61 protein-coding genes (1 of these 61 running past the window's edge) are annotated in these 54815 nt (G+C 57.1%); 7 read left to right on the top strand and 54 right to left on the bottom strand.

Annotated features, from left to right (window positions below):
- From ACZM8Y_RS08825 to ACZM8Y_RS08785, 9 genes are all read right to left on the bottom strand, one after another.
- Positions 1-89, bottom strand: partial view of a hypothetical protein gene (locus ACZM8Y_RS08825; RefSeq protein ID WP_489501708.1) — the 5' end (the start) only. Its footprint begins 136 nt before the window's first position; only the first 89 of its 225 coding nucleotides appear in the window; it begins with the start codon at positions 87-89; its stop codon lies beyond the left edge, outside the window.
- 183 nt (positions 90-272) lie between these two features.
- The gene (locus ACZM8Y_RS08820) at positions 273-1673 is read right to left on the bottom strand and encodes an NAD(P)H-dependent oxidoreductase (protein WP_308770691.1); all 1401 of its coding nucleotides are present in this window, start codon (positions 1671-1673) and stop codon (positions 273-275) included.
- 111 nt (positions 1674-1784) lie between these two features.
- Positions 1785-3083, bottom strand: coding sequence for a 3-oxo-tetronate kinase (gene otnK, locus ACZM8Y_RS08815; protein ID WP_482332710.1), 1299 nt, complete (start codon positions 3081-3083; stop codon positions 1785-1787).
- A 4-nt stretch (positions 3084-3087) separates the two neighbouring features.
- A complete protein-coding gene (locus ACZM8Y_RS08810; RefSeq protein WP_479859903.1) occupies positions 3088-3732 on the bottom strand; it encodes a class II aldolase/adducin family protein in 645 nt (214 codons plus the stop codon).
- A 129-nt stretch (positions 3733-3861) separates the two neighbouring features.
- A complete protein-coding gene (locus ACZM8Y_RS08805; RefSeq protein ID WP_482332720.1) occupies positions 3862-4851 on the bottom strand; it encodes a zinc-dependent alcohol dehydrogenase in 990 nt (329 codons plus the stop codon).
- A 133-nt stretch (positions 4852-4984) separates the two neighbouring features.
- A complete protein-coding gene (locus tag ACZM8Y_RS08800; protein ID WP_308770695.1) occupies positions 4985-6310 on the bottom strand; it encodes a GntP family permease in 1326 nt (441 codons plus the stop codon).
- A 542-nt stretch (positions 6311-6852) separates the two neighbouring features.
- Positions 6853-8790: a sigma 54-interacting transcriptional regulator gene (locus ACZM8Y_RS08795; protein ID WP_482332728.1), complete on the bottom strand. Its 1938-nt coding sequence runs from the start codon at positions 8788-8790 to the stop codon at positions 6853-6855.
- A gap of 84 nt (positions 8791-8874) precedes the next feature.
- Entirely contained in the window at positions 8875-9039 is a 165-nt protein-coding gene (locus ACZM8Y_RS08790) for a hypothetical protein (protein ID WP_482332734.1), read from the bottom strand.
- A 70-nt stretch (positions 9040-9109) separates the two neighbouring features.
- Positions 9110-10378: an HD-GYP domain-containing protein gene (locus ACZM8Y_RS08785; RefSeq protein ID WP_482332740.1), complete on the bottom strand. Its 1269-nt coding sequence runs from the start codon at positions 10376-10378 to the stop codon at positions 9110-9112.
- A gap of 1350 nt (positions 10379-11728) precedes the next feature.
- Between ACZM8Y_RS08785 and ACZM8Y_RS08780 the strand changes: the two genes are divergently transcribed.
- The 3 genes from ACZM8Y_RS08780 to ACZM8Y_RS08770 all read left to right on the top strand — a co-directional run bounded on the left by ACZM8Y_RS08780 (position 11729) and on the right by ACZM8Y_RS08770 (position 15028).
- Positions 11729-12490: an HAD family hydrolase gene (locus ACZM8Y_RS08780; protein ID WP_308771207.1), complete on the top strand. Its 762-nt coding sequence runs from the start codon at positions 11729-11731 to the stop codon at positions 12488-12490.
- Between the two features lie 200 nt (positions 12491-12690).
- Positions 12691-14538 (top strand): DNA helicase RecQ, encoded by a 1848-nt coding sequence (gene recQ, locus ACZM8Y_RS08775; RefSeq protein ID WP_482334184.1) that lies wholly within the window; start codon positions 12691-12693, stop codon positions 14536-14538.
- Positions 14539-14818: 280 nt separating this feature from the next.
- The gene (locus ACZM8Y_RS08770) at positions 14819-15028 is read left to right on the top strand and encodes a hypothetical protein (RefSeq protein WP_337431303.1); all 210 of its coding nucleotides are present in this window, start codon (positions 14819-14821) and stop codon (positions 15026-15028) included.
- A gap of 679 nt (positions 15029-15707) precedes the next feature.
- On the opposite strand, the gene ACZM8Y_RS08765 is transcribed toward ACZM8Y_RS08770, so the two are convergent.
- The 34 genes from ACZM8Y_RS08765 to ACZM8Y_RS08600 form a co-directional block, all read right to left on the bottom strand.
- Positions 15708-16796, bottom strand: coding sequence for a tyrosine-type recombinase/integrase (locus ACZM8Y_RS08765; RefSeq protein WP_337431302.1), 1089 nt, complete (start codon positions 16794-16796; stop codon positions 15708-15710).
- Positions 16797-16984: 188 nt separating this feature from the next.
- On the bottom strand, positions 16985-17890 hold the full coding sequence (locus ACZM8Y_RS08760; protein WP_482334187.1) for a BRO family protein: 906 nt from the start codon (positions 17888-17890) through the stop codon (positions 16985-16987).
- Between the two features lie 123 nt (positions 17891-18013).
- On the bottom strand, positions 18014-18289 hold the full coding sequence (locus ACZM8Y_RS08755) for a hypothetical protein (protein WP_482334190.1): 276 nt from the start codon (positions 18287-18289) through the stop codon (positions 18014-18016).
- A gap of 94 nt (positions 18290-18383) precedes the next feature.
- On the bottom strand, positions 18384-18581 hold the full coding sequence (locus tag ACZM8Y_RS08750) for a hypothetical protein (RefSeq protein ID WP_302552249.1): 198 nt from the start codon (positions 18579-18581) through the stop codon (positions 18384-18386).
- 245 nt (positions 18582-18826) lie between these two features.
- Positions 18827-19450 carry a hypothetical protein gene (locus ACZM8Y_RS08745; RefSeq protein WP_489501707.1) on the bottom strand — a complete coding sequence of 208 codons (624 nt, stop codon included), beginning with the start codon at positions 19448-19450 and terminating at the stop codon, positions 18827-18829.
- A 43-nt stretch (positions 19451-19493) separates the two neighbouring features.
- Entirely contained in the window at positions 19494-19946 is a 453-nt protein-coding gene (locus tag ACZM8Y_RS08740; RefSeq protein WP_482334194.1) for a hypothetical protein, read from the bottom strand.
- A 114-nt stretch (positions 19947-20060) separates the two neighbouring features.
- The gene (locus tag ACZM8Y_RS08735; protein WP_482334196.1) at positions 20061-20225 is read right to left on the bottom strand and encodes a hypothetical protein; all 165 of its coding nucleotides are present in this window, start codon (positions 20223-20225) and stop codon (positions 20061-20063) included.
- A gap of 190 nt (positions 20226-20415) precedes the next feature.
- The gene (locus ACZM8Y_RS08730; protein WP_486850113.1) at positions 20416-20643 is read right to left on the bottom strand and encodes a hypothetical protein; all 228 of its coding nucleotides are present in this window, start codon (positions 20641-20643) and stop codon (positions 20416-20418) included.
- Positions 20644-20982: 339 nt separating this feature from the next.
- Positions 20983-21192 (bottom strand): helix-turn-helix domain-containing protein, encoded by a 210-nt coding sequence (locus ACZM8Y_RS08725; protein WP_482334198.1) that lies wholly within the window; start codon positions 21190-21192, stop codon positions 20983-20985.
- Between the two features lie 3 nt (positions 21193-21195).
- On the bottom strand, positions 21196-21456 hold the full coding sequence (locus ACZM8Y_RS08720; RefSeq protein ID WP_487473678.1) for a hypothetical protein: 261 nt from the start codon (positions 21454-21456) through the stop codon (positions 21196-21198).
- A 1214-nt stretch (positions 21457-22670) separates the two neighbouring features.
- The gene (gene terL, locus ACZM8Y_RS08715) at positions 22671-24032 is read right to left on the bottom strand and encodes a phage terminase large subunit (protein ID WP_489501706.1); all 1362 of its coding nucleotides are present in this window, start codon (positions 24030-24032) and stop codon (positions 22671-22673) included.
- Positions 24033-24038: 6 nt separating this feature from the next.
- A complete protein-coding gene (locus ACZM8Y_RS08710; protein ID WP_487479930.1) occupies positions 24039-24620 on the bottom strand; it encodes a hypothetical protein in 582 nt (193 codons plus the stop codon).
- Positions 24621-24831: 211 nt separating this feature from the next.
- Positions 24832-25287: a phage terminase large subunit gene (gene terL, locus ACZM8Y_RS08705; RefSeq protein ID WP_302552256.1), complete on the bottom strand. Its 456-nt coding sequence runs from the start codon at positions 25285-25287 to the stop codon at positions 24832-24834.
- Positions 25288-25411: 124 nt separating this feature from the next.
- Positions 25412-25864 carry a hypothetical protein gene (locus ACZM8Y_RS08700; RefSeq protein WP_482331738.1) on the bottom strand — a complete coding sequence of 151 codons (453 nt, stop codon included), beginning with the start codon at positions 25862-25864 and terminating at the stop codon, positions 25412-25414.
- 117 nt (positions 25865-25981) lie between these two features.
- Positions 25982-26251 carry a hypothetical protein gene (locus ACZM8Y_RS08695; RefSeq protein WP_482331736.1) on the bottom strand — a complete coding sequence of 90 codons (270 nt, stop codon included), beginning with the start codon at positions 26249-26251 and terminating at the stop codon, positions 25982-25984.
- A gap of 503 nt (positions 26252-26754) precedes the next feature.
- The gene (locus ACZM8Y_RS08690; RefSeq protein WP_479859400.1) at positions 26755-27030 is read right to left on the bottom strand and encodes a hypothetical protein; all 276 of its coding nucleotides are present in this window, start codon (positions 27028-27030) and stop codon (positions 26755-26757) included.
- A gap of 42 nt (positions 27031-27072) precedes the next feature.
- On the bottom strand, positions 27073-27621 hold the full coding sequence (locus ACZM8Y_RS08685) for a thrombospondin type-1 domain-containing protein (protein ID WP_479859401.1): 549 nt from the start codon (positions 27619-27621) through the stop codon (positions 27073-27075).
- Positions 27622-27624: 3 nt separating this feature from the next.
- Positions 27625-28602 carry a hypothetical protein gene (locus ACZM8Y_RS08680; RefSeq protein WP_482331726.1) on the bottom strand — a complete coding sequence of 326 codons (978 nt, stop codon included), beginning with the start codon at positions 28600-28602 and terminating at the stop codon, positions 27625-27627.
- Between the two features lie 11 nt (positions 28603-28613).
- Positions 28614-30245, bottom strand: coding sequence for a phage tail fiber domain-containing protein (locus tag ACZM8Y_RS08675; protein ID WP_482331723.1), 1632 nt, complete (start codon positions 30243-30245; stop codon positions 28614-28616).
- 135 nt (positions 30246-30380) lie between these two features.
- On the bottom strand, positions 30381-33098 hold the full coding sequence (locus ACZM8Y_RS08670; RefSeq protein ID WP_482331719.1) for a hypothetical protein: 2718 nt from the start codon (positions 33096-33098) through the stop codon (positions 30381-30383).
- Positions 33076-33315 (bottom strand): hypothetical protein, encoded by a 240-nt coding sequence (locus ACZM8Y_RS08665; protein ID WP_337431429.1) that lies wholly within the window; start codon positions 33313-33315, stop codon positions 33076-33078. Before ACZM8Y_RS08665 ends, ACZM8Y_RS08670 begins: the two co-directional genes overlap by 23 nt.
- A gap of 17 nt (positions 33316-33332) precedes the next feature.
- The gene (locus ACZM8Y_RS08660) at positions 33333-33890 is read right to left on the bottom strand and encodes a hypothetical protein (RefSeq protein ID WP_302552267.1); all 558 of its coding nucleotides are present in this window, start codon (positions 33888-33890) and stop codon (positions 33333-33335) included.
- Positions 33844-34080, bottom strand: a complete 237-nt coding sequence (locus ACZM8Y_RS08655; RefSeq protein ID WP_302552268.1) for a hypothetical protein — start codon at positions 34078-34080, stop codon at positions 33844-33846. Before ACZM8Y_RS08655 ends, ACZM8Y_RS08660 begins: the two co-directional genes overlap by 47 nt.
- Complete coding sequence (locus tag ACZM8Y_RS08650; RefSeq protein WP_482331705.1) at positions 34073-34564, bottom strand: 4Fe-4S cluster-binding domain-containing protein; 492 nt, start codon at positions 34562-34564, stop codon at positions 34073-34075. The genes ACZM8Y_RS08655 and ACZM8Y_RS08650 overlap by 8 nt, the downstream gene beginning before the upstream one ends.
- Positions 34524-34766, bottom strand: coding sequence for a hypothetical protein (locus tag ACZM8Y_RS08645; protein ID WP_302552271.1), 243 nt, complete (start codon positions 34764-34766; stop codon positions 34524-34526). The genes ACZM8Y_RS08650 and ACZM8Y_RS08645 overlap by 41 nt, the downstream gene beginning before the upstream one ends.
- Positions 34767-34777: 11 nt before the next feature.
- Complete coding sequence (locus ACZM8Y_RS08640) at positions 34778-34912, bottom strand: hypothetical protein (protein WP_337431432.1); 135 nt, start codon at positions 34910-34912, stop codon at positions 34778-34780.
- Positions 34905-36866, bottom strand: a complete 1962-nt coding sequence (nrdD, locus tag ACZM8Y_RS08635) for an anaerobic ribonucleoside-triphosphate reductase (protein WP_337431433.1) — start codon at positions 36864-36866, stop codon at positions 34905-34907. The genes ACZM8Y_RS08640 and nrdD overlap by 8 nt, the downstream gene beginning before the upstream one ends.
- On the bottom strand, positions 36863-37345 hold the full coding sequence (locus ACZM8Y_RS08630) for an AAA family ATPase (RefSeq protein ID WP_482331689.1): 483 nt from the start codon (positions 37343-37345) through the stop codon (positions 36863-36865). The genes nrdD and ACZM8Y_RS08630 overlap by 4 nt, the downstream gene beginning before the upstream one ends.
- Before the next feature lie 33 nt (positions 37346-37378).
- Entirely contained in the window at positions 37379-37828 is a 450-nt protein-coding gene (locus tag ACZM8Y_RS08625; protein WP_482331684.1) for a pyrophosphohydrolase domain-containing protein, read from the bottom strand.
- On the bottom strand, positions 37809-38054 hold the full coding sequence (locus ACZM8Y_RS08620) for a DUF3310 domain-containing protein (protein WP_302552276.1): 246 nt from the start codon (positions 38052-38054) through the stop codon (positions 37809-37811). Before ACZM8Y_RS08620 ends, ACZM8Y_RS08625 begins: the two co-directional genes overlap by 20 nt.
- Positions 38021-38830 (bottom strand): hypothetical protein, encoded by an 810-nt coding sequence (locus ACZM8Y_RS08615; RefSeq protein ID WP_337431436.1) that lies wholly within the window; start codon positions 38828-38830, stop codon positions 38021-38023. The genes ACZM8Y_RS08620 and ACZM8Y_RS08615 overlap by 34 nt, the downstream gene beginning before the upstream one ends.
- Entirely contained in the window at positions 38811-39404 is a 594-nt protein-coding gene (locus ACZM8Y_RS08610) for a hypothetical protein (RefSeq protein WP_482331674.1), read from the bottom strand. Before ACZM8Y_RS08610 ends, ACZM8Y_RS08615 begins: the two co-directional genes overlap by 20 nt.
- Positions 39367-39858 carry a DNA N-6-adenine-methyltransferase gene (locus ACZM8Y_RS08605; protein WP_482331672.1) on the bottom strand — a complete coding sequence of 164 codons (492 nt, stop codon included), beginning with the start codon at positions 39856-39858 and terminating at the stop codon, positions 39367-39369. Before ACZM8Y_RS08605 ends, ACZM8Y_RS08610 begins: the two co-directional genes overlap by 38 nt.
- Positions 39859-39863: 5 nt before the next feature.
- Complete coding sequence (locus ACZM8Y_RS08600; RefSeq protein ID WP_302552281.1) at positions 39864-40265, bottom strand: hypothetical protein; 402 nt, start codon at positions 40263-40265, stop codon at positions 39864-39866.
- Positions 40266-40308: 43 nt separating this feature from the next.
- Here ACZM8Y_RS08600 and ACZM8Y_RS08595 point away from each other — a divergent pair, with 43 nt between their 5' ends.
- Positions 40309-40677 (top strand): hypothetical protein, encoded by a 369-nt coding sequence (locus ACZM8Y_RS08595; protein ID WP_482331670.1) that lies wholly within the window; start codon positions 40309-40311, stop codon positions 40675-40677.
- On the opposite strand, the gene ACZM8Y_RS08590 is transcribed toward ACZM8Y_RS08595, so the two are convergent.
- From ACZM8Y_RS08590 to ACZM8Y_RS08540, 11 genes are all read right to left on the bottom strand, one after another.
- Entirely contained in the window at positions 40674-42587 is a 1914-nt protein-coding gene (locus tag ACZM8Y_RS08590) for a DNA polymerase (protein WP_482331668.1), read from the bottom strand. The two genes, ACZM8Y_RS08595 and ACZM8Y_RS08590, sit on opposite strands and share 4 nt — an antisense overlap.
- Positions 42532-43344 (bottom strand): BRO-N domain-containing protein, encoded by an 813-nt coding sequence (locus tag ACZM8Y_RS08585; RefSeq protein ID WP_482331666.1) that lies wholly within the window; start codon positions 43342-43344, stop codon positions 42532-42534. Before ACZM8Y_RS08585 ends, ACZM8Y_RS08590 begins: the two co-directional genes overlap by 56 nt.
- A 10-nt stretch (positions 43345-43354) precedes the next feature.
- Positions 43355-43729, bottom strand: coding sequence for a hypothetical protein (locus tag ACZM8Y_RS08580; protein ID WP_482331664.1), 375 nt, complete (start codon positions 43727-43729; stop codon positions 43355-43357).
- A gap of 1 nt (position 43730) precedes the next feature.
- Entirely contained in the window at positions 43731-45506 is a 1776-nt protein-coding gene (locus tag ACZM8Y_RS08575; protein ID WP_489501705.1) for a DnaB-like helicase C-terminal domain-containing protein, read from the bottom strand.
- Positions 45475-45981: a PDDEXK family nuclease gene (locus ACZM8Y_RS08570; protein WP_302554544.1), complete on the bottom strand. Its 507-nt coding sequence runs from the start codon at positions 45979-45981 to the stop codon at positions 45475-45477. Before ACZM8Y_RS08570 ends, ACZM8Y_RS08575 begins: the two co-directional genes overlap by 32 nt.
- Positions 45962-46645 carry a hypothetical protein gene (locus ACZM8Y_RS08565; RefSeq protein ID WP_482331657.1) on the bottom strand — a complete coding sequence of 228 codons (684 nt, stop codon included), beginning with the start codon at positions 46643-46645 and terminating at the stop codon, positions 45962-45964. Before ACZM8Y_RS08565 ends, ACZM8Y_RS08570 begins: the two co-directional genes overlap by 20 nt.
- Before the next feature lie 13 nt (positions 46646-46658).
- Positions 46659-46904, bottom strand: coding sequence for a hypothetical protein (locus ACZM8Y_RS08560; protein ID WP_302554546.1), 246 nt, complete (start codon positions 46902-46904; stop codon positions 46659-46661).
- Positions 46905-47128: 224 nt separating this feature from the next.
- Complete coding sequence (locus tag ACZM8Y_RS08555; RefSeq protein WP_482331654.1) at positions 47129-47419, bottom strand: DNA-directed RNA polymerase; 291 nt, start codon at positions 47417-47419, stop codon at positions 47129-47131.
- A gap of 26 nt (positions 47420-47445) precedes the next feature.
- Positions 47446-49773: a DNA-directed RNA polymerase gene (locus ACZM8Y_RS08550; protein ID WP_482331652.1), complete on the bottom strand. Its 2328-nt coding sequence runs from the start codon at positions 49771-49773 to the stop codon at positions 47446-47448.
- 444 nt (positions 49774-50217) lie between these two features.
- Entirely contained in the window at positions 50218-50994 is a 777-nt protein-coding gene (locus ACZM8Y_RS08545) for a hypothetical protein (protein WP_482331650.1), read from the bottom strand.
- Positions 50995-51746: 752 nt separating this feature from the next.
- The gene (locus tag ACZM8Y_RS08540; RefSeq protein WP_489501704.1) at positions 51747-51986 is read right to left on the bottom strand and encodes a hypothetical protein; all 240 of its coding nucleotides are present in this window, start codon (positions 51984-51986) and stop codon (positions 51747-51749) included.
- A 400-nt stretch (positions 51987-52386) separates the two neighbouring features.
- Here ACZM8Y_RS08540 and ACZM8Y_RS08535 point away from each other — a divergent pair, with 400 nt between their 5' ends.
- The 3 genes from ACZM8Y_RS08535 to ACZM8Y_RS08525 all read left to right on the top strand — a co-directional run bounded on the left by ACZM8Y_RS08535 (position 52387) and on the right by ACZM8Y_RS08525 (position 54261).
- Positions 52387-52719, top strand: coding sequence for a hypothetical protein (locus tag ACZM8Y_RS08535; RefSeq protein ID WP_482331648.1), 333 nt, complete (start codon positions 52387-52389; stop codon positions 52717-52719).
- Positions 52720-52987: 268 nt separating this feature from the next.
- A complete protein-coding gene (locus tag ACZM8Y_RS08530) occupies positions 52988-53464 on the top strand; it encodes a tyrosine-type recombinase/integrase (protein ID WP_482331646.1) in 477 nt (158 codons plus the stop codon).
- 632 nt (positions 53465-54096) lie between these two features.
- Positions 54097-54261 (top strand): hypothetical protein, encoded by a 165-nt coding sequence (locus tag ACZM8Y_RS08525; protein ID WP_482334078.1) that lies wholly within the window; start codon positions 54097-54099, stop codon positions 54259-54261.
- Positions 54262-54815 lie beyond the last annotated feature (554 nt).

Here is a 54815-nt window from a genome sequence, read left to right as displayed (position 1 = left end):
CAAGGCAGGCCGTCTCTCTCTCTCTCTCTCTCTCTCTCTCTCTCTCTCTCTCTCTCTCTCTTTATTGGGCTTTCCAAGGCGGAGGCCATCAGCCTTTAGGCGGCAGGGCCCTGAAAGACAAACGGGATCACCCCGGCAAGGGGCGATCCCATCTGTTTTTGGGGAAAGGCAGAGGAGAGCGTCTATCGTCAGATTGTTGTCGGGCGATCCCGTCTGTCTTTGGGAAAGGGGGCGGCACCTTTGCCGCCTCCCTGAAGGCGGGTATCCGCCGGTTATTTCACGAGGCCGAATGCCTTGTCCTGTTCGCGGCGCAGGCGGAGCAGCGTGGACTCTTCGGGCATGTCGAGGTCGCCGAGGGTGATCAGCTTCCCGGCGGGGACATCCCTGCACAGCGTCCGGTGGCTGAGCAGGTAGAAGGGCAGGGCCGCATCCGGGCCGATGGCGGCGGCGGGGTTGAGGACGCCTTCCACGCCGTCGATGGTGTGGTGGTGGCCGCCCATGTCAAGGACGGTTCCCTTGGGCAGGTCGCGCACGGCGCGCCCGCACAGGTCGCACAGCGGACGCAGGTTGTCGCCGCCGGTGGCGTGCTTCATGAGGGCCGCCGCGAGGACGCTGGTACCGGTTTCCACGCCGAGCAGGTGGGCGGGATGGTACAGCGCGGCATAGCGGTCGTTGCGGCTGCACGGGTGCCCCTTGGCCTTGAGCACCTGCCACGATTTTTTATCTTTGCATTCCACGACGATGAAGACGCCGCCCGCCATGCTCGCCTCGTCGGGGCGGCGGAAGCAGTTGAAGATGTCGAGGCGCCCCGGCGCGTCGAACAGGCCGCCGTCGGCCTTGGGGCAGAAGAGATCGGGCATTTCGTCGATGCGGGCCACCGGCGCGTGGAAGAGCGGGCGATCCGGCATCATGCCCGTGGCGTTGGCGACCACCGCCATTTCGCAGAGGTCAGGCACGGAACGGTGCGAGAGCGAGGTGAGCATGGCGCGGCGCTTGCCGACGACCTCTTCCGCCGGGCGGTCGCCGAACTGCCACAGCGAGCCCATGCCGGGAGTGGCGATTTCCTGCTTCTGGCCGGGGCACAGCACCATGTCGCGCGCGGGATCATAGATGAAGTCGTATTCGCTGGACTTGCCCGCGCCCACGATGTTCATGCCGAGGACGCGGCCCCAGCTGATGAGCCCGATGAGCAGGCTGGGCTGGTCGCCGTCGCCGGTGGTGTAGACGAGGCCGCGTTCCGCCGCCTTGCGCGCCAGGATGGAGCCGACGACGGAGTCGGTTTCCTTGGAAACCATGACGACGTGCATGCCGCGCTCAATGGCGAGCTCGGCGGCGGCGGCGCTGGCTTCGGGCGCGCCGGAGCTTTCCACCAACACGTCGAGGGGGAGATCCGCGATGTAGTCAAACCGATCCACGACGACGTTGAAGCCGTCGGCATAGGCCTTTTTCGCGTCTTCGGCGGATTCGCACACGCGGACTTTGGAGGCGGGGATGCCCGCGTTTTCATAGGCGTCCACCGCACGCTGCACGGTGCGCGTGCACACGGCGGGGACTTCGAGCAGGGGCATCCCCTGCGCCTGGAAGAGGAAGGACGCGCCGAATTCGCCGGCGCCCGTGAGGCATGCCTTGACCGGGCGGTGGATGGACGGATTGAACAGCGATTCGTAGAACATGATTGACTCCCTGTGGTTGCGGATGAAAAGCAGGCCCCGGCGGGAGCGCGGCGCGCTCCGGGCGGAGGGGGGACTTTCGCGGCCAGCCGCGGCCAGTCCGGCCAGCCGCGGTCAGTCGGCGTTTGCGAGAAGGCCGAGCGCCTGCATGAAAAAGTCTTCGCCGCCGAAATTGCCCGACTTGAGGGCAAGGGCAAGGTGCGGGGCGTCGGGTTGGGCCGGGTCGTGCAGCGTTTCCGTCCACGGCACGCCGGGCGCGATGGTTTCGCCGATGCGCAGCGCCCGCACGCCAAGGCGGGACACGACCGCGCCGGAGGTTTCGCCCCCCGCCACGAGGATGCGCCTGACGCCGGTTTCCACCAGCGCGGCGGCGATGTCGGCAAGCGCCCGCTCGATCATGGCTCCGGCGGCTTCCCTGCCGAAACGGGCCTGCGTCGCGGCGACCCTGTCCGGGGAGGCCGTGGAGTAGACGATGCACGGCCCGTCCGGGCAGTGCCTGCGGGCGAAGGCGACGGCCTCGGCGACGTACCCGCCGTGATCCTCGGCAAGGGCCAGCGGATCGAGGGCAAAGCCGGGGCGCTGCCGCGTGAACCGCGCCACCTGCGCCTGCGTCGCCTGCGAACAGCTCCCGGCGAGCACGAGCGCGAGGCCCGGCGCGTTGACGGGGGCCGGGGGCACGGGGCCGTCCGCGCCGATGCCGAAGTTGACGCCGAGCCCGCGGGCCACGCCGCTGCCGCCCGTGACCAGCGCGTGCCCGGCGCAGGCCGCGCCGATGGCCCGCAGATCCGCGTCGGAAAGCGCGTCGCAGACGAGCCACGGCGTGCCTTGCGCCGCAAGCCCGTCCATCCGGGCTTTGACGGCTTCGACGCCTTCCCGGACGGTTTCCAGCGGGATCAGCCCGCTTTTGCGTGAAGACTGGGCGTCCATGAGCCGGATAAGGTTCGCGTCGGTCATGGGCGTCAGCGGATGGCTGCGCATGGAGGTTTCATGCAGCAGCCTGTCGCCCACGAAAAGGTAGCCCTGATAGACCGTCCGCCTGTTTTCGGGGAAGGAGGGGCAGACGACCGCGCGGTCGCCGCCGAGGGCCTGGAGCAGGGCCTCCGCCACCGGGCCGATGTTGCCCTTGGGGGTGGAGTCGAAGGTGGAGCAGTATTTCCAGAAGAACTGGCGGCAGCCCGCGGCGCGCAGGGCTTCGAGCGCGGCGAGGGCCTGGCTGACGGCCTCTTCGACGGGGACGGTGCGGATCTTCAGGGCCACGACCAGCGCATCGGCCTGTGCGGCGGCTTCCGAGGCCAGCGCGGGATCCGGCACCCCCAGGAGCTGGATGGTGCGCATCCCGTTGCGGCTCAGGGTTTCGGCAAGGTCGGTGCCGCCGGTGAAATCGTCGGCGATGCAGCCAAGAACGGCAGTCATGGGATCAGGCTCCTTTGGGGGGAAGAAGTTCGGCGGCCTGTTCCGGGGTCAGGCAGCGCACGGGCAGGCCCCGCAGCGTCAGGTAAAGGCGGCAGGTGGCTTCCAGCTCCTCAGCCGCGTCCAGCGCCTTGGTCAGGCTCGCGCCGCCGGTGATGGAGCCGTGGTTGGCCATCAGCAGGGCCGTGCGTCCGGGGGCGAGGCGGGCGACGCCCGCGCACAGTTCCGCCGATCCGGGTTTCGCATACGGCGCGACCGCAAGATGCCCCAGCTTCATGAGCTGGTAGGGCGTCAGCGGCGGCAGGGGGTCGCCGGGGTCGAGATCCGACAGGCAGGAGACGGCTACGGCCCACGGCGAATGCAGATGCACCACCGCGAGGTGAGCGGGGTTGGCCTTGTACCATGCGAGGTGGAACGGCGCTTCCTTGGTGGCCTTGGGGCCGCTGACGAGGGCGCCCGTTTCGTCCAGCAGGGAAAGGCTTTCAGGCGTCAGCTCGCCGAAGGGGATGCCCGTGGGCGTGGCGAGGATGCCCCCCTCGACCCGCAGGCTCATGTTTCCGGCGGAACCGCCGGTCAGGCCGCGCTGGAAGACGGAGCGGCAGGCTCCGGCAAGCAGGTTCCGGCCTGTTTCGCAGTCAGGGCAGGTAATCATTGTCTTTTCCTTGGTCTTCCTTGCACGGCGCGCCCGCAGGCGGGTACGCTGGGGCCTTCCGGCAAGGCCGCGCGATCCCCTTCCGGGGAGGCAGGATCGGCGGCCCTGTTATGGCTCGGTTACGTCCGGTTACGGCCTGAATACGATCTTGATGGCGGCGTCGTCCTTGTCCGCGAGGTCGAACCCGGCCTTGATGTCGTCCAGCTTGAATTCGTCGGTGATGAGCGGCCTGACCTCGACGAGCCCCTGGGCCACCGGGCGCAGGGCTTCCGGGCACCAGACATAGCGCTGTTGCCACGTATGGTGGACGAGGCAGGTGTTGATGAATTCCAGCCCGTCGTCGTGCCAGCGGCTGATGTTCAGCGTCACCGGGGTGGTGACCCAGCTGTAGAACACGAACTTGCCGTTGTGTTTGATGATCTCGCTGGCGGTGTTGAAGGATTCGGCTGTCCCGGCGGCTTCGACCACCACATCCGCGCCGAGGCCGTTGGTCAGATCCTTGACGGCCTCGATGACGTCTTCCTGTCCGGGGTTGAGGGTGACATCCGCGCCGAGGCTGCGGGCGAGGGCCAGCTTGCCCTCAAGCACGTCCACCACGACGACGCGGTGCGCGCCCTTGCGCTTGGCGCACTGGGCGATGATCTGCCCGGCGAAGCCGCCGCCCATGACCACCACGGTGTCCCCAAGCTGCACCCCGCTGTTCAGGCCGGAATACATGGCGCAGGAGATGGGCTCGCCCAGCGAGGCGATGTCCATGTCGAGATCATAGGGCACGGGCTGGAGCTGGAAGGACTTGGCGGCGAAGTATTCGGCGAAGTTGTTGTTCCAGCCGAAGGCCATGACCTTGTCCCCGACCTTGTAGTCGGCTACGCGGCTGCCCACGGCGACGACCGTGCCGCCGCTCTCGTGCCCCAGCAGGAAGGGGAATTTGGGGTCCTGCCGGAATTCGGCGGTTTTCGGGGGCAGGTAGCCGCGGTAGAAGTTCTTGTCGGAACCGCAGATGCCCATGAGGTGGTTCTTGACGATGATGTCGTCCTCGCCGCAGACAAGTTCGCGCTCGATAAGCTCGATGTCGCGGGGCCCGTTGAGGCGGGCGGCCTTGGTGACGAAAGTTTCCATGTCCGTTCCTTTATGACGGAAAGAGGCGGGGACGGTTTTGATGCGTTCCCGCCTTTCCCATGCCATGCGGCCTTGCATGGCGCATTGGGGGAAACCGGCCGCCGGGGGGAGGCAGCCGGGCCCGCCCATTGGTTTAGATGATGCCGGCGAAGTGCAGGATGACCGTGAGGGCCGCGCCGGTGAAGCCGGCTACCGTGGAGCCGCCGCCGACCGCCCGGATGCCCTGCCGGATGTCCATGTTGGACATGGTGACGGTCACCCAGAAGCCGGAGGAGTTGGCGTGCTTGAACATGAGCGCGCCCGTGCCGCAGGCGAGGAAGGCGGCGAGCGGCGAGATGCCGAGCGCGCCGAGCATGGGCTCGACGAGGGCCGCGGCGGTCATGACGCCGAGGGCGTTGGAGCCGGTGATGACGTGAATGAGCGCGGCGATGAGGATCGGGATGATGATGCCGGGGATGCTGAACTGCACCACGGTTTCGGCCACGGCGTTGGCGACGCCCGCATTCTTGATGAACGCGGCGAGCGCGCCGCCCATGGCGGTGACCATGATGGGCATGGCGGAGGAGCGCAGGGCGGATTCCACCCAGTCGTTCATGACCTTCTTGGAGCGCCATTCGGCGCCGGTGAGCACCAGCGAGAACAGGCAGCCCGCAAGGAGCGCGGCGAGCGGCGAACCGATGAACTTGAAGACCTTCGCAACGGCGGTATCCGGGAACATGGCGTTGATGCCCGTGTTTAGGAAGATGAGCACCAGCGGCAGGACGATGGGGGCGAGGGAGGTGCCCACCGAGGGCAGGGGCTTATCCTTCGAGGCTTCGGCGGACTTGATGTATTCGTCCTGCGGGGCCACGGGCTCCTTGAGGGTGAGGCAGTACAGCCCGGCGGCGAAGATGGAGGGGATCGAAATGATGACGCCCCACATGATCGCGTCGCTGAGCGGCAGGTGGAGCAGCGCGGCGGCGGCCACGGGGCCGGGGGTCGGCGGCACCAGCGAGGCGGTGACGAGCGCGCCCATGTATAAGGCCGTGCCGTAGGACATCATGGACTTGTTGGTCTGGAGGGCAAGGTTGGACACGATGGGGATGAGCAGGATGACCACGGTGTCGGCCCAGATCGGGATGCCGAGGATGCCCGAAGCCAGCAGGATGGCCCAGAGCACGCGCTTTTCACCGAAGAGCTTGACGGTCGCCTTGGTGATGCTGACGGCGGCTCCCGTCTCTTCAAGGACTTTGCCGAGGATGCATCCGAGCACGATGACGATGGCGATGCTCTTCAGCGTGTCCGACATGCCCTTGTTGATGATGCCTTCAATCTTGTCCCACGGGGTTCCTATGGAGATGGCAAGGATGATGGTTGCGACCAGAATGCTGGTGACGGGGTGGATCTTCCATTTTGAGATGAATAGTATCATCAGCAAGATACAGACGGCAAAGGCTATCAATACATAAGCGCTCGACATTTCTATCTCCTCCGCAATAATAGAACAGGTATTCTCTCCGGGCGTTATTTAGCAAGTTCGGTGCCAGAGCTGTTCCTGCGGTGCGTCGGGCGCGCGCCTTCCGGGGCCGCCGGATGGATTTGGCAAACATCGGCGGCCCCCTGGGGGACGTTTGATTGTTCAAACAAAGTGGTAGGGACGGGAATGTCGCACGCCCGCAGGACGGCGGGGATGGGGGCGGCGGGCTGTTGCAGCGGAATACGTATGCAACGGATCGTTGCAACATATATGCAGCAACACGTTGCAGCGGCGGCCTTGCGCCCAAAAGGGCAACCTGTTGAATGTAAAGGTTATTTCTGTATATATTTCTGGATGTTGCGTCACAGTGTGGTTCGATCCATGCTCAGGCCGCGGGCGGCACGGGTTTAATTTCCTCCACATGCGCGCAGGGCCTCGAACAGCCTGTCCTTTTCGCCGTCCGGCATGGTGCCGTATGCGGCCTCCGGGGGGATGGGGCGGTTGTTGCCGTGTGCCCCCAGAGGGCACACGCTTGGATGCCAAGCCTACTTCTCGATATATTTCTGTAGCTTGCGCCACAGCGTGGTACGGTCTATGCCGAGCCTCCGGGCCGCTTGGGTTCGGTTCCCGCCGCATGCGCGCAGGGCCTCGAACAGCCTGTCCTTTTCGCCGTCCGGCATGGTGCCGTATACGGCCTCCGGGGGGAAGGGGGCGGGCGCCGCCGGAAGCAGGGGCGGCGGCACCTCCTCAATGTCCTCCGGGTACAGGGCCCTGTTGAGATCCGCCGAGGTCAGGACGGCCCGGTTGCGGCGCAGGACGGCGGCCCGCTCCACGACGTTGCGCAGTTCCCGCGCGTTGCCCGCGAACGGGTATTCCCGGAGCAGGCGGAGGGAGTCCGGTTCGACCTTCGGCAGGGCTTCGCGGTTCTTCCAGCAGAATTTCTTGAGGAAAAAGTGGAACAGCTCGATGACGTCCTCCCCCCTGCGGCGCAGGGGCGGGATCGTGATTTTCAACACGTCGAGGCGGTAGAGCAGATCCTGCCGGAAGCGTCTGGCGGCGACGAGCTTGTGGAGGTTGACGTTGGTCGCCGAGATGATGCGCACGTCCACGGCGATCACCCGGTCGTCGCCGATGCGCCGGACTTCGTGCTCTTGGAGCACGCGCAGGAGCTTGCTCTGCATGTTCAGCGGGATTTCGGATATTTCATCGAGGAACAGCGTCCCGTTGTGGGCCACTTCAAAAAGCCCCATCTTGCCGCCGCGCGTCGTCCCGGTGAATGCGCCTTCCACATAGCCGAAGAGTTCGCTTTCAAGCAGGTTTTCGGGCAGGGCCGCGCAGTTGATGGCTACGAAGGGCCCGTTGCGGCGCTGGCTGGCGTTGTGGATGCCCTGCGCGAACAGCTCCTTGCCCGTCCCCGTCTCGCCCACGATCAGGATGTTGGACGAGGCCGCGGCGTAGCGGCAGGCATCCTCTATGGTCTCGTCGATGAGCCGGCTGCAATGTACGATGTCCGAAAGCTGGTGCTTGGCGGTCAGCCCCCTGTTGCTCAGTTTCTTGCGGATATGCCCTTCGAGTTGCTGGACTTTGTCCACGTTCTGGAAGCTGATGACGACGCCCGCCGCGACCCCGTTGATGGCTACCGGCGTACAGTCGAAGGTGATGGACACGCCGCGCACCTTGCGGATTTCGCCTTGTATTTCCGTACAGTCGCGCATCGACCGGGTGAAGCTGTCCATCATGCAGGGGAAGGCCGTTTCGAGGGGCACGTCCTTGAGCGGGGCGTCGCGCATGAGGCAGGCGGCGGGGTTGTCCCGTCGGATGATCCCGGAGGCGTCCACGTAGAGAAGGCCGTCCTTCACCGACTCCGTGATGATTTTATAGGCCTCGGTCTGGATGCGCTCGTGCTGGACAAGAGTGACCGCCCGGATGGCTTCCTCCAGCGACTGCGCATAGGTTTCCCGGCCCGTGCGCAGCAGGATGGCGGGAAGGCCCAGAAGCCCCGCGTCCTGCTGTACGGAATAGCCGCCGACGATGACGTCGCAGCCGTCCTGCTTGGCCAGCTCCAGCGCGTGCCGGATCTCCGCCGCGCATTCCGGGATGTAGACGCGGATGCCGCAGCCGAACATGCCGGAAAACTGTTCGATGCCGTTGAACGCGTTGTAAAAGCCGACGAAACCGATGCGGCGCGGCTGGAAACGGCGCTGGCACTCCTGAATGGAGCGGATGACGTCGTAGCCGGAAATGGCGATGTCGATGATGGGGACGCCCAGCCCCTGCGCCTTCAGCCGCCGGGCGGAATAGCCGCGGGCGATGACGGCGTCGCAGTCGCGCAGCTCCGAGAGATCGAGCCTGTCCACGGTTGCGGTGATGATGCGGTTGTCGATGCGCCCGCGCTGGGGATGGGCCGCGATGACGTCCTGCACGATCCTTTCCATTTCCGGGTAAGGGGAAATGCTGACGATGCGGATTTGAGGCAGCGGCATAGTCCTGCTCGTTTGTTTGAGTGTCCTGAGGGCCTTTCGGCGGCAACGATGCCCCCGGAACGGGCTTTGCCGGAAGGCCCGCCTTCAAAAGCCGTCGCCCGAAGCCGTCGTTTGGGGCTGCCGTCCGGCGATGAGGCCGGGAACAGGGCCGGAAACCCCGCCCACGGGACGCTCGCCGACCGCCCGGAATGCCTCCGCCGCGGCAGGACGCGTACCCGCAGGAAGCCCGCCCCCGCATCCGGGCATCATCCACGCCCTTCCCGCAAGGCGAACCCGTCACCGGCAGATCCGCCGTGTCCAACTGACTAATATCAAATGCCTAATCCAGCAAGAGCGCGTCGGGCTCGGCACAGGCGGCGTGCAGGGCCCGGAAGCCTTGCCTCGCCTCCGCCTGCGTGGATGCCCGGACGGTATTAAGCTCTTCGGCGTGGCCGCACAGCATCCCGACCAGATCGCCGTCAAGATGCCCCTGCTTCACCATGTCCTGCATAATGCGCAGGGCTTCGGGCGGCGTCATGCCCGCACGGTAGGGCCTGTCTTCGGTAAGCGCCGTGAACACGTCCGCAATAGCCATGATCCGCGCGGGGATGGGGAGTTCCCTGTCCTTCAGGCCCAGCGGGTAGCCCCTGCCGTCCATCCGTTCGTGGTGGCCCCCGCCCCAGGCGCTCACAAGCCCGAAGCCGGGCACGGCGTCCAGCCACAGGCGGCTGAGGTCGACGTGGCGTTTCATCTTGGGGAATTCCTCGTCGGTCAGCTTGCCGGGCTTTTCGAGCAGCGACAGCGGGATGCCGAGTTTCCCGATGTCGTGGAGCATGCCCGCGACGAACAGCGTGTCGAGGTCGTCCCGCCCGATGCCCGCCAGCCGTCCGAGCGCTGCGGCGGTATGGGCCACGCCCGTGGAATGGGTGGCGGTAAAGGGGCTGCACGAGTCGATGACGTGCCCGAAAAGGGTACTGAACTGAATGATTTCCTGAGGCTCAAGGAGCCTGTCGCCGTAGCGCCGCCGGAAGGGGCCGGGAAGGTGCCTGTGCGCCCCGGCGAGGCCCCTGAGCGTTTCCTCATCGTGCAGGATGTCCAGCATGGCCTCGGCGTGATCGGGCGAGTGGACACCGGGGCGGCGCTGGCGCACCTTGCGTTCCGCATCTTCCACGGCCTCCCTGAAATCCTTTTTGGCGCGCAGATTCACATCCACGCGATCCGCGATATTGATGAGGCTGCCCTCACGGGCGGCGCTCCCCCTGTCGCACGCCTTTTCCCAATACATATGGTGGAAGCGCACCCGCTCGGCTTCTTCGGCCAGCGTGGGGCAGCTTTGCAGGAACAGGCAGCCCGCTTGGGGATGGAGGTATCGCTCGCGCTCGAAGATGAGGTCTTCCGCGCTGGTTTTCAGGGGAATGACCCCCACATCGTGCATGATCCCGGCAAGGAAAAGCCGTTCGCGCTCCCCGGCGGAAAGGCCGAGGCGTTCGGACAGCCTGTCGAGCAGGAACCCCACCCGCATGTGGTGCCCGGTCAGCGCCGGATGCACCTGATCCAGCGCATTGGAGAAGGCTAGGATCAAATCGTAAAGTTTGATGCGCAGTTGCATGGCGTACCCGAAAAGGAGCGAAGATGTCCGCCGGCACGGGGCATCGGCAGAAGGTTACCGGAGGATATGGGGTCTGCCGCAAAAGTCAACAGCGGGGAGGAGGGAGGTTGGATAGAGGATTGGGAGAGAAGAGATTGGGAGGGGAGGAGGAACCTTTCTGAAGAAAGGCTTCCTCCTCCCCTCCCAAACCCACCCCTCCTCTTCCCAAGACTTTTGACTTTATCGAATCCCTTATCTCAGGCGGGGGAATGGACGGCATTTTTGGGGGGAGGGGGATTGGGGAATGGCGTGAATTGCCCGGAGCGGCACCGGATTTTTGTATGGCTGTGCCATAGGAAACGGCTGATGTTTTATTCCTTGAAACTTCAAAGGAATAAACCGACAACATATCTTAGCTATGGATTCCGTTAATGGAAAAACTGGATAAAAAGGCTGCATTTTCACCGCGCTGTGGAGATGAAACAACTACATACTGTGACAGAACCTTTTGTATGTGGCCTTGTCGTTAGGTGTAATCAGTATATTTCCATAATCCCCCATCTTCACAAGGCTTTTGATTTTATCGAATCCCCCATCTCAGGTGGGGAATGGGCGGCATTTTTGGGGTAATTGGGGAATGGTGCGGATCGCCCAGAGCGGTAGCCGGATTTTTGTATGGCTGTGCCATAGGAAACGGCTGATGCTTTATTCCTTGAAACTTCAAAGGAATAACCCAACAAGATATCTTAGTATGGATTCCGTTAATGAAAAAAACTGGATAAAAAGGCTGTATTTTCACCGTCTTGTGGAGATAGAACAACCGCATACTACGACAGCGCCTTTTGTATGTGCCCTTGTCATTAGGTGTGCCAGTATATTTCCACAATCCCTTCATCTTCCCAAGACGTTTGACTGATGGGGAGGCTGTGCGTAAGGAGTTCGTTCCGGTATGTTTTTGAAAGGCCTTGCATAGCATGTGGTTGTTTTATCTCCACAGCACGCTGAAAATACCTCCTTTTTATCCCGTTTTCCGTTGGCGGAATTCATGGTTGGGGCATTTTATTAGTTATTCCTTTGGAGTTTCAAGGAAAAAAGCATCAACACTTCCCATGATACAGCCTTTTGAAAAAGTTCCTTTGGGCCGTATAAAGTAGAGATGTCCCCGTAGCCTCCATTACCCCGCTAAGCGTTTGCTTTGGCGGCTTGCCGCCGAAGCAAACGCGCTGCCGGGTCAAGGGGCGGCTCGCCCCTTGCGGAGTGCAGAGGCAGCGCCTCTGCCGGGGTTCCAGGGGCGGAGCCCCTGTACTCGTCCCGGTTTCCGGGGTTGCGTGGGACTGGGTTCGGCTATAGAGGTTGGGGAGGAGGAAGCGCATGAAGATAGCGGCCTGCGATTTTGACGGAACCCTGTTCCGCGACGGTGTGGTGAGCGAAGCCGATCTTGAGGCCATAGCGGGCTGGAGGCGTTTGGGGAACGCTTTCGGGATCGTGACGGGCCGGGGCCGGAACACGCTCCTGCGCGACGTGAAGCGGTTCAACATCCCCTACGATTTTTTGATCTGCAATAACGGCGCGATGATCTGTGACGAACAGGCGCAGGATGTGTATTGCGCGGCCCTGCCTGAGCCGGTGCGCGCCGAAATCATGGATCATCCGGGTATGCGGGCAAGTTCGCAGTGCGCGTTCTTCGCGGGGACGTCCATTTTTACCCACGCGGATAAGACGGACTATTGGATCCTTAAAGATCATGTGCTCCCCCGGCTTTCCCCCTCGGAGGCCCTGCGTATGCCCGGACTGCATCAGATCAGCCTCGCCTACGCCGAACCCGGCGAATCGGCGGCGTGGTCTGAAGCCCTTGCGGAAGATTGCGGGGGGAATGCGGGCGTGCATTTCAGCAATATCTGCATCGACATCACCGCCCCGGACGTGAGCAAGGCCGCGGGCATGGCACGCCTGCTTGAGCTGCGGCGCTGGGGCGAAGCCAAGGAAGTGCTCGTCATCGGCGATGATATGAATGACCTCCCCATGATCCGCCATTTCAGCGGCTATGCCGTAGCCAATGCCGCGCCGGAGGTCCGGGACGCGGCGTCCTCCGTGTTCCTGAGCGTCGGCCAGATGTTGCGGGAACGGGCGTAGGGGCTAGCGGCAAAGGGGAGGGCCGGAGGCTTTCTTCTCCGCTCCTCCAAAGGCGCTCAGCCCTGCCGTGGGGAGGGATGCAGGCGGGAAGCGTATGCCGGGCCTGGCCGTGGAGGGCGGGAAGGGCGCGCGGCATGGGCTTGCGTTTTGGTGCGGAAGGTTGGTGGACGGGCTGTTTTCCAATAACGGCAAGGAGAGGCATGATGGGACATGGCAGGACAGGGGGATGGGGCGATGCCGAACTGTATGGGGCGCTGGCCCGGATATTTGGTTATACGGCCTTCCGTCCGCATCAGCTTGAGATTGTAAAGGGGATTCTCGGCGGGCATGACTCGCTTTCCATCATGCCCACGGGCGGGGGGAAAAGCCTGTGCTTTCAGTTGCCGTCATATTTGATGGATGGCGTATGCGTGGTGATCAGCCCGCTGATCTCGCTGATGAAGGATCAGGTGGATGCCGCCTGCGCCAATGGGTTGCGGGCCGCCGCGCTCAACAGCTCGCTGTCCCCCGGCGGGCACAGGGCCGTGCGGGAGGCGCTGGCCTCCGGCGGGCTGGACTTGCTGTACATTTCGCCCGAACGCCTGAGCGCGCCCGGCTTCTGGGACGCGCTGGCCTCATGGCCCGTCTCTTTCTTCGCCATTGACGAGGCGCACTGCATTTCCCAGTGGGGGCACGATTTCCGCCCGGATTATCTGGCGCTTTCCGGGCTTGTCGAACGCTTCCCCCAGTGCCCGGTGGCGGCGTTCACGGCCACGGCCACGCCTGAGGTGGAGCGCGACATCCTTTCCCGGCTCGGCCTGCGGGAGCCCCGGCTGATCCGGGCTTCGTTCGACCGCCCGAACCTTTTCTATCATGTTCTGCCCAAAGAGGAGCCCCATGCCCAGCTGCTTTCATTCCTTGGCGAGCACGCAGGGGAATCGGGCATCGTCTACCGGGCCACGCGCCGGAAAGTTGAAGAGACCGCCGCATTCCTCCAGAAAAAAGGCGTGAAGGCCGAGGCTTATCATGCCGGTTTGCCCGATGCTGAGCGTATGCGCGTGCAGGAGGCCTTTCGGCGGGACGAGTGCCCCGTTGTGGTGGCGACGGTGGCCTTCGGCATGGGCATCGACAAGCCCGACGTGCGTTTTGTGGTGCATCTCGACCTGCCGAAAAACGTGGAGGGCTATTATCAGGAAACGGGCCGGGCCGGGCGTGACGGCGATCCCGCGCACTGCCTGTTGCTTTACAGTGCGGCGGATATGGCGCAGCTGCTCTATTTCGCGCGTCAGACCGAGGATGAAGGGCAGAGGGGCATTGCGGAAAAACACGCCTACGCCATGCTGGAGTATGCGGAACGCAACCAGTGCCGCCGCAAGGCGCTGCTGGCGTATTTCGGGGAAGATTTCGCGGAGCCCAATTGCGGAGGGTGCGACGTATGCACCGGGGAGATACAGGAGGAAGATTACACCATCGAGGCGCAGAAGGCGCTCTCCGCAATGGTGAGAAGCGGGTGCCGCTTCGGGCGGGTGCTCATCATGGACATCCTGATGGGGGCGGATAACCGCCGCATCCGGGAAACCGGCTTTCAGCATCTGCCCACCTATGGCGTGGGCAAGGATCGGACGCGCCGTTTCTGGAAATACTTGATCGATGCCCTGATCCGTCAGGGGCTGGTTGCCGTGGAAGGTGAAGAATATCCATATCTGCGTGTTACCGAAGCCGGGTGGGGGACGCTGCGGGGCGCCCCATTCCGTGCCCTGCGGATCGTGGAAACGCGCGCCCGCCGAAACCGGGCGGAACGTGACGGGACGGCGCAGAGTGTGGATGTGGACGATACGCTGTTCCAGCTCCTGCGCGCGGAACGCCGCAGGCTGGCGGAAGCCGCGCAGGTGCCGCCGTATGTGGTATTCCATGACCGTGCCCTGCGGGAAATGGCGGCAGGAAAGCCGGACAGCCGCGAGGCCATGCTCGGCATCGCCGGGGTTGGGGAAAGGAAGCTGGCGCAATACGGCGACGCCTTCCTTGCCGTGATTGCGCGGTACGTTGCGGAAGGCGGGCGTACCTCTTGAATGGTTTTGGTTGGCTGTGCCATAGGAAACGGCTGACGTTTTTTTGAAGTTCCAAAGGGATAAACGGCAACAGGCCCCAGCCATAAGGCACGCCGACGGAAAAACTGGAGAAAAAGGCTGTTTTTCACCATGCTGCGGAGGTGAAACAGTCATATCCTACTGTCAGGGCCTTTTGGCTGCTCCTTGAACATAAAGGCCCTGTCATGGCATATGGTTATTTTGTCTCGCAATATGCTGAAAAATAGATATTTTTTCTCCGATTTTTCCGCTGGTGGGCTCCATGGTTGGGGGCGTTTTATTGGTTATTTCTTTGGAATCTCAAAAGGCTCCGTTATGGCATGCGGTTGTTCCATCTCCACAGCGCGATGAAAATACAGCCTTTTTCTTCAGCTTTCCCTTGGCGGAATCCATAGCCAAGGCATTTTTCCGGTTATCCCTTTGGAGTTTCAAGGAAAAAAGCATTAACCGTTTTTATGCCACAGCCTTTTAAAAAAGCGTCAGCCGTTTCCTATGGCACAGCCCAAATAACACGCGGTTTTTGGGGAAATATTCTGAAGCCGACGCCATCCAGAAGCCTGGGGACATGCCGGAGCCCGGCTGTTCCGGGGGAGGCTGGAGGTTGGGGCGGATAGCCTGCTTCTGCCGGGCCGGAAGCGTGGGGCCTTCCCAATGGCGTCCTCGCGCGTCCTTTCCCTCCGCTGGCCATGCGTTCTTTCCAGCCCGCCTTTCCTTCAGTACAGCCATGACGGGAAGAAGCGCGGGCCGTTGCCTGCATCATTGTGTACGCCCCCAACCTTCTCCCTATCTATATGTGCGCTCCGTCAGAAGCCGCGTTCCGCCATCGCACATGTCAAAAGGGACGGCTGTAAGGCCGCCCCTTTTTGTATCAACAAACTGTATCCACGCGCGGCGGTAAGCCCCCTTTTTTTCCTTTGTGCCGCCTCACGTTGCATTTTCTTCGTGCACGGCAGAACCTGAACGCAAGGCCGAGGCTTCCCGGCAAACCGGATTTTAAGAGGAACTTTTTATGGTTATCGTTTGTTTTTAGTTGGTTACAAGTTGTTTTCATTTGCATATAACTGCATATTCAGGTGCTTTGCATCGTCCGTAGCCCCAAAAGACGATAATTGCAAATACTCCTCCCCTCACACGATTCCCCTTGCTTCTTCTTATTTTTTCGCCATGTTGCTGAGAAATTGCGCTGCCGTCATGAGGTTCTTCGGCATAAGGTGGGTGTAGCGCACGGTTGTTTGCAGGTTGGTATGGCCCATCCATTCCTTGATGATCAGGGCATTCTCTCCCGATTGTGCGAGGCGGGTGGCGCAGGTGTGGCGAAGCATGTGGGGTACGAACTGAGGATCGTCTTCACGGCCCATTTGAACCCGGAGCTTATCCCAAAGACGCCTGAACCATTCGGAGGAACCTTTGGGAAAGAGTTTCCCGGTTCCCCCTACCAGTTCCATGCGGTACTCGATAATCGGGCGGATGGTATCCACGATGGGGATGGTACGCGGATGCCCGTTTTTGGTTTTCCAAAAGGTGATTGTCCCAAGCTCAAGATCGACGTCGCGGCACTCAAGACGCCACAGTTCCCCGCAGCGGCATCCCGTATAGAGGAGGACGAGAAACGCCTGTCCATGTTCCGTATAGTCAAGCTGGTCAATAATGCGAAGGGCCGTGCGTTCTTCTTCGACCGTGAGGAAACAGACGCGGTGGCTTCCTTCGGGGCGGCGCGGCATCTTGGGGAGCCATTTGAGCTTGCCCCGTTCGTAGGCTGTCGTCATCATGCGGGACAGCGAAGACAGCTTGCGGTTGATGGTGCTGCCGGAATTGCCTTTTCGGGAAAGGTATTCAGCATAATCGTCAATCCAGTCGGGATCGATTTCATCCAGCCGTGTACGGGGGCCGAAGAACGCACACACTTCTTTGGCGTTGCGTATGGCGCATTCGCTGCCTCCTTGCCCTTCGTGCCAGTACATGGTGCTCGTCCGTTCGAGAGCGGCTTCGATCGTCCATGAAGTGCCCCTTTTGCCGTCATCGACGCGGTGGGTACGTTTTTTTGCGGGGAGCCGCTTCCCTTCGATGCCCATTTCCAACTCATTCAATAATTCGGAGCGTACCGTCAGAGCTTCTTCTATCGAGCGGGCTTGCCTGCTTCTACGCTTATAGTTGACGCACACACTGACCACATACTTGCCATTAGGCAATAATCGTATCCCGTTCGGGAGCCTTTTACCGCTTTCAATATCCTGCTTCATAATAAATGCCTTCCATGAGCTTTGCTGATTCTTCAATAATTTCCGAGACAGTCTCGTCGGGTAATGGTATCGAATAATCGTTGTTTTCGTCGTACATGCGTTTCATCCCTTGATGTTGCGTCCAAAGGGCAAAGAAAAGCCGGGTTGGAATAGTCCTTCCCGGCTTTTATGGGTTAAGATGCCGCCGCCTATGCCTTCAATAATTTCCTCAATGCCTCAATCCCTTTCGGCGTGAAGTAGCCTTGTGTGCAGGGCATCCCATTGAGGGAACTTGTACGGTGTTTTACCTGCATATATCCCGCGTCAATGATCGGCTGCATGGGGATGTTCGCACCGTCAAAGCCCTTGAACAGCCATTTGTGTGGCTTTTCGCGCAGGAACGCCGTGAGCTTGCGGGCGGGCATGTCGAACAGCTTGGCGGCTTCGGTAGGCGTGAGAAGATCGCGGCTGTCAACAAGGGCGTCGTAATAATCGGCCTTGGGCTTGGCTTCGGCCAGTTCCGCCTTGAGGGTTTCGGTTCTGGACAATAATACCTGCATGGCCTCAAGGATAAGCTGATCTTCGGTTTTGGGGTTGGCGGCAGGGGAAGCGGGGGCGACGCGGCCGTACCCGCCCGTTTTGCGGATGGAGGGCAAGACGTCCTCGCATACCCACGTTTGGAACTGTTCGGCGGCGGGGAGTTTGGAGCGCATGACAAGGCGGTAAACGTCGGATTCGGGAATAATGTTGATGCCGCGAGGAGAGGAGGTCAAACCCGCCATTTTAGCGGGTTTTAACACTTTCGCATGGTTGCAATAATTTCTTACGGCTTTATCAAGATCGCTGTATCCCAAACACTCCGCAACATCCTTTCCCACAAACCAGATGTTCCCCTCATGCCATACCGTCCGAACTTTTTGTTTCGTCACCGGGAAAACGAACGTACCGGAAACGGGAGGCATGGTAGCGGCGGCGGGAACAGCGGGCAAGGCGGCATCCACAGCGGGTTGATGTTGCTGTTGTTGCGTTTCCGGCTGATTTACGGCCTTTGACGTTACGGTAACGTCATGCACAAGGATGATCTTCCCGGTCTTTTTGTCTACTGTGTAACCCATGCGATAATCTCCTTTTCATATTGCTTAATATTCATATTCAAAAATACCATTGCCACAATGAAAAGGCGGAACAACCTGCACTATATTGAGGTGTTCCGCCTTTTGATGTTTCAATGATATGTACTAATTAAATATAATTTTATTGAATACTTTAACAGCTTCAATGTTATCTTTGTGGGCGTCAATTAAGGCAGATTGAGCTTGTTCAAGGCTCTTTTCTAACTCCTTTATAATATTTTTACATTCAGAACATCTATGTGTAGCCGCTTCTAAATGTATATAGGCGTCGATTATTCGTTTAATCTTATGAATAGCCGCTTTATTACCAAACTTTCCACGAGCACAATCCTTCACAACAGAATTAATATACCCCAAACAATCTTCACTATTATCAAGCATATAAATACCCTTTTAAATTATATTCTACTTTACGCAACGTATATTTTCAACCTGTTCCGCTTTTTGATGTTCCAATGGTGTTGATATGTTCATGTCAACATATCAACCGTCCTGAAAAGCTGTGATGCCAGTTTCCATTGCGGGCGCGGCGCGTAAGAAAGCAATCCGCAACGCCGCGCGTTTGAACGGCATATTCCATTGTGTTATAGGCATCCTTAGAAACCCGCTTTCCGTCAATAAAATAGGCGCAAGGCTTCCATTCACCATCACGAATGACAAGCAAAAATTCCATCCCTAAACCTCCCCGTTTACAATACGGCTTATTTCAGCATCAAGGGCATAGGCATATTCAAGGCTGTCTGTGTAGGTGCATCCTGCACGCCGTAAACGCCTGATAGCCTTTTCTGTAGCGTTGAACCGTCCGCAGATAGGCCATAACGTGCTGGTATCGTGCTGACGAAAGAGCCTGTTAATCTGGCGTATGGTCATATCGGAAACATCAATATTGTAGAATGTACACATAACTAACCTCATACCTTACGCAACACGCAAAAAGGGGTTTCCTATCTGCTCTGCCGTTAATCCCGGTAACAGCATCCAGTTTTTTGCCCATGCGGGTACTGGTTTGCGATATGCAAGCGCTGTTTCTTTTGCATATTCAAGACAAGCATTGAAATCATAGAAACCCCAACAAGATTCAATATTTTCTTCGGTTTCCATATCTACAATTACAAAACCGAACACTTCACCGTTAAGCCATTTTTCTAAATTATTATATTCAGAATAGAGGCAGTTACAAACTGTTTCCCATAATTTGCGAGACATCCGCTTACGTTTATACTCTTTGAAGATAGTTTCTCGTGTTGCATATATCACATAATCTTCATATTGTGTTGAACCTGTTACAAAGGCTGCCTTAGAGCGTGTAAGTTCTTCAAGGAAAGATTCAAACTTTGAAGGGCTGCAAAATGTTTCTAGTGTTCCGAGTGTGTCCCATTCATCAAATGGGTTTTGTGCATCGGGATCGTTATATATGTTGATAGTCATGTTGTAACCGTACTTTTCCGTTACAATGTTTTCAGTGTAAAAGGCATCCATTTTATTACTCCATTGTTGTTGATATTTGTTCCACCAATGAAAAAGGCGACTCGCTATAAACAAGTCGCCTTTTTGATGATTGAACAATGAACATCAATAGGAGAGGCTACTCCTGCTTATATTTAAACCCAAAATGTTGAAACATCTTTTCGCCTATATCGTCTGGGATTGGTGAATATTGCCGAGGCGTGAACCATTCCTGATACCAGTATCTAGCACTTTGAAATTTATATGAATCGCCACCATCAATCAGGCGAAATTCAATACCGGAAGCAGGGCCGCCAGTGCTTAAAAGAACATCCTTAACAAGGACAGTATCAATGCTAAGAATCCCCTCATTGTATGCGGTCAACAGCTTTTCATAAAGAGCAATCAATGCGTCTTCCTTTTCTTCCCCCGGCAACCGTTGCCATTCCTTAACGTCATTAGCGAAACCTTCATCCTTTGCATACTTGAGAATATCGCGCCAATAAAACGTATCGGAAGGCTCAAAGTTAAAAAGTGCCGTTTCGTTGTATGCCTTGCGCGCAATTTCCATTTCAGAAAGAAAAGTGCTCATATTTATTTCCCTTTACATTTGTTTGATGTTACAAAAAAAGGGCTCCGAAAAGCCCCAAGAAGATAAAAAAGCCGAGTAATAGAATGTTGATGATTATATAGAAAAGTTCCTTAATCATAGCGCATCCGTCAACTTATATTCACCATTCCGAAACGTAAGCCACCACGTATGACCTGATTGCGTTGTGATCAAGTGAAATTCACCGTTTTCTTGATCTGGTAAGGTTGTTCCAAAAGAATACGCCAACGCTTCCGCATCGGCCTTTGTAAAGGTGTCCATATTGTTTTTCCTTGTGGCAATGATGAAGCTAAAAGAAAAGCCCTTTTGACGTTTGAACAACATCAAAAGGGCTTTTGCCTACGGTTATTATTGGGATGTTACTTTAACCAACCCTTGCGATAGGCAACATACGCGGCGACGCCCGCGCAAGTCATAACAACGCCTATAATGATATAAAGGATAGTAGCAGTCATTTCTTATCACCTCCAATTAACATATGGAGTACAAAACCAAAAACAATCAGCCAAAGGCCAATCAATGTTCCCACGCCGGAAACATCGGGAAGGCGTAGGGTAGCCGTTGCTACTAGCGCGATTCCTAAGCCTTGAAAGGTTGTTATGATGTATCTCATGATTAAATGTAACTCCTTTTGCAGAGGTTGGCAATTATCGCTCTTTTCGTTTGTTTCTGACTCCATGCCTTGCCGGATGGTTCCTTATGCTATGCGCCGATATATCCCAGAGAGTCCATAGGTTCCCCGGCTGATTGTCGTATGCAGTTGGGCAAGTGTGAGATCCGGCAAGGTGTTGGAAGCAAAAACTTGTTGTTCCTATCTGTTCTCTTTCTCTATTCTTGGCTGTTGCCTGCCGTGCAGGGTTCCAAAGAAGCCAAGGGCGGGATTGTCAAAGATTATTTAGTTTTTATCTACTAAATAAAGGTAAAAAGAAAGGGAATCAGGCTTAGGGCTTGTTCCCTTGCGTGACTCCTTTCTAGTAGATGTAAACTAAAAAGTCAAGTTTAAAATCGTAGGTATCTACTATTTTCTTTCAACTCCCCGATTCCCTTGACCATTCGCGCCTATTTTTTCCTGTTCCAATACCCACGCTTCAGGAATCAACCACGTTTTACCTACTTTATAGGCCGGAATCTTTCCAGCTTGGCAACTGTTCGCTAGAGTGCTCGTTGATGCGTACCCTAGCCTTTCCGCCGCTTCTTTTGTTGTGTAGTATCCCGGTAGTGCTGGCATATATCATCCTTGTGCTAGTCTTATTTTTTCTCTAATTAAAGCAAGCTCGTTTAAATTTAAACCTAGTTCAATATCAGTTATTGCTTTTTTATATTGTTCGCTCTCAAATTGTCTTTTTAACTGGTCATTTTTTAAAAGAAATGTTTTCAATTCCCATAGTGGAGGATATTTATCTTTAAAACTATTTGATGCGTAATATACAATTGCCAGTTTAAAAGGTTGTTTTTCTTTTTGTAACCCTTCTTGGATATAATAAAGGGCCATCAAGCCTTCTGTTATAATTTCTATTGGTTTTAATTTTTCTATATCTATATCAAGTAAGGCTATTCTACAAAAACCTATATGTACAATATTTATGAAAAGTTCATATCTTTTTTCTATTGGTGTATTGTTGATGGCTATATTTAAATTATCACAAAATGAATCAATTTGTTCTTCTCTTGTATCTCCTAATACTTTTATTTCTTTAGCTAAATATAAGTATTTTTCTTGTACGTCTGTTTTGTTTTCATCTGAGTAGGTTACAATATTTTCAGCTTTTGTTTTGTTTTCTATATAGTGATAGGCTCTTAAACAAAGGATAGCGGCAAGTGCTGCAATGATCTGTACCCCGATATTTTTTATTTTTCTTTATTCATTACTTGATAAGAGTGTTTTAATTGATTTTATTTAAATGAGAATAAAGTTTGCAGTCAATTCCTGAAAGCTGCAAATAAAGTTGTCACTTTTGCCAACTCTGGCCTTTTTTTCGTCCTGTTTCCGTCCTTATCAACCTCCAAACACCCTTGACCTCCCCCTATTCCCCCTCAACAGGATTATACATCCGACATACTACCGTATAATTTCGGCATGTTAGGTACATTTGATTGCAAATGAATTGCAAAACGGCCCATATATAGAGGTTTCAGCGGCTCGCCCCCTCACTGTGACCTTCCCCCTTCACCATGAGAGCGGGGGGGAGGGCATGGGGGGAAGGGAGGAGCAATCATATAACGGTAGGCCCTTCACATTTTTCAGCAAATTTTGGTCTGCCTATATGATAACGGAAAGGGAGCGGCAAGACAATGTACGAACCTATAAGGTAACATATAGATCCTGATCAATAAGGTGATCCTGATCTCTTTTAACTCTCTTTGTTTAGGGGCCACATTCAGTTCTTTAGGGTAACGTAAGATTTTTTAAGATACTGAAAGTAGCTTCTTGTCAAATTTCTTTTTCGCTCTCTCCGTAGGTGGAAGGTAATTCCAACTATCTTTCGATATTGAATAAATAGAAAATTTTATTAAAATTATCAAGTGTAATGATTTCAGTGGGTTAGAAGATCAGTATAATCATGGATCACAGATCATCCATCTTAATAAAATCAATATGTTAGAAAATGACCCTAGAAGGGGGGTCTTCCCCAAAAGGGGTAAGGGGGAGAGGTCTACGTACTACTCTTCCCCTCCTTCCCCCTCCCTCCCTTTCTTTTGCTATGACTACTCCTTTCTCCCTTTTCTTCTTCCCCTATCCCCCATCCAATTCCTTGATTTCTTTCTGGGGTAGCGGCTGGTGTCATCATTTGTTTTAACCACCGTACCGTGGAAGGTGAATATCATCTCTGAGAGGGTAGGGTTGTTCGTAATCCCGATCTTTACGCCAGTACCCCCCTTAGCATTCCCTTCCCATGCCTTCAATTCCTCCAGCATGAGGAGGTCTTGGCGAAGGGCCATCCTCTTGTCCACATCCTGCCCCATCTGTTCGACCCAGTACCCGACCGCCATAGCGAGACTGTCGAGGCGGTCGTCATGGGCGAGGCTTCCCTTGTCTCTGGTGATCCGGCTCATCTGGTACATGAGCTGGTACTTGAGGGCCGTCTCAGGGGGAAGGTTCTTGGTAGAGAGGTTGTAGTCCCAAAGGATGAGGTTCTTGTCGATGACGAGTTTGTGTTGGTTCATGACGGGTTCGAGGGTGTCGATGATCCGTGCTTCCTTCTGCTTGCTGTGCTTGACTTCTTCAATGCGGCAGGGGTGGGTCTTCGTGAAGTAGGGGCTGATGAGTTTGGTGAACATGCCGTCCCCGAAGTTGGCCTCGATGATGACATGGTTGACCGCCTGTTGCTTGGCAAGCTGGACGATGGAGGAGAGGGTGGCCTCGCTGTAGCCTTCCTGATAGGCCCGCATTGCCGTGGCGTACAGGTAGCCGTTCAGCATCTTCACGACGCATACGGAGGTTTCGTCCTTGCCTCGTCCAGCCGGGTCAATCGCCATGACGGAACCTGTGTACGGGAGCCATGTGCCGTGGAGGAAAGCGGGGCCATAGTACCTGCTGTCCCCGTTCAGGCCGACGCAGGGGACGTCGTTCAGGATGTTTGTAGTGCCCGCAGCCCATATGGGTTTCTCCGGGGCGTCGGTAGCCGAACACGACATGACAATCAGGTCCCCGAGCTTGAGGGGGTACTTCTCCATGTCGGAGAGCCGGGTGTCGAGCATGAACTGGAGCTGGAACCCGGAACGCCCATACGACAGCTCACGTTCGAGAAGGTCGTCGTCCGAGAACCTGCGCGGGTCCGTGGTGCACCCGACAAGGGTAGGGGAGTTTTCAAGTTGCTTGAGGATGAATGGGGCCAGCCGTTCGTTGCCGTAGTTGATGAGCTGGTCATCTGACGGATACCGTGCGGGCCATACGCGGACGGCATATCCACGGTCGGGCAGGGCGTTGTAGAGGGATTGTTCGGTCTGCGGAGTGCCGAGATACGTGATGGTGCCGCCGGGTTTCAGGATGGCGTCGAACTCTTTGACCGCTTCCGAGAGCTTGTCCCGCATGGATTGGGTGAATGAATTGTTTGGAACTTCAATCAAAGGTGTTTACATGGAGTCGCTATTTCCATGCCATCTTCTTAATAAGGATTCCCTCACATTATCAGAATCTTTGATAAACATGCAGGTATCCAACGAATATATCTTATTCCCACATTCTTTTAAGTCTTTGTCAAGAACATACTTGTCTTCATCTTTTTCCCACTCAGAGTATCCTTGAACATTCTGAATAGTATTCAAGAAATGTGTGAAGTTATGCCATCTGGGATCAACTTTCACACCTGAATAGGAAGTACCATATCCACCATAAGCCCTTTTGGGCATATTAGCCCATAAATCATACACTCTCCGTATGATAGAATTTTTACCTCTAGCAGGAATGACAATAGGAGAACCAATATAACCAACTCCATATACTGTAGGTTCACGATAATCATGAAACTTACCTGCTGCTATATTGGTTGTTTGAACGCTTATCACCGTACCTGTCTTTAAAAATTCAATTACGACGCGAGGGTGTTGTTTTTTACCGTTTTTAAGTCTTTTACCGGGCTTATAAGAGAGGATACGAATTTTGCCTTTTGGTGTGTTAACAATGGAATCGGGAATATACTTTTTGGTCGTAGCCATGTTAGGCTCCTTTGATGTAAGTTAAGAAGATGCACATACTCGCGTATGTGTTCAGACTATATCTTCACTCTCAAAAGAAGAGTGCTCCGCGCTTCGAGTCCGCTTAGACCCTACATAATAGTCGTTACACGTTCCCTCCGTTGAGGGCTTCGCTCGGTATTGTCTCCATGTTAGGAGAGTTCCACCGAATTCACGGAGTTTTAGGACGACGTTATTGTTCATCGTCCGCGATGATCTCGTCGGCTCGTCCGCCTGTGATCTGCGAGAAGATGCCTTTCGAGGTGACGCTTGGCGCATGGTCGGCCCGTGCGGGGCCAACGTCGAACGACAGCTTCGAGCACCGCTGGTCGGCGCGGGGGATGAGGCATTGAAGGGTGGGGATTTCGTTGATGAGCCGCAAGCAGAACGTCGTGAAGTTGTCGGCGCGGTCTTTCGATGCGGACAGCACCATAAATTTGAGGTTGGGGTTCTGTCGGAGCCTCCAGACGACATAGGCCGCCGTGATCCACGACTTGCCCACGCCACGGAAGGCTTCGATGATCTTTCGCCTCGGCCCATGCTGGAGGTACAGGGCGATGTCAAGCTGGATGGGCGTGGGGTCGGGAAGGTTCAGGTGACGCCAGACGAGCGTGAGGAAGACCCGAAAGTCGGTCAGCTTCTCCGGCATCGGAGCGATGGCAGAAGATGGGGTGTTCGTAACAAAACCTCCTGTGGTTGAGAAAAAAAGCCCCGAAAAAAGAAAACCCGACTATTGGGTCGGGAAACCTTCTTTCGGGTATTTGATGTTCATCTTAACTGGCTTTTCGAGCAAGAACAGCCTTCATCCGCTCTGACCGCCGTGTACGTTCAGCCTCGCTGAGAGTAGGGCGTTTGGCTGCCTTTTGCTTCTTGTATTGGAGTAGGGGGCACCAACTGTATTCGTCCATGTCACAACCTTTGAGCTCCTCCCCGCCGCATTCCTTGCACATCGCTTTGATGGCCTGAGCAGCCGTGGAATATTTTGATTGTTTTCGGGCCTCCGAAGCATCAAGGCTTGAAGGGCTTTTCCGATACCACCACAGAGGGCATGTTGCGGCAGAGCACGCCCCAACCTCTTTGGAACTGTCTCCGCAACAGTCAAGGCATTTCAAGCGAACTGCCCGGAGTGGTGTAAGGTTTTTTGAGAAGCGCTCCTTGTCATATGCGATGATCGCCTTGAGTTTATCTTTGGGGACGTTGATGGGAGGAAGGTTCTTGTTGGACATGCTGTTTTTCTCCAAAATTCATGTGAAGGTGAACATATTTTCAATGGGTAAAAGAAAACCCGACCAACGAGTCATGCGCTCGGAGATCGGGTTCAAAATAGGGCGTGGATGTAGGGGTTAGTTGAGGAGGTTCACCTCGTCTTTCGAGACGTCCTCGAAGGTCGGAAGGTTCGCCACAAGATCCTGTACGTCGGGGTTTACAGATCCGGCACAGTCGATGCCGTTGTCCTTGAGGAACTTGATCGCGGCGTTGATGTCCGCCGTGGATGCGTCCCCGGACTGGAGCCGGGACGTAAGGAGCTTCGCCACAACGCCGTGAAGTTCCGCGAGCGCGGACTCGGAGGCGCGGTTGTCCTTGGGATTGTTAGGAATAGGAGTGATAGACATAGGATTGATTATCCGATATTAGAGTGAACGGAGCCTTCTTTTGTCGTTGTAATCATAGGCGACGGGTAACACAAAAGGAGGCCGCCTATGCCAGAAGATATGGCAAAGGATGTCCTTGTCCTTGTAGCTGGTGGTCTGATTCTGGACTTCCTGCGCTACATCGGCAGGGAGATTAAGAAGCTGTTGAAACGACGGTAAAGGCAGACCCCGGTCGGCGGGGCAACGCCTTCCGGGGTCCTCTTTTTAGGATGGTAACCATCTAATCCGACAAAAGAAGGCTCATATCCATTAACCAACCGTTGCCGGGGGCAGGGGAGTGTTGGCGCACTTCCTTGCCTTATTTTTATCTATCTATAGAACTTAATCTCAGAAAATGCAACCTTTTTTCTTGTGAAAATATCAAGTAACTCATTAAAATATATAATTTAGTTTAGAATATGATATATTTATATAAATATAGAAATACATACATATGTATGCCCCCAATTTCGTTACTTCCATAATCATCCTTTCCAGCAATACCCCAAAGCCGCCGACGTCAGGCACCAGATCACACGCTCGACCCATCTGTTTGCCCCCTTTCCTTGCGCCACATCCAACTCCAGTTTTCGGAGGCGGATGTCTATGTTTGTGATGTCTTCCTTGAAATGGGAAACCTGTTCGGAGAGGACGGCGTTGGAGAGGAGGAGTTCTTTCAGGTCTTTGAGGGTGTCTTTGATTTCGACGATGGCGGTATTGAGCAGGGATATGTCAGCTTCGTGGGTACAGGGGACGGGCATGTTCGGGAAAATACCTCCTGTGAATGAAATAAGGGTAGAGGGCTAGGCAGGGGAACGGCAGATTTGATAGTTTTCGACCTTCATCCATTCATTGTCACTGGAACTTTGTAGCGTCCCTTTATAGTAGCGATAACCGTTGGCATAGACTTCCGTTGCCTCAAAAGGAGTATCAACAGGGCTTACGGTCAGCCCGTCCCAAATGAATACGGAGTCGTTGGTTCCTAGTCCTACCCAACTCATAACCATATTCACACTTTCTGAGGTCGTACCTTCGGTATATCGGCATTCCGTGCATCCTTGCGTATTACATTCTTGGCTTAATGCAGGTTTACTTGCCGCATCGCAGAAAGCGTCCTCGACGTTTTGGCCGTCATTTCGTTGGCAGGTGACGGTTCTTGTTTGCGTCCCCCCACCGCAAGTTGCCGAACATTGGCTCCAATCCCCGGTTGCCCACCCATATGACCATAATGGTTTCCAAACGCCGTCAATGCCGATATGGGCATTTCTGAGCTTGCGCCATGTATTCATGATGCCGACATGCCCTTGCCGTACTTCTTGCCAATGCTCAGACAGGCCTATACTTAGGGGCATGGTTCAGGCCTCCGCCGCCGTCGCCTGCCGGGACGTGCGGGTACGGGACTTGCCCCATGCCTCAAACTCTTCAAGGATGGCGTCCAGTTCGGCGTTTGCCGTCACGGTTTTGACTCGTGTAAGCCAGTTCCATTGTTCCCCGTTGACCCGTGCGACGGCCATCTTGTAGGCATGGTTGTTGGCGATAATGTCGGCGCACAGATCGGCCTTGCTCGGTTTTCCCACATCGGCGCGGGCTGCGAGGAAGGCGTCAATATAGGGTGTTTCGGCTTCGGGATTCGCTTTGTACGCCGTGGCCTCTTCGATCTGATAAACCCAAGTATCTTGCTCGAATTGTGGGATATATTTCCCCCAAGCCCACCAGCGTTCCTTCTCGAAGGCGGTGCGGATAGCCAGATTGACCTCGTATTTGAGATCGTCGAGTTTACGCGGATCAGTCCATGCTTCCTCTACGAAGTCCCAACGGTAGGCACTCTTTGGCGGTTTTGGGAAAGCGCCCCACTCGGCCTGCGTCATAGGCAGGGCGCATTGTGCGCAGATGGAACCGGGCATCTGCCGCAGGCTTCCATCTTCCATGATGACGGCCACGATTCTCTCCCATTTTTCTCCGACCCATTTACTGGCCGGGTGATCGGGTATTTCCACGATCCGGTAGGCAAGTCCCCGTGTGGTGGCATCGGGACGTGGCATTTCACCAAGAAAGACGCCGTCATCAGGGTCGTATGCCTGTACGGGATAGGCCGCTGTGGTCGCATACTCCCCACAATACGCTTTGCAGGCGGCGATTTCCTCCGCCGTCAGTTCATAGCGCACACCCCCCATCAATTTGAAGGCGTTGCCCGTGGGCGTTTCGTAATAGAGCGTATCGAAGGGGAAGGGCAGGACAGGAGGTGTGGAAATCTTGAAGACTATGTTTTCCGACAGGACTCCGCCCCCCGAACCGTTCCATGTAAGGATGTAATCAGAAGGAGGTGTATTCATCGTCTATGCTCCTAAGGGATGTACTCAAACCACATATCCCCATCTTCCGGCGTACCGGAGGGGGCCTCACTGGAGATGACCTTGCCGGAACCGTTCCATTTTGTGGCGTTGAGCGTGTTTTTGGAGGCCGCGTCCGCCTTGTCATAGGCTGACTTCACGGCCTTGGAACTGGCTGCCGTGGTTGTGGAGTCACTGTCCACGGCGTCCGAGAGGGCGGGGATGTCGCCTTTGTCCCCCTTTTCCCCTTTCTCGCCGGGCTTCCCTTCCGGCCCTTGTTTGCCTTGTGCGCCGGTATCGCCTTTCGGCCCCTTGATGCTGATGCTGTCCGGGTTGGGGAGATTGCCGTTATTAGACCAAGAGAGAACGCCCTCAGCGGATACGGAAGGCAGGAAGTAAGGGCCGGGTTCTCCCTGTTCGCCTTTTTGCCCCGGTTCGCCGTCCGCTCCGTCCGCGCCTCTTTCTCCGGGAGCGCCGTCCTTGCCGTCCCGACCTGCTGGCCCTTGCAGGGGGCCGCCGTCCGCCCAGTTCTGCGAGTCCGCAGCCCAATACCAGATGTTGCCGGAAATGAGGTAGGCGTCTCCGGGGGTTCCGGAGGGATGGGCTTGCTGCAAGGCTTCTTGGGACTCGTATTCTCCGAGGATGATAAGACCTGCTCCGGGATCGCCTTTGTCACCCTTCTCGCCGGGTTTACCCTGCATACCCCGGTCTCCTTTATCCCCGGTATCCCCCTTGTCCCCTTTATCGCCCTTATCCCCCTTTTTTCCTGCGGGGATTTCAAACGAAAGGACGCCTGTGAGGGGATTAAAGGAAGCAGACGCCGGGGAGGTGGAGGCTACTGTTTCAGCTTCCGCCGTTATTCCCTTGAACTGAGCGAGGAAATCGCTTGCTTGTTGTGCGCTGGCCGCAGCTTCGGAGGCGGATTGTTCGGCTTCTTCGGCAGATGCTTGCGCACCTTCAAGAGCCTTTCCCGCATTCGTGGCCGCTCCTTGTGCCGTGGTACTGGCGGATTGGGCTTCCGAGGCGGAAGTCGCGGATGCTTGCGCCGCTTCCTGTGCTGTGGCGGCCGAGGCTGCGGATTCCTCTGCCGAGGTTGCGGAAGAGGCGGCGGAATTGGATGCGCCCACAGCCTCGGCCGCAGCAGCCTCCGCTGATTGGGCGGCTGACGTGGCCGTAAGGGAGGCGTCGGAAGCGGATGACGCCGCCTCCTGTGCGGCGGTTTTGGCGGAGGATACCAACACGGATATTTGAGCATAGGTTTCCGTTACTTTTTGCAGAATTTCTTCGGCCCTGTCCTTTGCTGCGACGGCGGTTTCCCCGTCGAGGGCGTCGTAGGCTTCCTGACAGATATAGAGAAGCTGGAGGAAGGCGAGATCAAGATCGCGTTCTGTGAGCGTGCTGCCGTCGCGGAAGTCCACGGACAGGATTTCCTTGTCGGTCAACCTCTGGATGCGGACGGTGGAATCAAGAGGCGGGGGGGAGGTGAAGCGGATGGTTCCGCTGGATAGGTAGGCGTAGTCCGTGAAATACGTCTGCTCGGCATCGTCGATGGAGATGTGGACATCTTCGATTTTGATGTAGCCGAAGGGGATGATATAATCTTGCGTTACCCCATCTCCGGCATAGGAAATGTGGCTGTAGGCCAAGAAGCCTCCTTGATGGTTATGTGATTGACAGAAAAAATGGACGGGCTAGAAATTTTTGTTTCACACGATGCGGGTGTTCCATAAGGCAGGAAACCCGGCTCATATCCATTGGGGATACAGGCCGGGGTTCCTTTTTTATTGTATAAGTTGCAGGAGGCGCTCCTGCTTCGTCATAGTATCGGTGGAATTTTTATCAGGCGTCACCCCGGCTTTGGAAGCTCTGTTGTTCATGTAGGCTTCCTTGATCTGTTCCCAAAGCTCGGGGTTCTCCCGAATCAACGTGGATTCCGCCATTCTCCGGTAGATGTCGATGATCTTGTTCACTGCCTGCGTGCGCGGCGTATCCTGCCCGTAGATGCCGTCCTTGAGGTGCTCCCGGTTACGGTCGTACTGCGGGGAATCAAAGAGCGCCTGTAAGGTTTCGTGCATTGTTCGGCCTCCTAGCTTCACCGTTCCGTGCAGTTCGCAAAGGCGGCTGTAGAGCCTTTTGTCGATTTTGACGCCACGGATTTGCATGGAAGGCTTTCCGGTAACGGCTGGCCCTAACCGCAAAAGTTCCTGCAATACGGGATCGTTTCCCCGCTTTTGCCTGAGCCCGGCTGTGGTTGCCGCCTGTTCTCCCGTCAGCCAACTGTATCTTGCAGGCAAGTCCTTGGAGAAGAAGGAGGATGTGTTTTTCAGGTAGTCCGTATAGCGCTCCATTTCCCTCTGTACCGGATCGCCCCATTTATTCCGATGAAAGCGGAGCAGGCCGGAATAGGGGATGAACGTGGAGGACATTCTTCCGGCGTAGCTGACCAGTCGGCTATCAGGATTGTTGACGGCTTCGACGATTTCGCTGACGCCCTGCATGTAGGTTTTATCTTTGAGGTTTGTAATGACGCTGATGAACGCGGCCCAGATCGCCTGTTCCGCCATATCAACTCTGGCATCGCCCCCTTCCCCTTCGCTGTCGGCAAGGGAGTTATAGACATCCACGTAAGTTCCCAGAATCATACCGATTGGATCGAAGCGTCTGTATTCGATCCAATCATCCCCAAACTTGAAGGAATAAGGTTTGATCCCGTTCGCCAGATAGAGTTCACGCTCTTTAGGATTCTCTGGGGGAGCGCCAGTGATAAGACCTTCGGAAACGAGGTGGTGGGCTAACCCCATAATCATGGCTCCGGTGCTGATACGTCCAAGCACATCAGCCCTTGCCTCGCCCCCTGCTCGAAACGCCTTCCACATATCAGACCATTCCTTTGATCCCGGAGCCAGATAAGGGGCATGGCGCAGGGTATCATAGAGGAGATTGGTCGGCGTTTTGTGGAAAGGTAAAATGAGGCGAAGTTGGGGGGCTTCCTGTAGCATGTGCTGTATAGCTTTCCCCGTTGTTCCGGTCAGATCTTCCGTCCATGTCACTTCGCGTGCGAACTGGAGGGAATCCGCCGTAAGTTCGCCTTTGGCGACGGCACCATCCGGGCGGAAAGCCCCATCGAAGTTTTGTCGAACGTATTCGTTGAGGGCATCCCCGGAAAGGCCCTGCCGTTCGCCGCGTTCAATCAAGGAAGCCCGCAGGTGGGAGCGGAAGGCGACTTGTTTGTAGAACTCATCCGTTCCCATCATCAGGCGCGTGGGTATTCTGCACATCGTCCCCAACCATCCCGCCGCTCGTGCCATCTGCTCTTCGATGGGGCCAAGTTCGGAACCCTCCGGGCGCTTGCGCAGGAGGCTGTTTCGGATGCGTTCGTAGGTGAGTTGCTGTGGGAGCATTTCTACCTTGGAGCCGGAAACGTCCAGAATGCCGTCGCCGAGCTTGAACGCTTTTCCCGCCATGCGGAACGCATCCACGGTAAAGGAAGCATATCCCTGATAGATGCGGGCCGCTTTCTTGGCTACATCCCAATCGCCGCTCCTGACGCCTTCGATTATCCCGCCGATCATCTTTTCCCCCGGTTTCAGAAGCAGGTTGAAGCCGGAAGAAGCTGCGTTGACTGTCGGGGTGATCGGGCCGCTGAGCATACCGTTCACCCGCATCTCCAGCGCGGTGTCGAAGAGCGAGAATCCCGGTTTTATCTGTTTGAGGAGTTGGACTTCCCCGGCCCGGCTTCCGCAGGCGAGTTGGGCGCGGGCCGCGTCGATGATCTGTTCATCGCTCATGCCCGCCTTCCGAAGGTAATCAAGGGCATTGGCATCCGTGAGATCGGCGGTCTGGAACCAGTTCTTGGCGCGTGCGTCGGCATCGGGCGTTCCCGCCATTTTCAGAGCCTTTTCCCCGTCAATGACGAGTTTGCGCGATTCGAGCAGGCGGCCCGCCGTTGTGCCCATATCGGCGTTAAGGACAAGGAACTCTTGCAGGTTTTTGGAAAGCAGGAGATACCGCGCCCGATCCAGAGGCGTGGCAGTCCCCATAACGATGCGTCTTGCATAGGCTATGGAGAGGTCGGTGAGGTTATAGACGGCGGCTCGCGTTTCCGAAGCGACTTGAAGAGCCTCCCGTATGTTTTTCAGGGCGGCCTTTCCCCGGCGCATCTGATCTCGGTAGTTCAAGCCTACCCCGTCGAGATCGTCGAGGCATTTCTCTAGGATCTGCTCATGCGTCTGAGCGCCTTTGGCCCGCAGCATGTTTTGGGCCTGCGCCTTGGAGAGTTGCCCCAAGACGTGGGAGCCTTCCGGCGTTTCAAAGATGATCCTGTCGAGATTGGCACCGCTTTGGAATCCCGCCAGCGGCGCTTCTTCCTTTGCTGCCGTAGCGATCATTTTGTCGATTTCTTCCGGCGGCAGGAGCTTATCCCCATGAAGATGCGGGGCGACGGGGCCGCGTGTGCGGCGCTTCGGGTCGAGGGCGTTATCTTGGGATGCTGAGGCCACTGGTGCCGCCTCCCATGTTGCCGCCGCCGATGTTCAGGTTGATGCGCAGGGCCGAGGTGCCGCGCCGCTGGCTCTGGCTTTGCTTGCGCTTGGACGTTTCGTCGATGACCGGGGCTTCGGCGGTCTCCTCCGGGGGCGGGGGAGTGGCGGCCACGGTCGGTTCGGGGGCCTTGGTGACGGTGGGTTTGGAACCGCCGCCGAAAAGTCCTCCTCCCATAGAGCCTCCTTTTGGGGTTAAAGGTTGGGGTTGTCGAGTTTGAGCAACATGCCGTCGGCGCAGGCCAGCGTGCCGTTCCGCCTGTCCGCGAGGGTGCAGGCTCCGGGGATGACGCCGAGCCGTTCAAAGCCGAGGTCAAGCCCGTAGCGCCACGAGTGCCGGAACTTCACGGGCGTGAGGGCGAGCAGGCAGGCGAGGTTGCTGCCGTGCGTGAAGATGAAGCCCATGAACGCCCTGCCGATTTCGATCCGCCGCTCGAACCCTTCGCCCCGGAAGAACGTGAAATGCAGGTACGCCGTCCGGCCCTGAAACCTGTCGAGCAGGGCGAGGGCCAGCGGCGTGCCCGTCTCCTTTGACCATCCGGCATAGCACCAGACATCCTTGGAGCGGACGATCTTCTTGAAAAGGCCGAAGGGGAGGTCGAGGGCGTCGTGGAAGAGGCAGCGGTCGAGGCGTCCGGCTTTCAGGGCCGTGTAGAGATCGGCAAGGTGGGCGTCGAGGAGCTGGTTGCAGCCCGGTACGTCGCACCTACAGTCGAGCAAGCCTTCGAGGGTCGGGGCCGCTGAATGGGGCATTGTTGGCGTTCTCCTGTTTTTCCAGCACGGTTCGGAGCTTGCGCACCACATCCCGCGCCCCGGCGTACATCCAGATTTCCCGTTCGGCCTGCATGGGGTTGGGGCAGCGTTCGGGCCACAGGCGATCCAGCGCGTCCACCAGATCGCGGGACAGGCCGGGGACGGCGCTCAGGTTTTGCACGTCAGGCATGGGTTTCTCCTTTGCGGATAAAGTGGAGCTGTTGGTTGTTCGAGGCGAGGGCCAGCATGTGGGGGCCGCCGTCCTCTTCATCCCCGTAGGCCACGGTATGGCCGGGCAGATCCTCGCGGTAGGCCCCGGCCTTCACCACGTCGAACTCGCCGAGGATGCGGAGCGGGACGTCATCGAACCCGTGGCCCGTCCACAGCCAAAGCTCCATGCTTTTCGGCATGATGCGGCGCAGATCGCGGACGAACTCGTATGCCTCGTGGTGGGGCTGATCCATGAGATCCCCGCCGAGTATCCAGATCCGGGAGAAGGTTCCGGTCTTCAATTTGAAGCGGTTCTCGTTCATCCACAGCCGGGCGGACTTGCCCTTGCCGAACGCCTGCGCTTCGGGGTTGTGGCAGCCGGGGCAACGGCGCTTGCACCCGGAGACGTAGATTTCAAAGGCGTTATGCGTCGGGTTGAATTGCGAGCCGATGATGGTCAGCATGGTTCCGTCCCTTTTCCGTTTCTTTGCGGATGTGTTCGTCTATGGCCGTGCGGATTTCCTCATCCAACGCCCCCTCATTGATGCGCCGCCTGAGTGTTTTGGCAGCCCCGACGATGGCGATGCAGGCGAGGATGCCGAAGGCGAGGAAGGCGAGGTTGCCGCACCAGATGAGGACGAAGATGATGTAGGCGAGTGTTTCCATAGCGTTTCCCCCTACTTTCCCCAGATGCCCGTTTTGTACTTTTCCTGTTGGCGCTTCTCCCGCCACTCCGCGAAGAAGTAGAGCAGGACGAAGGCTGCGGTGAACCCGACGAAAGTGGACAGGGCGTAAAACAAGAACTCATGCATGGGCGAATTTCCTTTCCGGCCAATCGTGTTCGCGCCGGGTTTTGTTCCAGTGTTTGGTGTTGGTGAGGAAGCCCACGACGCGGGTGTAGGCATCCGTGATGGGTTTCTTGCAGATGGGGCAGGTTTCGGCATTGTGGCCCACGGTCATGTGCCCATCCGCGCAGCGGTTGATTTGGTAATTCACCGCGAAGTACACGACGCCGCTTTCGGCGGCATGGACGATCAGGGCCTTCATCACTTCGGCGTCCGTGATTTCCGAGCCGATGTTCAGATGGCAGACGGCCCCTCCGGTACACAGGGAATCAAGCGCGCCCTGCACCCGGATGCGGTCGAGCACGTCCGCGCCTTCCGCCCACAGGGGGAGGAACTGGTTGGAGTAGAGGGCGGGGGCCTCGCCCTCATGAAGCTCATAGCCGAGCAGGGCGTCCTTCCGGGCCAGCTTCACGGCGGAACTTTCCCCCGGCACCTGCTCCATGTTGTGCGGAGCGCCGTACTTCTTGGACATCTTCGCATTTTCCGCATTGATCGCGGCAAGGACGCGCTCGGCGGCCTCAAGCCCTTCATCCGTCCGCATGTCGTGGCCCAACATGGCGAGCGCCTCGTACAGCCCCGTAAAGCCGCATGTGCTGTACTGGCGGGAAAGATCCATGAAGCCCATCGTGTACAGCGGCAGGGAGCCGCGGGCGATGCGGTCTTTGATGAAGCCGCGTTTGGCGGCGTTGATGGCGGCCGCCTCCCGGACGACAGGGGCGATGAAGCAAAGGAACTCTTCAAGATCCCTGCTTGCGCCCGCGAGCTTCGGAAGGTTGAGCGTCACCACGCCGAGGCTGCCGATTTTGGTGCTGCCCGCCCCGAAGGAATTGGCGTAGCCGAGATCGGAGACGGAGGAGCGCAAACGGCAGCATGAACTGAGGGTCGAGGATTCCCCGCAGTAGATGTTGATGAAGCCGTATTTCAGGTTGGCTTTGGCGATCTTTTCAAGGAACCATTGATCCTTGATCTCCCGTGTGTCGTCGCCGCCCTGCCCCACGGAGAAGCAGGCCGTGACGACCGGGAAGGTGATGGGCGTGCGGGAGAGGGTTTCGTTGTACGCCGCAAGGAAAATGTCCTGCACCTGTTCGATGGTGCCCATGTGCGGGGCCTTGCCCTCGATGACGTAGGTCGGCACGAGCTGTCCGAGGAAGTGGCGGTCGTACACGCTGACGTTGGTGAACGGGGACTGGTTGCCCCGAAACTCCCAATTCAGGGTGTAGATGAGGCTGGTCAGGGATTCATGCACATACCTCCAGACGTCTTCCGTCCGCAGATCGCCCAGAGGATCATGCCCGGCTGCCCGGATGTGCCCGTCCATGCCGTCGTTCTCGAAGATTTTGTCCACATAGCGGCTGGCGACGATGAGCAGGTCGGCCAGCCCCGTGGCTCCAAGGGTGGAGTTCGCCGCGTAGACCGTGAACTGCTCCACCTGCCGCAGAAAGGCGAAGAGCGTCTTGGGGGGATCGACTTCCAGCCTCCCGCCCATCGGCAGCCCTTCCAGCGCGATGTCGTAGGTGGAGTAGTTGAAGCAGTACGGGCGTCCGATGTCGTAGGCGTCGTTGATGTAGATGAGGCCCATGATCTCGGTTTCGATGCAGGCGTCGGCCCTTTCCTGCCCCTCCTTTTCCCGCAGGGCATTCCACAGGTTGTACAGGGAGTTCATCTTCATGAGGGCCTTGGGCACCTCATAGTTGAAGGTGATGACGTCCTTGCCGCTGACGTTGGCGTTGCCGTCGATGGAGTGATCGGCGGTGGCGGTTTCAACGGGCCGCCTCTTGAAGAACTCCCGGCTCACCCGATGCAGATCGAGCTGGTCGGGGTGGATGCCTTCGATACGAAAAAGCTCTTCGGGGTATTTCTCGAAGAGCCTTTCGATGAGTCGGCAGAACTCCGGGTCGTAGGATTGGGAGTAGGCGATCATGCTTCCCCGCCTCCGTCCGCAGCGTCGGGGATGATCGTGAGCATATGATCCCGGTAGGCGGCCTTGATGAGCATCCAGTTTTCGAGCAGGGCGGCATTCATGCGGTCGATGACTTCAAGCGGGAATCCGGGCTCCCCTGCGGCGCGTCTGGCTTTGCATTCCTCGACGGGGGCCACAATGCGGATGAGTTTGGCATCATAGCCGAACGCCTTGATCAGGCCGTTCCACTTGCGCAGGTGTTCGATGCGGACATGGCATTCGTCCACCACGATGTCGAGGCCCCGGTGCATGAGGGCGCGGACGATCTGGGCGGCCTGTGCGTGGATGAGGGGTTCAAGCGGGCCATAAAAGGCGTGGCCGTAGGTGAGGCGCAGATCGTCCGGGCAAACGACCTGCACGCCTTTGGGGACAAGGTGGCGGTTGATGTAGGTGGACTTGCCGGAACCCGGCAGGCCGCACATGAGATAGAGCGTAGGCATGGGGCGTATCCTTTTTATGTGGGGAATGGGAAATCAGGCGAGGGTGACGGGGGCGTGCCGCACAATGTCGGACAGATCGGGAGCGCGGTAGTTCGGCCCCTTGAGGACTTTGCCGTCTCCGCGTTTGACGGGCTTTCCGTCAGGGCCGAGCTTCGACATGTTCGAGGCGTGGACAAGGCGCAGGGTTGCGTTCAGGTCGATGCCGATTCTGGCGGCAAGCCACCAGCAAACGTAGACGAGATCCGCGAGTTCCTTGGTGAGGTCTTCGCGGTTGTCGTTGAGGACGTCCTCGCCTTCTCCGCATTCGGTGTTCTCGAAGAGGTTTTCCACCGCTTCCCGGAACTCTTCCGTTTCTTCTTCAATGAGCTTCAAGCCGAGCCTGATGCCTTCGAGGTCTTCCCAGCCTTGGCTGACGGGCTGTTCCATCGCGGTCATGAACTCGGCGAGCATGGCGAGATGATCGTTATCGTGTTGGTGCCGCATTCCGGCCTTCCTCCGTTTGCGTTCTGTTGATGAGTTCGTCGAGGTAGCGGCGGGCCTTCATGAGGTCTTCCACGCCGTTCTTGCCTTCGTAGCGGCAGACGTATTTGATGATGTTCCCTTGCAGGAAATCCAGATGGTTCATGGCGATGAAGGCCAACGGCTCGATGCGGAACCGGGTGTAGTAGGGCGGCCTTATCCGGTCTTGCAGGGACGGGGCGGTGTCCATAGTTTCACTTCCTTTGTGTTGAAGTCCCAATCTTCGGCCCGCAGGATACGGGCCAGCCTTGCCTGCGTGACGGCTTCCGCTTCCCCGAAGCCCGCCTTCTCGAAGGCATCGGCCACTACGGGCCAGAGGTGTCCGTAATCGCGGGGGATGCCGTCGAACAGCTTCTTCGCGGTCATGGGGCCGATTTTCGGGCAGCCGGGGTAGCCGTCGGCGGCGTCCCCGATGAGGGTTTGGGTCATGTGCCAGAGGTCGGCGTCTTCCCGGCTGACGGGCTGGATGCCGAGGCCGGGCTTGCCCATGTCGTAAAAGAAGCCGGGGATGGCCTTCATGTCCTTGTCCACGCTGACGATGACCTTGTGCCGCCCGCGCATGAACGAGGGCAGGGTGGCGAGGATGCCGAGGCAGTCGTCGGCTTCGAGGCCGGGCTTGATGTGGACGGGGGCGTCCGCAGCGTCGCGCATCAGGGCCTCGCGCAGGAACTTGAGGGCCACGGGGCGGGGCTTGCCGTCGCGGTTGGCCTTGTAGCCGGGGAACAGCTTGCGCCGGAAGCCGCCGTTGCGGTCGTCGGAGAAGCACAGGGCATAGTCGCTGGCGCCGAGCCGATCGAGGATGGCGTAAAGCTGCCCGAAGAAGGCGGCTTGGGCGTCCGCGAGGGAACACAGCGGGAAACAGGCGTCCTCCTCGAAGCAGATGAGCCTTTCGGCCCCGGCTGCGGCGCGGTAGGCCAGCACGTCAGCGTCGATGAGCAGGTACGGATTAGGCGGCGTTTGGTTCATGGCGGCCTCCCATCGCAGCCGCTTTCCGCAGCAGTTCGGGACGCTGCACGCCCCACAGCACGGATTCGATGAAGGTTTTCCATTCGGGGAGCTTGTGCCCCCTGCGCTGGACAATGATGTTGGCGAGAGCCGCGTAGTTGGTCTGCACGATGCGCCGCTGGAGGAAGGATTGCGGAAGGCAGCGGTTCAGGGTGGCGAAATCCCCGCGCTGCCGCAGTCCCTCAAGATGTCCGAGCAGATGATCGGCAAGCCCGCCCTCGAACATTTCCGGGGTGAGCGGGGCCTTCATGAGCGTGTGCATGGTGGATTCCGACTGCGCGGCCGTACCGATCTTGTAGGTGTCGAACTGCTTCCACCAATACAGCGGGGCCGTGACGTCGAGGGTGGCGACGATCATGCGCAGGAACTTGTCGTGCCCCTTGCCGAGGCCAGCGAGTTTCAAGGCGCGTTCCTTGAGGCCCGCATCGTCGCGGATGTCCCACAGGGAGGTGACGCCGGAGGTCTTGCCGTAGCTGAGGCCCATGCCGAGCAGGGCTTCATGGAAGCCGTATTCGCTGAGGATTGTTGTTTTCATCGTTCGTTTCCTTTTGCTGTGAAGGCGGCAACGGCGGCCTGAAAATCACCACCGCCGACGGGAAGGGTGCCGGATGCTCGGCCCCGGCGAACCGGAGCCTGCCCCGGACGAAGCGGACTTCCGCGCCGCCTGCGATCACCGTGTCGTGCCACCATGCCGTGTCGGTGCGTGACGGCACGAGGCAGACGACCGTGGCCCCGCGCCGGGAAGCGTCGAGGGCCTTCGCCATCCATGACTTGATAGCCTTGCCGTAGGGCGGGTTCATCCAACAGGTGCGCCGCCCCCAATCCTGCGCCAGCCCGTCGTCTTCCTTGGTGAAGTAGGCGGGGCACTTGGCGTTGTGGGGGAAGGCGCACACGTCCAGATCAAAACGGAACTCCCCGTCGAGCCGTTCAAAGAACTCGCGGGGAGTTTCCCAATCTTCCTTGGCGGAAGAGAACAGGGCGGGGTTCATGAGGGTTACGCGAAGCGGCTGAGGTCGAGGGCCACCGCGCCGTTTTCTTCCGGTTCCCACAGCACGGGTTCGCGCTGTTTTTCGGGGCGCGGCATGTCTTCGGGAAGGTTCTGGGCCGAGACGACCACGCAGCCCGCGCCGGGAAAGCCCGCACGCTTGCGTACCGTGCGCAGGTGTTCCTTCTGCCCGGCGGAAGGCGGCGCGACAAGGAGCTTCTTGGCTTCCGCGCTGTAGGCGAGTAGAATCTTGGAGCCGACGCCGAGGGCTTCATGTTCGGCAAGGAAGGCCGGGGAAAAGATGAGGGACAAATCGCCGCGCTTGGAAAAGCCGATGGTGATGTCGGCGTGGGCGCGGGGGGCCGTGGCGATGCGGGTGACGGGGAGGAGGGAATAAGTGGTGTTGGACATATAAGTATCCTTTAGTGTATATAGAAAGAAAAAAGGGGAAGTCATGAAAGGTTTACAGACGATAGGAACATCAAAGGGGAAACCTAGTTTATTTTTTTATAGAAGAATACTTGGAGGTATCGAAATATTTGATGAAAAGATGGAACATAGTCAATACATAGAAAATAAGCACTGGAATACTCTTCTACGCAAACTCGCTAAGAAGGGGGAATCATTTTCTCTCTCTCAAGAGAGAGGTTCTTTATATCGAATATTAAAAAATATATCCGATAAAAATAAATTGAAATGGAGTACATGGGAAATGTCACGTATTGCTGCTATCCTTGAGCATGAAGGATCTATTGACTTTTATTCTGGAGTAAAAGGCCCTATCCTTTTAGTTAAAGACTGTGCCCCTATAGAAAGAAACTAATGTGTTTCAGCCCAATTCGCCCCGACCTTGTATTCCCCGGTCGTCGGGCACCGCATCCCGAAATGACGCCCCGCAAGCTCGATGGATTCCACAAAGAGTTTGCCGAGGGCGTCGGCTTTTTCCGGGGCGGTGTTGAACTGAGCCTCGTCGTGGACGTGTAATACCTGCACATAGTCCTCTCCCAACTTGAATCCCCGCCGTTGCGCTTCCTTATGGAAGATGACCGTGGCGAGTTTCATGAGCACGGCCCCGGCGGATTGCAGGAGCGTGTTCAGGGCCGAGTGGGAAGAGCGGATAGGCAGATGCCGCCCGTCGATGCCGATGAGGTAGGGGCGCTTGTTGGGGCCTGTGAGGACGCCCTGCACGTCGTCGATGAGCCGTTTTATGGCGGGCAGTGACCGGAAGAAGCGGGCCTTGAGCGCCCGTCCCCGTTTGGTCTGGACGGCGGAAGAGGCGAGGGGTGCGACGATGGAGCCGAGCTTTTCATCCCCGGCCCCGTAGAGGAAGGCGTAGATGAACGTCTTCGCGTTGTCGCGGGTTTCGAGCCCCGCCGCGTGCTGGTTGGCTGTGTGGATGTCGCCTTCGAGCAGCACCTTGGCGTAGGCCCCGCCGTCGTAGGCCGCGAGGTAGTGGGCCAGCATCCGCAGTTCAAGCCCGCTGGCGTCGGCCCCGACCATGACCTGACCGGGCGGCGCGGCGAACAGGGCGCGGCAGTGTTTCCCGTACTGGCCCCGTGCCGGGATCTGCGCGAGGTTTGGGGAGTTGTGGGTGCAGCGCCCGGTGACGGCCCCGTTGGTGATGACCTTGCCGTGGATGCGCCCGTCCGGGCCGACCAGCTTGAGCCAGCCGTTTTTCCCTTCCGCCAGCATCCCGATGATCTTCAAGAGTTCGAGGTAGTCCACGAGCGGCTTGCATTCGGGGAAAGGAAGGCTGGCGAGCACATCCTCATCCACCTTGGGCTGCCCCGTGTCCGTGAACTCGGAAGGCTTCCAGCCGTGCTTCTCCATGAGGCGGTCGGCTATCTGCTGCCGTGAGGCCGGGTTGAAGGGTTCGTATCTGACTTTGGTGAACGGGACGCCTTTGACGTAGCCCCGTGCCCGGTTGTTGGCCTTGGGGATGAAGATTTCCTCGATTCGTTTGGGCGGGAAAACCTCCTGCAAGGCGGTGGCGGCATCGTTCCGCTTTGCCGCGAGTTCCGCGTACAGGGACTGCGCCGCCCGCTCGTCGAACCACACGCCCGCCCGTTCCTGATGGAAGATGACGGTCTGGAATGCGTGCTCAAGGGCGAGGGCTTCGGGGCTGTAACGCTGGTTGAGGATGTGGCGGTACAGGGCTTCGAGGACTGCGACATCCTGTTCGCAATACCGCTGCATGGCTTCCGACCAGCGATCCCATGCGTTTTCGGTCGTCTTGCCGTAGTCGCCCTTCATGACGCCGAGCCGTTGGCCCCATGCGTCGAGGCTGTGGCTGCCCGTGAGTTTGGGCGGGAAACGGCAGGATTTCTTGCGGAGCGCGGTGAAGTCGAGATCCTTGAGGTTGGGCCAGATGAGCCGGGAGGCGGTCAGGGTATCAAAAAGGGGTGGAAAAGTTACCCTTGGATAGAGCTTTCGGATTGCCGGGGCGTCGAAGCACAGGCCGTTGTGCGCCACGAGGAGCGGGGCCGCCGAGAGCAGCGTGAGGCCGTCTTCGATCTCCCCCGGCCCAAACGAAAAGGACTCCCCGGTAAGGAAGTCCTTCGCGCAGAGGCAATGGATGGTGGAGGTTTCGTCAAGAAGCCCGTCCGTTTCGATGTCGAAGAGCAGGGCGGGCGTTTCCGGGGCGGGAACCCATGACCAATCGAAGCCGGGGTAGGGCTCACGCTTGCGGGGCGCTGGCATGGCGATACTTCCGCAGGAGCGAGGGGATTTCATCAAGCTGTTTCCTGAACAGGGCGATGACGTCCTTGTGGTACAGGCCCACGGACTCGTGCAGGCTGTCGGGGGCGGCCTTCACCATGTAGTTTCCGGTCAGGGAGAGCCGTTTGAGGTACTTGCCGATCTGCGAGTAGGTGCCGCCTTTGGTCAGGTCGAAGATCTCCGGGAGCCATTTGATGCCCTTTACGGCGAGGTAATCCCCCGCAAGGCCGAGCTGCGCTTCAAGGGCCTTGGCGCGGCGTGCGGCGGAAGCGGCGGTCGCCATCGCGGTCGCCTCGCGCCTGCTGCCGATCCACGCTTTGGTGCGCACGGCCTCGTCGCGTTCGGCTTCGACGCGCCTGATGGTGTCCTGCGCGATGAGCACGGCGCGGGCGAGGATGGTTTCCGGCGTGTCGTCGGGCTTCGTTGCCAGATACCCGCCCGTCTTGCGGATGGCGGGAAGGATGTCGTGCGTCACCCACCGCTTGAACGCCTTGGCTTCCGGCTTGCGGGAACGGAGGATGAGGGAATACAGGCCGGGTTCGGATATCACATTCATTTGATGAGAAATTCCGGCTCTTGGATTACCCTCAGGATTGCTGAGGGTAATCTTTTCGTCTTCGTCGAGTCCCCGCAATGCCTCTGAAATATTTCCCAGACCGAGACATCCACATACGTCCTTCGCCACAAACCACGGTTCGCCCTGTGCGTCCTTTCTGAGGACGCGAAGGGAACCAAAAACATCATGCTGGAAAACCTGAATCTGCGCTTTCATATCAAAACTCCTATCCGTTCATTTTCTTTTCAAAATCCGCAATGACCTTCATGATGTCCGCCGCGTCGCCAAGCATGATCGCGTCGATGGCCTTGGCGATTTCCTTTTCCGTTTTTTCGGAGAAGGCCCTGAGTTTTTTCTCATCGTATTCGGCCTTGTTTTCAAAAGCCGAAAAGTCGAAGCAGTTGCGTATGTCGTAGGTTGAGAGGTCAGGGCGTAGGGGAACCGCCCCGGCGTAAACGAGTTCCCGTTTTTCGGCATCCGTCAGCTTGCGTTCCTCGCGGAGAAGGCAGGAGCGTTCCTTGTAGACGTTTACTTTTTTCGTGCCTGCCTCACGGATGCGGGACACGGCGTAGTTGCGCTGTTCCTTGGTTACGGCCGCCATATCAAAACTCCTTTTCTTGTTGTTCTCTGGTGTTGCCGCTGTCCTCCCACGGCGGGGGCGGGGACTGTGGAGAGGCTGCGGGCGTCCCTTCCTTCTGGAATCCGTAGGCCGCCCCGCCCATGCCGCCGCCATCGCCGCAGGGCAGGAGCCGCCCTGTTTCCCGGTCGTACCTGACCGTGCCCGCCAGCCCGGTGATGCCGAGGGGACGGTTTTTCAGGACGCGGACGGTCGCCGTGTCCGGTTCGTCGCCCTGCTGGTCGCGTTCGAGGCTGACCACCACGTCCGACACCTGTTCGAGGCTGCCGGAGCCGCGCAGATCCGTGAGGCTGACCGGGCGGCCCTCGTTGTAGCTTTTGCCCTTGTCGGGGCGTTTCAGGTGGACGACCGCCAGCACGAGGATGCCCGTCTCTTCGATGAGGGAGCGCAGCCGGGTCATGAGCTTGTCGATGACCTTGCGTTCGGACTCGCCTTCGCTCTCGTCGAGGCCCGACACCACGATGGAGATGTGGTCGAGCACGATGGCCTTGCAGCCGAGGCCCACCGCGAGGTAGCGCAGCTTCGACAGGAGCGTGTCGATGTCGGATGATCCGAAGTGGTCGTAGATGTACCATTTCCCGTTGCCCATCACGGCGTCGAAGGCGGCTTTCAGGTCGGCTTCGGGCACGCTTGCGTGGGCGGCGGGCAGGTGCAGGGGCTTGTTGAGGCGGATGCCGAGGTAGCGGCGGGCGTTGCGGGCGGGGTTTTCTTCAAGGGCCATGACGCCGAGCGTGAGCCCGTGCGCCATCATGAGGTGGTAGGCGATTTCGTTGACGATGGTGGACTTGCCGATGCCCGATCCCGCCGTGAACAGCACGAGTTCGCCGAGGCGCACCCCGCCGAGCTTGGCGTTCAGGCCCGGATAGGGGATGTCGTAGCCCGCTGGCGGGGGCTTCCTGATGTCGTCCCACAGTTCGGCACCGGATCGGATGCCGTCGGGACGATAGGGAACCGCGCCCCACAGGGCGTCGATGAGCTCCTTGCCCTTGCCCGCCACGAGGCAGTCGTTGGCGTCCTTCATCGGGAGGCGGGCGATCTTGGCCTTGCCCGGACTGAGCAGGAGGGCGCATTCCCTGGCGGCCTTCTGTCCCGGTTCGTCCATGTCGAAGGCGAAGACCACCTCGTCGAACGATTCCAGCCATTCGAGGCTGGCCCGGATGTATTTTGCCCCGGAGCTGGAGCCGTTGGGCAGGCTGACCACGGGCCATTTGTTGCCTTGAAGCTGGCTGATGGAGAGGCAGTCGATTTCGCCTTCGGTGACGATGGCCTTCCTGCCGCCCCGCCGCCAGAGGTTCTGCCCGAACAGCGCGGCCTTGGATGCGGATCCGCGCCAGCGGAACTCCTTGCCCTCGAAGCGCAGGTGTTGGGCCACGAGGACGCCTTCATGGTCGTAGAGCGGGGCGGCGTGGCAGTATTTGTCCCCAACCTTGCCGATGCCGTACCCGAAGTGCTCGCATGTTTCCTGCGTGATGCCCCGCGCTTTCAGGGGCATGAACGTTACCGGGACGGGATCGAACGGAACGGGGCCTTTCTGCCTGTCCATGCGCCCAGAACCTCCTTGAGCGGTTTCGTAGTAGCCGCACGCATGGCAGTAGCCGTGCCCGTCGCTGTAGCGTGCGAGGTTGTCGCCGTTCCGGTCGCCGCCGTTCCGCCTGCATTGCGGGCAGGGCTCGTGATGGGAGAATGTGCTGTCTTCATGGGAGTGCCGCTCACTGCTTTTGTCGTTTTTTCTGCTGTTCATGGGGTGTTGTTCCCGTTGCCGCCGCGAACGCCCGCCTGCTCCTGACGCCGGGCCTGTGTTTCAGCCAGCCGTCGGGAACCGTCGGCCCTTTGCACCACGGGAAGCCGTTCTTCTCGCACCAGTCCGCCTGCGTGACGGTCTTTGTGAGTTTCGCGTTGGGCGTCTGGAGCACGAAGCGGATGTCGAGATGGGGGTACTGCTGCCTGATGAGCAGCATCTTGTCCCGGTCGGCCTTGCCGAGTTCGCCTTTGGCTTCGATGAGGATGCACTGGCCGGGCAATATCCAGTCGGGCGTGTAGGTCGCCGTCGTGGTGACGGAATACGGCAGGCGGGCCGATTCATAGGCCGCCCCCGTACCTTCGAGGGATGCCGCGATGTCGGCCTCGAACTGGCTGCGGTAGCCCGTGCGCCGCCTGACCTCGTTCCAGCGGGCGTATTGCGCGGCCCGGCTTCTGCTAGAACTGCGGAACGTCATCGGCGGTTTCCGCCATGTCCGGGGAAGCGGCTGCGTCCGTGCCGTCGGACGTGAACCCGCCTTCTTCCGCGCCGAAGCCGTAGTCGGCGGCGGATCGTTCGCCGGAAGCGTTCAGTTTGATGATCTGCACGGCGTTCAGGTAGAGCGAGAGGCCGCCCATGCCCTGACCTTCGACGAAGTAGGGCGCACAGCAGAAGGCGACGCGGATGACGGAGCCGTTGCCGGGTTCGTCGGGCAGCTTGACGGGCTGCTGCATGGAGTCGAACAGGGGGACTTTGCGCTGGACTTTGACGCCCTGACGGTTTTCGTAGAACGCGCCCGTCTTGAAGCGGAAAAGCCTGCGCCCCGTGGGGTTGCCCTCGCGGTCGTATTCTTCCGGGCCGACCTCGTTGAACTTGACCTCGCCGAACTTCTTTTTGGTCTGCGGCTTCAAGCCGTCGAACTTTTCTTCGGCCTCGGCGCGGGCGGCGTCGACCTCGTGGGCGATGAGATCGTCGAGCTTTGCGGCGGCGTCGGCGTCAAGGGCCAGCGTGACGTTGAAGCTGCCCTTTTCGTCGGGGTACTGCTCCGTGCCGTAGTCCACGTTGACGAGGTGGGCGAACAGGGACTCGCCCTTGGGGGTGGCGTAGGTGGTGCGCTTCTTCTTTTCAGGGGTCGTTGCCATGTGGTGTGCTCCTCTAAAGGATTTCGTTGTTGATGAAGTCGTCCACCGCCCGGAATTCGGGGCGGCGGCCTTCGCCGTCGTTCATGCAGTTCCGGGCCATGCCCATGAGGTCGGGCACGGGGAGGCCCGCCGACTCCGCAGCCATGAGGAAGGCGCAGGTCAGGCCCATCAGACGCGCCCCTTTGAGGGGGGAATGCTGGACGGCGTCGGCCACGGACATGGTTGCGCGGGCCGCTTCTTTCAGGGGGACGCTGCCCATGAGGTCGCGGAGGGCGGCGGGGATGGGCTGGCGGCTGGTGATGTGTTGGTGTCGCTTTTCGATGGCGGGGCTCCTTGTTGTTGACGGGTGGACATGAGGGGAAGAGGGGAGGGAACACCCCCTCCAGACCCTTGCGGCGGGGACGGGTGGATGGGGGTGCTCTCTCCGTAGGTAGGACTTAATTCCAACTAGGTTTTGATATTGTATAATAGTTTTTCTGATATTCAGGCGAAAAAGAAGGGGGAATGGAGGACTTCGCCGACTTCCAGTTCGCCTGTGGTCGGCAGGACGGGAAGGTCGGGAAGTTCCGCCAGCATCGGCTCAGGCACGGAGGCGAGAACTTCGTTTTTCCACTGTTCGAGCAGGTTGACGCCCTCGCCCCCGAACATTTCCACGAACGTTCGGCGCAAGGTGGCGGCAAGGGCTACGGAGTCGGCGGCGTGCGTACCGTAGCTGTCGTGGATCATGGCAAAATGGTTGATATGTTGTGCGAGGCATCCGTTGACGGTCTTCATGAGGGCCGCCGCGTCGAGGCTGTGTACTAATTAGGGGAGATGGCGGATTTCTGTTTGGGTTTGTTTATGTTGTTGGTAGGCTCACTGATCGAGGGTTTGATGATTTTATCCCCTATTTGTGTTCTGATCTGCCGCTCTTTCATTTCCATATATTTCTGTACAACCGGGAATCCGGCTGGTGTCGTCCACTTGATGGGCAGGTTTAGCTTGTTCATCACGCCCGCCATGTCTTGCAGGTACTTCATGGCGTCCCGCGCCGCGATGACGGTTTCGCCTATCGCGTCCCACACATGCGTTGAGAGGTAGAAGGAGAGGCCCCGGATCGAAACCTCTTCGGGAAGCTGCGGGCAGCCGTTGCGGATCTTGTCCTTGACCCATTCTTCGCTGTACTCCCGGCAGGATTCCTTGGTGCCGCCGTAGGGGAGCACCATCACCTGCCGTTTGGTGGTTTTGCGGTTGATGTCCATGTCGAGCAGGATCGCCGCGCTTTTTGCGGGGTTGTAGAACGCCTTGCCTTCCTTGGTCGTGATCATGGCGTCCTTGGCGGGATCCGCTGCGTCGGCCTTGAGCTTGCCGATCACCTTGTCGGCCACGATCTGGTAGATGTCCTGCGGCCTGTCGGCGGGCAGGAGGTTCACGGCAGCGCCGCCCACCTTGTCCCGCAGGATGAGCGAGAAGATTTGCAGCCCGTTGCAGGTGCCGTCCATCGCCACGGGGATGCGGCTCACGAAGTCCAGCCCCTCCCGGACGTAGCCCGCCCATTCGAGGCAGAAGGCGAGGAAGCAGAACGGCTCGTCCGCCTCATGCCACCATGTATGGCTGAATGGGTCTTCCGCGCATTCGAGGATTTCCCGCTGGTGTTGGAGCACCCACGAGTGGCGGTCGTCGAGGCTCACCTTGTCGTTGCCGAAGCAGTTGGAGCCGTGGATTGCCAGCCAGCGCACGGCCTGCATGGTGCCGAGCGGTTTGCCCTCCGCGAACCGGAGCAGCCCTTTGGCGAGATCCGTACCCTGCGGGGTGAGGTAGGACGGCACGGCGTAGATGCGGCCCCGGAAGTCGAGCTGGTAGGGAAAGAAAAAGCGCGGCTCGTTTTTGAACCGCGCTGCCATCGTGAGCGTCTTGGCGACCCCGATGCGTTGCCCGAACAGGCTGATGTTGAGCTCCCGGATGCGGAACGCCTCCTTTTTCCACTCGTTGAAGGCTTCCAAAGGCAGGGCGTCGAGGCAGGCGTGCCGGATGTGGGCTGCGGCGGTATCCGTGAGGTCGGCCCCGCAGGTCGGGCAGGGCGGCAGGCGGTAGCCGTCACGCGGCGGAAGACCCGCGACGCCCCCGTCGGTTTCGTCCCACAGGCATGAGGCCACCTCGAAGACCGTGGGGTTGATGGACCAGCCCGTATTCTGGAGCGCGTTTACGGCGTTGATCACCGTGTCCATCTCCCCCGCTTGTATCCGTTTGTCGAGGGCTTCAAGGTAGCCGAGGTTCCCCGTCTTCACGAGGGACAGCCGGGGCAGGACATCCGAGTAATAGCCGCCCCCGCCGGCCCCTTCCCACGGTTTCGGCTCAATGAGCGTAGGGAGGTAGTCGGGGTACATCATGGAAGCGTGCTCCTTGTGGCGCTCGACCCACTCCCGGCAGGATGGGGTGGGTTCAAGGATATATACGGATGTTCTGAATGATTTTTTGTCCTGTACCTTCTTGCTCGGCGGGGCCATGACGATCTGGAAGATTCCCGTCGATTCCACGGCAAGCTCGATCAGCTTTTGCCCAAGGTGCAGGCAGTCCGCCTCGGCCCACGGTTCATACTCCACGGTCATGCTTTTCCCGAAAGCGTAGTTCAGCACGGTGCGGCGGTATTTCCGGGCCTTGCTGCCTGCGATGTACCGCTGCGTCATCCGGTAGCGGTCGGGGTCTTGCTCTTTCAACTCCGTCAGCTTCTTCTCCATCTCCACCTCGCGACCGACGAGGATCGACACCCGCTGGTAGGGCATGGACTGGCTGAACGTGTCGAGCACCTTCCGCAGCGCGATGAACGCCACCACCTGCACGTCCATCCCTTCGAGCATACCCACGGCCTTGTGCCGCCGTCCCGCGCCGCCTTGCCTGGCGGACTCCATGAAGGCGCTGATGGCCTGCGCCATCGGCTCAATGCCGCGTTTCAAGAGCATTTTCCCGTAGCTGGTATTCGCTTCCGCATTCCGTTCCGTGTTGCGGGCCACCGTCGTGTAGTAGCGATCCCGGCCCCGGTCGGCCATTTCCTTCTCAAGCTCAAGCTGGCGGGCGAAAAGCGGAGGGAAGGGCAGGCTGTGGGAGGGGGTGCGGTCGGCGTTTTCGGGCGCAAAACGGGTGTCTTTCATAAAATAATCCTTTATTTTAAAGTATTTATGTGTTTCAAAATTTGGGCGCAAAAAAAGGCCCCAAGCGAATGGGCGGATCTGTCCTTGGCAAGTGGGGATGGATGGGGCCGCGTGAGGCCGTAGAAGGGGCTATGAAAAAAGAGGCTTTAAGAAAGATTGAAGGATGTCAGCGGGGGATGATGGGGAAAGGGTGATATGGGGTGGAAAAGGAGGGGCTGGAAAAGAGAAGGAAAAGGACAAAAGAAAAGCCCCCTGAATTTGCATTTACAAGTTGCAAACTGAGGGGGCTTATTCTTAGATGTAAACAGTGTTAGGTTTTATTGTAACCTGTTTATTTTTTTGGTGCCCGGAACGAGGATTGAACTCGTACAGCCATAAGGCCGAGGGATTTTTGTCCGTGTGAGGCAGAAGCCTCCGCCTGCCCGCAGGCTATGGGAGCCAGCCTCAGGCGGTCGTATTTTTCCTGTTTTTTACCGTCCTGCCGATTAGGCCGCCGACCAGTCCGCCGATCACGGCAAACAACAGGATATTGGTCGGAAAAGAGCCGAGATACGAGGCCCAAGGCACGCCTTGCTTGATGCCAAGCTCTTTGAGGATTTTCTGGGCCTGCGTTTTGGCGGCGTCCAGTTGTTGGGCCATGTCCTTGGACGGGTCGAGGATTTGGTATTGATTGATGATGATCACTTTGCCTTGGGCCAGCAGGAAGCTAGAAATAGCGCTCTGTTTGTCCACAGTGCGCTGTCCGTCGGCATCGCTCACCTGATCCACGACCGCCATGAAGGAAAAGCCGGTATCACTGGCATCGAAAACGCCTAAACTGTCAATGGCGCCGATGCCCAAAGCGCCGTCGCTGGCGTTGTTCAGCATATCGTTGGCTTTCTGTCTCAGCACCATTTTCAATTGTTCCTGCGCTTTGATAAAGCCTTTTTTCAGTTCAGCGAAATCCTTGACGCTCAATTCCTTGTCCACAAGCGGGCGCAGGGTGGACAAAAGGAAATAATTCTCTAGACGGTGGTTCACCGGATCCAAAAATTTTTTGTGGCTTTCCTTGTTCACATAGAGGGCCAGAATCTGCACGTTTTTTGGGGAAACCTCGGTTAGGAAGCTGCGCACGCTGATATAAGGCTCCTCGTCGCCAGCCATATAGCCGCCGGGCACATTGTAAGTGATATTTTCATCACCGATGGTCAGCGTTTCGGCTTGCGCGGCCGTGGCGAGCAAAAGGCAGGCGGCAAGCGTAAACAGAATTTTCCTCATATGGTTTCCTTTTCCTACTGTAGAGTGCGTGGGTGCGGCGGGCGTCCCGCTGTTGTTTTTGGCGTCAGCGGTGCAGCGAATCCCGTACCGTAGGGCTGTACGACTGACACGTTATACGCACAAGCATACCTCCAGAACGGCAATACCGTAAAGGTTGCGGCAAGAAAAAGTGTGGATCTTTTGCGTCTCGTCACGATATTCGGGATATACGGATCATCCGAGCCGATGCCGCACAAGATACGGGTGATGAGATTTGGGGAATAGAATAGGAAGAGACAACAGTATTTGTAAAACAAACAGGTGTGGATAAAGGAAATATGTAGCTAGTATGTCACATGACAATTCTACACAGTTTATTGATTATGAAAAATACAATTTTTATTTTATACCGTTTTTATAAGATTCATCACAGCACGTACTGTTACCCATTTCCGTCTTATTATGTAGATAATGTGTTCAATTTAATTACTAAGTGAGGCAATACAGAACCATTTTGCATATATACTCAACCATAAAACCTCGGCTTGGAGATGATGGTGAGCAAAATTGCAACCCTTTTATTCTTGCCTTCGGTCAGAAGACGTTTTGTAGAAAAAAGCAGGGCCAAAAAACGTTATGTCTTCGGAAAATTTTTTGTTCTCAATGGCTGTGCTATAGAAAACGGTTGATGCTTTATTTCTTGAAATTCCAAAGAAATAACCAATAAAATCCTCCAATCATGAAACCCACCAGCGGAAAAAATTGGAAAAAGTATATATTTCAGTATATTGAAGAAATAAAACAACCATGTGCTCTGACAGAGCCTTCTCAATGACTGCGGCAGATTTTTGGAAAGGCTGTGCCACAGGAAATGGCTGATGCTTTATTTCTTGAAATTCCGAAGGAATAATCAATAAAATGCCGGAACCATAGCCCATCAACGGAAAAACTGGAGAAAGGGGGTGTATGTTCACCATACTGCGGAGATGAAACAACCACATCCTATGTCAGGGCCTTTGAGGAAGGACGACTGATGGAGGCTCCCAACAGCAGGTTGATGTTGTTTGGGGGATTCCAAATGGCTAATGCTGAAGCTTCCCTAAGCGTCAGCCAGCGGGAAGATCGTAGAAAAAGGGTGCATATCCGCCATACGGTGAATATGCAGTCAAATGCTGTGTGGATAAAGCGAAGGCACCCACGCTGGACATACTACTCCGATGTGTAAGGGCTCTCTCGGTCATATATTGCCAATATGAAGAGATAAATAATTATTAAATTCAATATATTATAGTCAATATTTTTATCCTGAAAATCTATTTTGGATAAGTTTTGGATAAGCATCTTGCCTTCTTTCGTCGTATCCTCTAACCTACTCATATGAGTAGCGAAACTGAAAGAAAATACATAAAGACCAAGTTCGAGGGCGTCTTTTTCCGCCAGTCCGTCAAGCGCGATCCGCGCACTGGAGAGTACGACAAAAATCTACTGCTTCTGGTACGCAGACCACGATGGCAAAGGCCACTGGAAAACCGTCGGCAGGCACAGCAAGGGCATCCGTCCGGCTACGCCAGAAAGGAGCGGGCAAACTTCCTTGCCGAGTTTGAGGCCACTGGCGTCAACCCCATTGAGCGGGATAAGGTCACCATCGGGGACTTGGTGGATGCCTATCTTGAATGGGACAGGAGCGAAGGGAAATACGTTGACCAGTAAGTACTATAGTCAATATAACGCCCACCTTAAGAGCAAATTCACGCTCTGCCCGTTGTCGAGCTGACCTCGAATTTGCTTTCCAGTCTCAAGGCGCAGCTCCTGAAGACGCCCATCGGGAATACAAAGCCCAAAAAGGCAGTAGGAAAGTCCAACACCAAGGCGCGGAACGGAAAACTCTGGCCGGACAGACCGTGAACAACATCTTTTCGTTCATGCGTTCCGCCATAAACCGTGCTGTCGCTACCGGAATGTGGAGCGGAGTCAACCGTTGTCCACCAAAGGCGGTACTTGGAAAATGGTCAAAGCCAACAATGAAAGACTGTGTTTCCTGACCAGAGAGGAAGCCAAAGCCCTTCTGGACGACCTCGAAAAGCGGCATCCGCAGTTGCATGACATGGCCCTGCTTTCCCTGCGAACCGGACTCCGACCCACAGAAATTTTTAAGCTGCGCGGACAGGATGTGGATGCCAACGCCTGCAGCCTTTATATCATTCAGAAAGGAGGCAAGCGGGTTTTCGGCCGAGTGCCGGAGGACATGGTCAGGATGCTCCAGACGTACAAACGCAAACCTGCGGAACCCATCTTCCAGCAACCCCGCAAGAAAACAGCGTTCACCAAGACCCCGCCTACTTCCAGACTGCCGTCAGAAAGCTCAATCTGGCCCCGAAAGACGGTGATAATCTGTACGCCGTCACCCTGCTACGATGAGACATACCTTCGCATCCTGGCTGGTTCAGCCCGGTGAGGTCTGCTTATGGGGCTGCAAAAGCTCATGCGTCACAAGAACATCACCATGACGATGAGATACGCTTACCTTTCCTCGTGATGTGAGCGTAAATTCAGATATGTTTGTAGCCAACTCTGAAACTATTGTCCGTATGAGTTCGATGCTTCCATGCACACCATATAACTTTCTGACAGTCGCCTGATGTTTATAGACTATTGTGCGCTGAATAGATAATATGCTGGTAATGTCTTTTGGGATGTTTACCCTGGATCATCAGCATGACGATTTGCCATTGTCGCATAGGAAGCCTTTTCATAGCTATAACCTCCGTAAAATCGATATTCGGATATAAGCTGTAGCATGGTTGATTTTCGAGGGGGATTGGTAAGATTATGTAAATTGAAACATTCATGTTCAACAGGATCGTAAACAAGAGAACCTCTGAAATTGGGGAGTTTTCAATAATGTCGAGAAATAGCCCTTTTAAAGTACCTTAAAAAGTGTATGAAAGGGCTATTTTTAATATTTAATCTATTGAATTAATATATTATTTGAAAATAGAATAGTTATGTGACGGATGACCTTCGGGAACGTCATGACGATATTGTCTGGCGTGTCGGCTGTAAAAGGGGGCTTGGTGTTATGTAGCGTTGTTTTTGGGGTTCCAGGACACGCTCGACCACTGGATGACCCTGAGAACGCTGTCCTATACGACCCTGCTTCTGCTTGATCTCGTCAAGACGGAAAATGTACGTGAAAAAGAAGGATTGCCGCCGGTATTTCCCATTGTTGTATACAATGGGGGCAAGGTATGAAAATCGCCTCAGAAAGTGGCGGCTTTGTCCCATGCCGGAGAGGTTGAAGTATTATCATCCCCAACATCGGCATTTTTGCTGGACGAAAGCCGTGTGCCGGGAGAAGAACTGGATAAAAGCGAGGATTGGGTTGCACAGTTTTTGAGAATGGAGTGCGCATAGGAGCCCAAGCTGGTTCGGCGAATAGTCAAGGGGGTGTTACCTTGCTTCATGGGCTGGAATACCTGTTTTTATATCGGTGAAAATAGCAGTAGATTAAATATTTCATATGGTTTTATCTAAAAAATGAGGTATGTATCCGTCCCCTCATTGAGGGGAACCAAAATTTTTTGTGATCACTATCAATATATGCTATTGCTATTCAAATAGCATAACTAACTAGTTTATATTATTGCATTTATGGGAGGGTAGGCTTTAGAATAGCTCACAAGCGGCTCTTTGCCATGATATTTTGAGGGTGTCAACTAAATAATGACGCAATATCTTTCCAGCTTCCATTGACATGGAATCTGGCAAAAAGTGCCATTGTCAGGTCTACCATTTCAAGAGTTTTA

Source organism: Bilophila sp., from assembly GCF_057864385.1.
This window is presented reverse-complemented; position numbering and strand designations above follow the sequence as displayed.

Excerpts from the sequence above, each read along its gene's own strand:
- ACZM8Y_RS08820 (WP_308770691.1), bottom strand. The coding sequence starts at position 1,673 with ATGTTCTACGAATCGCTGTTCAATCCGTCCATCCACCGCCCGGTCAAG.
- otnK (WP_482332710.1), bottom strand. The coding sequence starts at position 3,083 with ATGACTGCCGTTCTTGGCTGCATCGCCGACGATTTCACCGGCGGCACC.
- ACZM8Y_RS08810 (WP_479859903.1), bottom strand. The coding sequence starts at position 3,732 with ATGATTACCTGCCCTGACTGCGAAACAGGCCGGAACCTGCTTGCCGGA.
- ACZM8Y_RS08805 (WP_482332720.1), bottom strand. The coding sequence starts at position 4,851 with ATGGAAACTTTCGTCACCAAGGCCGCCCGCCTCAACGGGCCCCGCGAC.
- ACZM8Y_RS08800 (WP_308770695.1), bottom strand. The coding sequence starts at position 6,310 with ATGTCGAGCGCTTATGTATTGATAGCCTTTGCCGTCTGTATCTTGCTG.
- ACZM8Y_RS08795 (WP_482332728.1), bottom strand. The coding sequence starts at position 8,790 with ATGCCGCTGCCTCAAATCCGCATCGTCAGCATTTCCCCTTACCCGGAA.
- ACZM8Y_RS08790 (WP_482332734.1), bottom strand. The coding sequence starts at position 9,039 with ATGATGCCCGGATGCGGGGGCGGGCTTCCTGCGGGTACGCGTCCTGCC.
- ACZM8Y_RS08785 (WP_482332740.1), bottom strand. The coding sequence starts at position 10,378 with ATGCAACTGCGCATCAAACTTTACGATTTGATCCTAGCCTTCTCCAAT.
- ACZM8Y_RS08780 (WP_308771207.1), top strand. The coding sequence starts at position 11,729 with ATGAAGATAGCGGCCTGCGATTTTGACGGAACCCTGTTCCGCGACGGT.
- recQ (WP_482334184.1), top strand. The coding sequence starts at position 12,691 with ATGATGGGACATGGCAGGACAGGGGGATGGGGCGATGCCGAACTGTAT.
- ACZM8Y_RS08770 (WP_337431303.1), top strand. The coding sequence starts at position 14,819 with ATGGTTGGGGGCGTTTTATTGGTTATTTCTTTGGAATCTCAAAAGGCT.
- ACZM8Y_RS08765 (WP_337431302.1), bottom strand. The coding sequence starts at position 16,796 with ATGAAGCAGGATATTGAAAGCGGTAAAAGGCTCCCGAACGGGATACGA.
- ACZM8Y_RS08760 (WP_482334187.1), bottom strand. The coding sequence starts at position 17,890 with ATGGGTTACACAGTAGACAAAAAGACCGGGAAGATCATCCTTGTGCAT.
- ACZM8Y_RS08755 (WP_482334190.1), bottom strand. The coding sequence starts at position 18,289 with ATGCTTGATAATAGTGAAGATTGTTTGGGGTATATTAATTCTGTTGTG.
- ACZM8Y_RS08750 (WP_302552249.1), bottom strand. The coding sequence starts at position 18,581 with ATGGAATTTTTGCTTGTCATTCGTGATGGTGAATGGAAGCCTTGCGCC.
- ACZM8Y_RS08740 (WP_482334194.1), bottom strand. The coding sequence starts at position 19,946 with ATGAGCACTTTTCTTTCTGAAATGGAAATTGCGCGCAAGGCATACAAC.
- ACZM8Y_RS08735 (WP_482334196.1), bottom strand. The coding sequence starts at position 20,225 with ATGGACACCTTTACAAAGGCCGATGCGGAAGCGTTGGCGTATTCTTTT.
- ACZM8Y_RS08730 (WP_486850113.1), bottom strand. The coding sequence starts at position 20,643 with ATGGAGTCAGAAACAAACGAAAAGAGCGATAATTGCCAACCTCTGCAA.
- ACZM8Y_RS08725 (WP_482334198.1), bottom strand. The coding sequence starts at position 21,192 with ATGCCAGCACTACCGGGATACTACACAACAAAAGAAGCGGCGGAAAGG.
- ACZM8Y_RS08720 (WP_487473678.1), bottom strand. The coding sequence starts at position 21,456 with ATGGCCCTTTATTATATCCAAGAAGGGTTACAAAAAGAAAAACAACCT.
- ACZM8Y_RS08710 (WP_487479930.1), bottom strand. The coding sequence starts at position 24,620 with ATGGCTACGACCAAAAAGTATATTCCCGATTCCATTGTTAACACACCA.
- terL (WP_302552256.1), bottom strand. The coding sequence starts at position 25,287 with ATGCCGGAGAAGCTGACCGACTTTCGGGTCTTCCTCACGCTCGTCTGG.
- ACZM8Y_RS08700 (WP_482331738.1), bottom strand. The coding sequence starts at position 25,864 with ATGTCCAACAAGAACCTTCCTCCCATCAACGTCCCCAAAGATAAACTC.
- ACZM8Y_RS08695 (WP_482331736.1), bottom strand. The coding sequence starts at position 26,251 with ATGTCTATCACTCCTATTCCTAACAATCCCAAGGACAACCGCGCCTCC.
- ACZM8Y_RS08690 (WP_479859400.1), bottom strand. The coding sequence starts at position 27,030 with ATGCCCGTCCCCTGTACCCACGAAGCTGACATATCCCTGCTCAATACC.
- ACZM8Y_RS08685 (WP_479859401.1), bottom strand. The coding sequence starts at position 27,621 with ATGCCCCTAAGTATAGGCCTGTCTGAGCATTGGCAAGAAGTACGGCAA.
- ACZM8Y_RS08680 (WP_482331726.1), bottom strand. The coding sequence starts at position 28,602 with ATGAATACACCTCCTTCTGATTACATCCTTACATGGAACGGTTCGGGG.
- ACZM8Y_RS08665 (WP_337431429.1), bottom strand. The coding sequence starts at position 33,315 with ATGGGAGGAGGACTTTTCGGCGGCGGTTCCAAACCCACCGTCACCAAG.
- ACZM8Y_RS08660 (WP_302552267.1), bottom strand. The coding sequence starts at position 33,890 with ATGCCCCATTCAGCGGCCCCGACCCTCGAAGGCTTGCTCGACTGTAGG.
- ACZM8Y_RS08655 (WP_302552268.1), bottom strand. The coding sequence starts at position 34,080 with ATGCCTGACGTGCAAAACCTGAGCGCCGTCCCCGGCCTGTCCCGCGAT.
- ACZM8Y_RS08650 (WP_482331705.1), bottom strand. The coding sequence starts at position 34,564 with ATGCTGACCATCATCGGCTCGCAATTCAACCCGACGCATAACGCCTTT.
- ACZM8Y_RS08645 (WP_302552271.1), bottom strand. The coding sequence starts at position 34,766 with ATGGAAACACTCGCCTACATCATCTTCGTCCTCATCTGGTGCGGCAAC.
- ACZM8Y_RS08640 (WP_337431432.1), bottom strand. The coding sequence starts at position 34,912 with ATGCATGAGTTCTTGTTTTACGCCCTGTCCACTTTCGTCGGGTTCACC.
- nrdD (WP_337431433.1), bottom strand. The coding sequence starts at position 36,866 with ATGATCGCCTACTCCCAATCCTACGACCCGGAGTTCTGCCGACTCATC.
- ACZM8Y_RS08630 (WP_482331689.1), bottom strand. The coding sequence starts at position 37,345 with ATGCCTACGCTCTATCTCATGTGCGGCCTGCCGGGTTCCGGCAAGTCC.
- ACZM8Y_RS08625 (WP_482331684.1), bottom strand. The coding sequence starts at position 37,828 with ATGCGGCACCAACACGATAACGATCATCTCGCCATGCTCGCCGAGTTC.
- ACZM8Y_RS08620 (WP_302552276.1), bottom strand. The coding sequence starts at position 38,054 with ATGGACACCGCCCCGTCCCTGCAAGACCGGATAAGGCCGCCCTACTAC.
- ACZM8Y_RS08615 (WP_337431436.1), bottom strand. The coding sequence starts at position 38,830 with ATGAACCAAACGCCGCCTAATCCGTACCTGCTCATCGACGCTGACGTG.
- ACZM8Y_RS08610 (WP_482331674.1), bottom strand. The coding sequence starts at position 39,404 with ATGAAAACAACAATCCTCAGCGAATACGGCTTCCATGAAGCCCTGCTC.
- ACZM8Y_RS08605 (WP_482331672.1), bottom strand. The coding sequence starts at position 39,858 with ATGAACCCCGCCCTGTTCTCTTCCGCCAAGGAAGATTGGGAAACTCCC.
- ACZM8Y_RS08600 (WP_302552281.1), bottom strand. The coding sequence starts at position 40,265 with ATGTCCAACACCACTTATTCCCTCCTCCCCGTCACCCGCATCGCCACG.
- ACZM8Y_RS08595 (WP_482331670.1), top strand. The coding sequence starts at position 40,309 with ATGAAAGGTTTACAGACGATAGGAACATCAAAGGGGAAACCTAGTTTA.
- ACZM8Y_RS08590 (WP_482331668.1), bottom strand. The coding sequence starts at position 42,587 with ATGAAATCCCCTCGCTCCTGCGGAAGTATCGCCATGCCAGCGCCCCGC.
- ACZM8Y_RS08585 (WP_482331666.1), bottom strand. The coding sequence starts at position 43,344 with ATGAAAGCGCAGATTCAGGTTTTCCAGCATGATGTTTTTGGTTCCCTT.
- ACZM8Y_RS08580 (WP_482331664.1), bottom strand. The coding sequence starts at position 43,729 with ATGGCGGCCGTAACCAAGGAACAGCGCAACTACGCCGTGTCCCGCATC.
- ACZM8Y_RS08575 (WP_489501705.1), bottom strand. The coding sequence starts at position 45,506 with ATGAACAGCAGAAAAAACGACAAAAGCAGTGAGCGGCACTCCCATGAA.
- ACZM8Y_RS08570 (WP_302554544.1), bottom strand. The coding sequence starts at position 45,981 with ATGACGTTCCGCAGTTCTAGCAGAAGCCGGGCCGCGCAATACGCCCGC.
- ACZM8Y_RS08565 (WP_482331657.1), bottom strand. The coding sequence starts at position 46,645 with ATGGCAACGACCCCTGAAAAGAAGAAGCGCACCACCTACGCCACCCCC.
- ACZM8Y_RS08560 (WP_302554546.1), bottom strand. The coding sequence starts at position 46,904 with ATGGGCAGCGTCCCCCTGAAAGAAGCGGCCCGCGCAACCATGTCCGTG.
- ACZM8Y_RS08555 (WP_482331654.1), bottom strand. The coding sequence starts at position 47,419 with ATGAAGACCGTCAACGGATGCCTCGCACAACATATCAACCATTTTGCC.
- ACZM8Y_RS08550 (WP_482331652.1), bottom strand. The coding sequence starts at position 49,773 with ATGAAAGACACCCGTTTTGCGCCCGAAAACGCCGACCGCACCCCCTCC.
- ACZM8Y_RS08540 (WP_489501704.1), bottom strand. The coding sequence starts at position 51,986 with ATGGTGAACATACACCCCCTTTCTCCAGTTTTTCCGTTGATGGGCTAT.
- ACZM8Y_RS08535 (WP_482331648.1), top strand. The coding sequence starts at position 52,387 with ATGAGTAGCGAAACTGAAAGAAAATACATAAAGACCAAGTTCGAGGGC.